The sequence below is a fragment of the Leyella stercorea genome, from assembly GCF_019052365.1.
Taxonomy (GTDB): Bacteria; Bacteroidota; Bacteroidia; order Bacteroidales; family Bacteroidaceae; genus Prevotella.
The window spans coordinates 1-42911 of record NZ_JAHQUY010000021.1 but is presented as its reverse complement, the minus strand read 5'-3'; the positions used below and the strand labels follow the sequence as shown (position 1 = coordinate 42911).

The following is a 42911-nucleotide window of genomic DNA, read 5'->3' as shown; positions in this document are numbered from 1 at the left end:
GTTAAATATCTCAAGCAGCAGGAATCCGTTTAATCCGTTCAATCCGTTGTTAAATCTCCTAAGCTGCAGGAATCCGTTTAATCCGTTCAATCCGTTGTTAAATATTCCAAGCTGCAGGAATCCGTTTAATCCGATTAATCCGTTGTTAAATATCCTAAGCAACAGGAATCCGCTAATCCAATTCTTGCTTGGTTGGTGCACTTGAGACAAGTGCACCCCCTAAAAAAATCCGTTTAATCCGTTGTTAAATATCTCAAGCAGCAGGAATCCGTTTAATCCGTTCAATCCGTTGTTAAATATCCCAAGCAGCAGGAATCCGTTTAATCCGTTCAATCCGTTGTTAAATCTCCTAAGCTGCAGGAATCCGTTTAATCCGTTCAATCCGTTGTTAAATATTCCAAGCTGCAGGAATCCGTTTAATCCGATTAATCCGTTGTTAAATATCCTAAGCAACAGGAATCCGCTAATCCAATTCTTGCTTGGTTGGTGCACTTGAGACAAGTGCACCCCCTAAAAAAATCCGTTTAATCCGTTGTTAAACATCTCAAGCAGCAGGAATCCGTTTAATCCGATTAATCCGTTGTTAAATATCCTAAGCAGCAGGAATTCGTTCAATCCGTTTCTTGCTTGGTTGGTGCACTTGAGACAAGTGCACCCCCTAAGAGTGCGTCCCCTAAAAGTGCGCCCCCTGAGAGTGCACTCCCTAAGAGGAGAATCTTGCGGCGCCAACGAAGATTATGCGCGAAAACTCGGAGAATGTGGCGGTATAAGTGTAACTTTGCAGGAGAAAAGAGAAAACGATATGGAAACACTGAAGGAAAAGACAGCGAAGGGCCTGCTCTGGGGCGGCCTGAATAGTGGCGTGCAGCAGGTGGTGGGCCTCGCGTTCGGCATCGTGCTCGGACGACTGCTCTCGCCGTCCGACTACGGCATGATGGCGATGATAAGCATCTTCTCGCTCGTGGCGACAGCGCTGCAGGACAGCGGCTTCCGCACGGCACTCACCAACCTTAAGGATCCGCGACCGGAGGACTACAACTCGGTGTTCTGGTTCAACATCATCGTGGCTACCACGCTCTACGCCGCACTCTTCCTCGCCGCACCGCTCATCGGCGACTACTATCACACGGAGCGCGTAGTGCCGCTCTGTCGCTACGCCTTCCTGAGCATCATCATCGCCTCGCTGGGCACGGCGCAGTCGGCTTACCTCTTCAAGCATCTGAAGGCGAAGCAGCAGGCAGCCGCCGGCGCCATCGCCGTCATCTCGTCGAGCCTCGTGGGTGTGGGCATGGCGTTTGCGGGCGCAGCCTACTGGTCGCTCGCCACGCAGGGACTGGTGTACGTGTCTATCAACACCTTCTTCCAGTGGCACTACTCGCCGTGGCGCCCTACGCTGCGCGGCATCTCGTTCGCGCCGGTGCGCCGCATGTTCCGCTTCTCGTGCAAGATACTCGCCACGACGATAATGACGCACGTGAACAACAACGTGCTCAACATCCTGCTGGGCCACTACTTCTCACCGCGCGACACGGGCAACTACAATCAGGCGTATCAGTGGAACACGAAGTGCTACTCGCTGGTGCAGAGCATGGTGGCGCAGGTGGCGCAGCCGGTGCTCGTGAGCCTGGGCAACGAGCCTGGGCGCCAGACCGACGTGTTCCGCAAGATGATGCGCTTCACGGCGTTCATCGCCTTCCCGCTGCTGCTGGGCTTCGGACTGGTGGCTAAGGAGTTCATCGTGCTTGCCATCGGCGAGAAATGGCTCGCCTCGGCTGCGCTGATACAGATACTGTGCGTGGCGGGCGCCACGATGCCCATCGCCACGCTGTTCTCCAACATGATTATCTCGAAGGGCCGCTCGGGCACGTTCTTCTGGTGCACGTTCTCGCTGGGCGTGGTGCAGATAGGCGTTATGATGATGCTCTGGCGTCAGGGCATCACGCGCATGGTGGAGGCTTACACGGCGCTCAACGTAGTGTGGCTCGGCGTGTGGCTCTTCTTCGTGCGCCGTCTCACGGGCTACGGCCTGCGCATGTTCCTGCGCGACGTGATGCCGTTCGCTCTTGCTGCCGCCGCCGTGATGGGCGCCGTCCATTACGCTACGCTCTCTATCAGCAACCTCTGGCTGTTGCTCGGCACGCGTTTCGTGCTCGCCATAGCGCTTTATTATGCGGTGATGAAGGTGGCAAGGGTGAAGATACTGGCGGAGTGCGAGGCATTTGTACGCCGCAAACGCGGATAGCGCAGAGTGTAATGGTGTTACAGCAATGTGGTAACGCCATTACAGCAGCGTGGTAATGCTATTACAGCAGCGTGGTAACAACATTACATCGCCGCGGTAATCGTCTCCAAGGGGGTGTCTTCAAGGGGGTGCCTTCAAGGGGGTGCACTTGTCTCAAGTGCACCAACCGAGCTACGTTAGTGCACTTCTTATTATATTAACGCACCTCATGCTACGTTGGTGCACTTGAGACAAGTGCACCCCCTGAAGATAGCACCAACAAAAAACTTGAGACAAGTGCACCCCCAGAAGATAGCACTAACAAAAAACTTGAGACAAGTGCACCCCCTAAAGATAGCACTAACAAAATAAAAGGTGCACTTGAGACAAGTGCACCCCCTTAGAGTTTATTCCATTGAAAAAGAATGTTATCGCTTGATAACCTTGTGTGTGCGTCCGTTGAACTTCACAATGTACGCACCACGCTGAACATCGCCGAGCGTTGTGCCTACGCGTGTGCCGTCGAGCGTGTAAACGCCGTCAGCAACGAGCGGTGTGTTGTTCTTAACGCTGTTGATGCCGGTAAGATTGCCCTCAGCGTCGATTTCGACGGTAGCAATCTCAGAGCAGATGGCAGCCTCGCTGTCAAGATAAGCAGCCACGACGTAATACTCCTCGCCTTTCTCCAGGTCCTGATACTCTACAGCGGCACTGCCCTGGTTGGCGTTAGCATTGAACCACTCGTTCAACTCGTCGTTAGCAAGGAAATCGTACAGCTGCGCGCTGATGCCGGTCTGCATATAGTCGAGCATGTTCATGTCCTCGCCAGTGAACTCGTCAACCATTTTTGACTTTACGATATGACCGAGGGTGTAGTAGAGGTTAGGATCGTCGGGAGTGCAAGTCACCTTCACACCTTCAGCCGTCTTCTCAGCCTCCAGCTTTATACGGTTACTGATGTGCTGCGCAGGCTTCGTGCGGAACGGCAGACGCTTGATAGCGGTAGTGTTGTTGCCGTTTTCATCAACGCCGTGATACCAAATTACATACTCGCGGTCGGGCAGCAAACCAGCCTGATATTCTGCAGCATCGCCATGGAAGCCGAACGACTGTACAACATCCTTAACATCCATCTGATAGCCTTTTGCCATCTCCTCGAACCATTTCTTGTCTTCGCTGGCGAGAGTCTCGTCGTCGTTATAGCCATTCTCTTCAAAGATTTCCTTCTCAAGATAAGACACATAATAATATGCGGTCTCGTCGGTTGTTGTCATTGTCTCGTGAACATAGCACTCGTGAATGTCGAGAGTAAGCGTCACAGGGTTTGGATTTGTTGTCTGCGCTGAAGCTGCGAGCGAGAGTGCCGCAAGCATTGAGAGCGCGAAGTAGCGTAGTTTTTCATATTGTTTTTTGTTAAAGGGTTATATACCAGTGAAAATGCGGGGTGTAGAGCCTGTTCGGAGCCGACGATTACTTCTTCGGCGCCGAACAGAAATCGCGGAAGCGGTCCATCCACTTGCCGCCAATCATGCACGCCACGCCGATAGCCACGAACGGGATGCTCAGCAGCTGTCCCATGTCGAGCGGCAGCGAAGCCTCGAACGCCTCCTGCACCTCCTTGGTGTACTCGATGAAGAAGCGTGCGGTGAAGATGTACGTCAGACAGAGTCCGAAGAAGAAGCCCGTGCCCACGCGCTGCGGCATACGGCGGTAGAAGTACCAGCCGATGAAGAACAGCAGAGCGTAGGTGATGGCCTCGTAGAGCTGTCCAGGGTGGCGCGGCATGGGGTCTACCTGCTGGAAGATGAACGCCCAGGGCACGTCGGTTATCTTGCCGATAATCTCCGAGTTCATGAGGTTGCCCAAGCGTATGAAGCACGCCGTGAGCGGCGTAGCGATGGCTATGTTGTCGAGCACCTGCCAGATGTTCATCTTCGTGCGGCGCACGTAGACGAACAGAGCGAGCATCAAGCCCAGCGTACCGCCGTGCGAGGCAAGTCCGCGATAGCCCGTGAAGCGCCATCCGCCGTCAGGCAGGAAGTCGATGGGCAGGAATATCTCCACGAAGTGTTTCCACGACGAGAGGAAGAAGTCGGGCTGGTAGAAGAGGCAATGGCCAAGACGTGCTCCGGCGAGTATGCCGATGAAGCAGTAGATGAAGAGCGGGTCGAACAGCTCGGGCTTCACCTTCTGCTCCTTGTACAGACGCTGCACGCAGAGGTAAGCCAGCGCAAGACCCACGAGCCAGCAGAGCGAGTACCAGTGGAACTCAAGAGGGCCGAGCTTGAAGGCTGTAGCGCTCGGATCCCATATTATATATAAAAAATGTGCCATTTTTTATTGTGGTGAGATGGTGAGATGGTGAGGTGGTGAGATTGGTGTTGAGGGGTTGAGATGGTGAGGTGGTGAGATTGGTGTGAAGTTTATGGCTTCCATTGGGAGTTGTCCCCATTCTTTATTATTGAGAATCTCAAAGAATAAAGAAGACGGGCGATGACCTCCACCTGCTTACTAACAGCATGTTGTTCTTCGTAGCTAACGTATCCCAATTCGGCGGATATTTCTATCTGACACTCTACCTCCATCAAAGAGCCGTAGGCTATGTCAATGAAATGGATTTTCTCTTTAGAAGAAGCTCTTCCAAACCCTTCTGCTATATTTGAAGGTACAGAGATTACGGCTCTACGCAACTGATTGCAGAGAGCGTATTCCTCTTCTTTGGGGAACTTTTTCAACAAGAAGTATATATACTTCACCAATTCCTTGGAGTAGTTGTATACGTCCAATTTCTTAAAATAGAAATAATTCATAGGCTATATATTATAGTATAGACTATATATTATAGTATAGTAATGTCAACACATCACCACCACAACACCTCAACCTCAATGTCTAATGCGCCAGCATTAGACATTGAAACGGAAGTGCATGATGTCGCCGTCCTGCACTACATAATCCTTGCCCTCGATAGAGAGCTTGCCAGCCTCGCGCACTGCAGCCTCAGAACCGTACTGCATGTAGTCGTCGTACTTGATTACCTCGGCACGGATGAAGCCCTTCTCGAAGTCGGTGTGGATGACGCCGGCACACTGCGGAGCCTTCCAGCCCTTGTGGTATGTCCACGCCTTCACCTCCATCTCGCCGGCGGTGATGAATGTCTGCAGGTTGAGCAGGTTGTAAGCCTTCTTGATGAGACGGTTCACGCCGCTCTCCTCAAGGCCCAGCTCCTCAAGGAACATCTGCTTGTCCTCGTAAGTCTCGAGCGACGCGATGTCCTCCTCGGTCTTCGCAGCGATGACGAGCATCTCCGCGCCCTCGTTCTTTGCTATCTCCGCAATCTGCTCCGAATACTTGTTGCCGCTCTTTGCCGACGCCTCGTCTACGTTGCACACGTAGAGCACGGGCTTGGCGGTGAGCAGGAAGAGGTCGTGAGCGTAGCGCTGCTCCTCCTTCGACTCGAACTCTACGCAGCGTGCGTTCTGTCCCTTCTCAAGCACCTCCTTGTAAGCCTCAAGCACAGACACGGCTACCTTGGCGTCCTTGTTGTTGCCAATGGATGCTATCTTCGACTGCTTCTGCAGCTGCGACTCTACGGTCTCGAGGTCCTTCAGCTGCAGCTCGGTGTCGATAACCTCCTTGTCCTCAACCGGGTTGACTACGGCGCCACCCTCGCGCACGATGTTGTCGTCGTCGAAGCAGCGCAGCACGTGGATGATGGCGTCGGTCTCGCGGATGTTGCCGAGGAACTTGTTGCCCAAGCCCTCGCCCTTAGACGCACCCTTCACGAGTCCGGCGATGTCTACAATCTCGCAAGTTGCGGGCACGATGCGACCCGGGTGAACTATCTCGGCAAGCTTCGTGAGGCGTTCGTCGGGAACGGTGATGACGCCCACGTTAGGCTCGATTGTACAGAAAGGGAAGTTGGCTGCCTGCGCCTTAGCGTTAGAGAGGCAGTTGAAAAGAGTGGACTTGCCCACGTTAGGGAGTCCTACGATACCACATTTTAATGACATTGTTATTGTTGTTTGTTATTATTTTATTGATGTTGTAATGTTGAGGTGTTGAGGTGTTGAGATATGCGGGTGAGCGGTCAGCTCCTTACTCCTCCGAATAGAGCACCTGTATAAGCGTCTGACCGACAGCCTTCATCACGTTGGGGTCGATATTGTCCATCGTGTCGTTGACGGTGTGCCATGTCGGACCGAACGAACTCTGCTGACAGTCGGGGAAGCAGGGTATGATGTCGATGCAGGCGATGCCAGCCTTCTCGTTCACCGGCACATGGTCGTCGGTGACCATCGCGCCGTCCTTCATCGGGAAGAACGAGCCGTAGCCTATCTGTGCCGCTGTGCGCCACACCTTGTTCACAATCTCTGAAGCGTACTGCTTCGACACGCCCTCCTGGTAGAACTTGGAGCCTTGTCCGCCCACCATGTCGAGCAGTATGCCGTAGCGTGCCTCGTAGCCTTCGGGCAGGTGCTCAGCCCAATACTGCGCACCGAGCGCCCATGTGTCGGCGTCGTCAGCCTGGTCTGCCCACTGCGGTGTGCCCCAGTCTTCGGCGTCGAAGCACACGAAGTCGACACCTATCTGCAGCGTCGTGTCGCTCTGCAGGGCGCGAGCCAACTCGAGCATCACAGCCACGCCACTCGCTCCGTCGTTGGCAGCCATCACCGGACGGCGCCAGTTGGTAGAATCGGGGTCGTTGTCAGCCCACGGACGACTGTCCCAGTGGGCGCAGAGCAGTATGCGTGTGGTCTGTTCGGGGCGGAAGCGCGCTATGATGTTGCGCGAGCGCAGCATCGTGCCGTCCCATCCCTTCAGCTCGGCGTCCTGAGCCTCAACGCTCATGCCGAACTCGCGGAACTTCTGCATTATCCACTCGCCGCAGCGGTCGTGAGCCGCAGAGTTCATGACGCGCGGACCAAACTCGCACTGCTTTGCGGCGAACATGTACGCCGAGTCGGCGCGGAACGTAGGACCTACGAGCGCCACGGTGTCGGGCTCGGCGGCTGTCTTCGATGCGTTCTTGCACGATGCGCACGAACATGCTATCGACACTATTGCAACCAGTGAAAGCACTGAAAATAAAATTTGTTTCATTGTTTATCCAAATAATTCAAAATTGAACATTACGCATTAGCCTTCGCCTCGTATGCCAATGCGTACATGCGTATCTGCTTCACCATAGCGAGCAGTCCGTTGGAGCGTGTCGGCGAGAGGTGGTCCTTCAGACCGATGCGCTCGATGAAGTAGAGGTCGGCGTCGAGAATCTCGCGCGGCGTATGTCCGCTGATAACCTGAATGAGCAGCGCTATGATGCCCTTCACGATGAGAGCATCGCTGTCGGCGGTGAAGACGAGACGACCGTCGTCGGTCATATCGCACTGCACCCACACACGGCTCTGGCAGCCGTCGATGAGGTTCTGCTCGGTTTTATACTTCTCGTCGAGCGGCTCAAGGTCGCCGCCGAGGTCTATGAGTAACTGGTATTTGTCCATCCAGTCGGTGAAGTCCTGAAACTGTTCAATGACTTCGTCCTGTGCTTCGTTTATTGTCATGATTGTTGTTTTTATGGTGTTATGTTGAGGTGGTGATTTTATGTTGCTATGGTGAGGTGTTGAGATGTTGAGATTTGCTGGTGAGATGGTGTTAGGGGTTGTTATGGTGAGATGTGAGAGTGTACAAATGTCAACACATCAACATTCAACATCTCAACTTCATATGTCAACATCTCAACACATCACCACCTCAACATCATTTCTCAACACATCAACATCATATCTCAACATCTCAACACATCAACATCTCGACTTCAAGATTGCGCCTGCGCAGGAACAATCTTGAACAGTTTGTCGCTTGGTCTGATCTTCGCCGGCACGCGGAACGACACGTGCTGACCCTTATGCGCCGTCTCCACCGGCTTCAGGTCGTAGCGTATCTCGTCTACGTCTACATACATCACGCCCGTTGTCGGACCGGTGATGAGCAACTTGTCGCCAACCGAGAACTCCATCGCCTCGCACGTGAACTCAGCCACGCCGATGTTAGAGAAATACTTCACGCCGCGACCCACGTACACCTTCTTCTCCGTAGCGTTCGATCCGTAGTTGCTGTTCCACTCGCCCAAAGTCTGACCCTGATAGTAGCCGTCCCAAAAGCCGCGGTTGAAGACCGTAGCGAGCGTTGCGTCCCACTCGTCCTTCTTCTCGTCGGTGAACGTGCCGTCGAGCACAGCCGCAATAGCCTGCTTGTAGCAGCGCACCACGTTGTAGACGTACTCTGCGCCGCGAGCGCGACCCTCTATCTTGAAGACGCGTACGCCCGAACGCATCATGCGGTCGATGAAGCGGATGGTCTTGAGGTCCTTCGGCGACATGATATACTTGTTGTCAATCTCGAGCTGGTTGCCAGTCTCGTTGTCGGTGACGGTGTACGAACGACGGCATATCTGCATGCACTCGCCGCGGTTGGCAGAGCGTCCGGTGTTGGCAAGACTCATGTAGCACTTGCCACTCACAGCCATGCACAACGCACCGTGGCAGAACATCTCGATGCGCACCAGCTCGCCCTTCGGTCCGCAGATGTGCTGCTTCTCTATCTGCTCGAAGATGTAAGCCACCTGGTCCATGTTCAGCTCGCGCGCCAAGACAACAACGTCGGCAAACTGAGCGTAGAACTTCAGAGCCTCGGCGTTGCTGATGTTGAGCTGCGTAGAGAGGTGAACCTCTACGCCCACCTGACGGCAGTAGCTCATAACAGCCACGTCGGAAGCTATCACCGCAGAGATGTTAGCCTCCTTCGCCGCGTCGATGATCTGGTGCATCAGCTCCACATCCTCGTCGTAGATGATGGTGTTTACGGTGAGATAGCTCTTCATGCTGTGCTCTGTGCAGATGGCTGCTATCTCATGCAGGTCCTCAATAGTGAAATGGTTGGCAGAATGTGAGCGCATGTTCAGCTGCTCCACACCGAAGTAGATGCTGTCGGCGCCTGCCTGAATGGCTGCCTGAAGGCTCTCACGCGAACCTACCGGCGCCATTATCTCATAATCGTGTATGTTTGTATTGATCATATTCTTTGTTTTCTGAGGGAGAAAGAGGGGCGGAACGGCAAACATCTGAACATCATTTGTCACCATCCGGACATCATTTGTCACCATCTCACCATCTCAACACCTCACCCCTTTATATTAATAAGGTGCAAAGTTACTAAAAATCGGCCTAACACGTGTTTAAAAACAATATTTAACAGTAAAAGTAGCCACTTGAATTGTTATTTCCAGAACAACCCATACTTTTGCAGCAGATTAAGACACAGAAAACAACATTGCGGAGTCCATCTCAAGGGGGTGCAGCTGTCTCAGCTGCACCAACAAAACAGTTGGCACTTCCTAAATGATTGGTGCACTTGAGACAAGTGCACCCCCTAAGACAACACAAAAAAACAATATATATAGTTACTTGATTCTTACTAACTTTAATTATCTAAAACACATGGAAAACACAAAGAAGGTTGCCGCAAATGCGGCAACCGCTTTTAACGCAACTAACGAGTATGCAACACTTTACGACCTGCGCCTGTCGAAGCACTTCACGCTGCGCAGCCTCGCGCTTTCGGGCGCCGTGATACGCCACCGCATCGCCAACGTGCCTACGACTGAGGAGACGGAGCGTCTGCGTGCGCTGTGCGAGAACGTGCTCGAACCGCTAAGGCGCCGCTTCGGCGTGATACGCGTCGTGAACGGATACCATTCGGAAGAGCTCTGCCGACTTACGGGCAGCGACAACACATCGCAGCACCGCCTCGGCGAGGAGGCTGACATACACGTATCGAGCATGGAGGTGGCGCAGAAGATGCACGACTTTATAAAGGCGAACCTCGCCTACGACCAGCTTCGACTCGAAGCGAAGCCGAAAACCTGCACGATAATACTACACGTGAGCTATAAAGCGGTGAGGGGTTGAGATGGTGAGGGGCTGACCACACGCTTCGGCAGTTCGTTCAGCACGCGCTCCACAGTGTCGGCAATGGTTATCGGGTCGATGGCGTTCATGCAGGCATGGTCGCCACGCATACACGGAACATTGCCGAACACGCTGCACGGACGGCACGGCATGTCAACCTGCACCACGTCGCCCATGCGATGGTTCCAGCCAAGGAAGCCGGCAAACGGATGCGTAGCGCCCCATACACTCACAATGCGTATGCCGGTGAGCGCAGCCAAGTGCATGTTGACGCTGTCCATGCAGAGCATCACGTCGAGATGGCTCATCACTATCAGCTCCTGCTGCAGCGTACCGAGAAGCACAGACGCATTCACACACTCCTTATATCGTGCGCACCATGTGTCGAGCACTTTCTGCTCAGCCTCGGTGCGCCCGAAAAGCAGTACACGGCACGACGGATGGCGGCGTATCAGCTCTGCCACAACCTGCTCCATCTTCTCCGGCGGATAGACTTTCTCCTTGTAAATGGCAAACGGCGCCACGCCTATCCACTGCTGGAATATCTTCTTCTCGCCTATCTGCTCGGGCACAAGGCGCAGGTTGCCGCCCGTGGGCGGGAATATGGAATGAAAATCGACCTTCACAGGATAGCCCAAGCGCGAGAGCACGTCGGTATAATTCTCGAAAGCCGTAGGCAACTGGCGCAGCTGCTTGTCCTTCTGCGCCGTCAGCTTGCGGCGTTCGGACACATGACGGTCTATATGCTCCACACGGAAGCGGCTCAGGTTGAAGCGGATGCGCAGATAGCGCGACGAAAGAATATTGTGCATGTCGGCAATAGCCGTGAAGTTCTTCGCAATAAGTCGGCGGTAGAGGGCGTTAAGCCCTGTCACACCCCTGTATTCACCCTGCAAATCGGCACCCATAAAGCCCACATTCGGAGCCAGCCCCTCGAAGAAAGGACGAGCGAAAGGGCGACTCAGCACAGTGATGCGCAAGTCGGGATATTGGCGTGCGAGCGAACTGACCACAGGCACAAGCATAGCTACCTCGCCTTGGGCAGAAAATCGTATAATCAGGAGGTGGTCGGTTTTCATTGTAATATATTTAACGAACAAGTTGGCGGGTGAAGAATATCCACTCGCTATTTTTGTTTAGGTTCACGCAGCCTGTAACGCGGCTAACACTGCAAAAATAGTGGAAATAGCGCAAACAGCCAAAGATTTGCGGTGATATTTTACATTTTTATACGCCTGTACCTATAAATCATGAATATATACACAGACAAAACATAGATAAGTACGCAAACAAAACATTAATAAGTAAGCAAAAAGAGCTATCGTAATAATTAAAAAAAGTGATTTTTACACAATTATGTATTTGAAATCAAATATAAGTAGTAAATTTGCAAGACTTTAGCCCCTAAGCATTGATACATTATTAAAAAAACAAATACAACTTATGGACAAACTTAGTTACGCTTTGGGCCTTGGCATAGGCCGCCAGCTCTCACAGATGGGAGCCGAGAACCTTAACATCGACGACTTCGCTCAGGCTATCAAGGACATGCTTGAGGGCAAGGAGCCGCAGGTGGCTGATCAGGAGGCTCAGACGATTGTTACAGAATTTTTCCAGCAGCAGGAGGCTAAGCAGCGCGCAGCCGCAGCCGAGAAGTATAAGGAGAACAAGGACAAGGGCGAGGCTTGGCTCGCAGACAAGGCTCTTGAGGAGGGCGTAGTATCGCTGCCTTCAGGTCTTATGTATCAGGTGCTCAACGAGGGCAACGGCAAGAAGCCGACCGCTGAGGACACCGTAGAGTGCCACTACGAGGGTCGCCTCATCGACGGCACAGTATTCGACAGCAGCTACAAGCGCGGCGAGTCGGCTACATTCCCGTTGAACGGCGTTATCGCAGGCTGGACAGAGGGCGTGCAGCTCATGTCTGAGGGCGCAAAGTACCGCTTCTTCATACCTTACCAGCTGGCATACGGCGAGCGCGGCGCAGGCGCAGCTATCCCGCCGTTCGCAGCATTGGTGTTCGACGTAGAGCTTATCAAGGTTCTCTAAAGAAACAACTAAAAAACAACAATAACACAAACAATGAAAAAGTTTTCAATCGTAGCCGCTTTGGCTATTGCCATTTCTGGCATCTTCGCTTCTTGCGGAAACTCTCCCGCAAAGGCAAATCTTAAGAACGACGTAGACACACTGAGCTACGCTATCGGTATGGCTCAGACCCAGGGTCTGAAGCAGTATCTGTTGCAGATGGACATCGACACCACCTATATCGACGAATTCGTAAAGGGTCTGAACGACGGTGCTAACGCTGGCGACAACAAGAAGAAAGCCGCTTACTACATGGGTGTACAGATCGGTCAGCAGATCTCTAACCGCATGGTTAAGGGCATCAACCACGAGATCTTCGGCGACGACTCTACAAAGACTATCTCTCTGAAGAACTTCATGGCAGGCTTCGTTCAGGGCGTACACGGCAAGGGCATCATGACAATGGAGCAGGCTGGCCAGGTAGCTCAGCAGAAGATGATGGCTATCAAGTCTAAGTACATGGAGCAGAAGTACGGCGCGCTGAAGAAGCAGGGCGAGGAGTGGATGGCTGCCAACGCTAAGAAGGCAGGCGTGAAGACTCTTCCCTCAGGCGTACAGTACAAGGTTATCAAGGAGGGCAACGGCGCTATGCCGAAGGACACCTCACTCGTAAAGGTACACTACGAGGGCAAGCTCATCAACGGCAAGGTGTTCGACAGCAGCTACAAGAACAACCAGCCTATCACTCTGCGTGCTAACCAGGTAATCAAGGGTTGGACAGAGGCTCTCGTACACATGCCGGCAGGCTCTGTATGGGAAGTATACATCCCGCAGGAACTCGCTTACGGCGACCGCGAGCAGGGCGAGATCAAGCCTTACTCTCCGCTGGTGTTCAAGATTGAGCTTATCAGCGTTAACGGAAAGTAATCAGGTTGAGAAGTAAACAAAAAGACAAGTAGACGAGTTGATGAGTAGACGGTAACGCCTGCCCACTCGTCTACTTTATCCTTTAAACCAATAAATAAAAATGAGAAAGATATTGACACTGGCGATGGTTGCTCTGCTCTCTGCAACCTTCACCAACGCTTCTGCAAAGGACAACAAGGAATGCAAGAAGGCGAAGACAGAGTGCAGCAAGGCTGACAAGAAGAGCAAGAAGAACAAGAAGGAGTGCAAGAAGGGTGCTGCAGGCTGCTGCAAGGCTCCGGTGGCGCTCCTGAGCATGTCCGACTCGCTGAGCTACGCTGCCGGCATGACCTACACCACCGGTCTGATGGAGTACGTAGGCAAGCAGTACGGCGTCGACTCTACATCTATGGACGCGTTCGTAGCTGGTCTGCGCGAGGGTATCAAGCGCTCTAACGACAAGCAGTTCATGGCTCACAGCGCCGGCGTGCAGATTGCACAGATGCTCGAGACACGCATGTATCCGGGCGTTGCTAACGAGGTGAAGAACACTCAGTGGATTCTCGACAGCATCAACTTCAACCGCGGCTTCATCGACGCCGTTGTCAACGACACTACCGAGATGAAGGCTGCTGACGCAAAGAAGTTCTTCGAGAACACAATGACCACAGAGAAGCGCCGTCAGGAGGATGCCTACAAGAAGGAGAACACCGACTGGCTCGCTGCCAACGCCAAGAAGGAAGGCGTAGTTACGCTGCCTTCAGGCCTGCAGTACAAGGTGCTCACAGCCGGAACCGGCGAGGTGGCTACTAAGGACGACAACGTAACCGTACGCTACGAGGGCAAGACCATCGACGGCAACGTGTTCGACAGCAGCTACAAGCGCAATCCTGACACATCTACTTTCCGCCCAGACCAGGTTATCAAGGGCTGGACAGAGGCTCTCACCTCTATGCCTGCAGGCAGCACATGGATGCTCTACATCCCGCAGGAACTGGCTTACGGTTCGCGCGCAGCAGGTCAGATTAAGCCCTACTCTACTCTTATATTCAAGGTAGAGCTCGTGAAGATCGACCGCAAGCAGCAGCCGGCTGAGGCAAAGAAGGAGGAGAAGAAGACTCCGGCTAAGAAGACCGCTGCAAAGAAGAGCAGAAAGAAGTAAAACAATATTCTGTTGACTCGGTTGAGTCAACAGAATAAATTGAGAGTTGAGAATTTAGAGTTGAGAGTTATAATATGTTTTGCAACTTTCAAGAGCTGCTAATGAACTATCAAGGTAATCATAACTCTCAATTCTCAACTCTCAATTCTCAACTAAGTAAACTCTCAATTCTCAACTAATAACCCTAAACAATATGCTTGAAGAAGACATTCGCAAACAAATCATTGCCCTTATCAATCGCGAGGTAGTGCCAGCCGTCGGCTGCACCGAGCCGATGTGCGTGTCGCTCTGCGTGGCTCGCGCTACGGAGCTGTTGGGCTGCCGCCCTGAGAAAATCACGGCGCTGCTGTCTGCCAACATCCTTAAGAACGCCATGGGCGTGGGCATACCAGGCACGGGCATGATCGGACTGCCTATTGCCATCGCTCTCGGAGCCATCATCGGCAAGTCGGAATATCAACTGGAGGTGATAAAAGACCTCACGCCAGACTCGCTCGAGGAGGGCAAGCAGTATATCGACGCCGACCATATCTCCATACAGCTCAAGAGCGGCATCACCGAGAAGCTGTACGTAGAGATCACCTGCGAGGCCGACGGCCATAAGGCTACAGCCGTAATCGCCACGTCGCACACCCACTTCGTATACCTGAAGAAGGACGGCGAGGTGCTGCTCGACGAGCGCCACCACAAGGCGGGCGAGGCAGAGAACAACGACATACGCCTGAACATGCGACTTGTCTACGACTTCGCTATGACAACGCCAGAGGACGACCTGCGCTTCATTCTGAAGACACGCGACTACAACTTCCGTATCGCGGAGGAGTCGAAGAAGCACAACTACGGTCACTGTTTGGGCAAGACTATCGACCGCCCACTGAGCCACGGCATCTTCGGCAACTCTATCTTCTCGCATATTATCTCTAAGACAGCATCGGCTTGCGACGCTCGCATGGGCGGCGCGATGATTCCGGTGATGAGCAACTCGGGTTCGGGCAACCAAGGCATCTGCGCCACCAACCCAGTGGCTGTGTACGCCGAGGAGAACGAGAACACCGAGGAGGAACTCATTCGCGCACTAACGCTGAGCCACCTCACAGCCATCTACATCAAGCAGAACCTCGGCAAGCTGTCGGCTCTCTGCGGCTGCGTAGTGGCAAGCATCGGCTCGAGCTGCGGCATCACCTACCTCATGGGCGGCAACTACGAGCACATCTGCTGGTCGGTGAAGAACATGATTGCCAACATCACGGGCATGATATGCGACGGAGCGAAGCCGAGCTGCGCGCTGAAGATTTCGTCGGGCGTGTCTACAGCGCTGCTCTCTGCGCTGCTCTCGATGGAAGGCAAGTGCGTGAGCTCAGTAGAGGGCATCATCGACAACGATGTAGACCGCTCTATACGCAACCTAACAAGCATCGGCGCCGAAGCCATGAACCGCACAGACGAGATGGTGCTCGACATCATGACGCACAAGAGCTGTTAAAATCAGGGGGTGCAGCGGTCCCCGCTGCACCCCCTTTTAAGACAATTCTATTGCCAAGCAACACTTTTTTCCTGTTTTTCTTCTCCACTTGAAAAAAATAATGTACCTTTGCACTCGCAAAAAGCGCTTCATGCGGCAATAGCTCAGTTGGTAGAGCACAACCTTGCCAAGGTTGGGGTCGCGGGTTCAAGTCCCGTTTGCCGCTCTTTTCAAATAGTTTGATTGTTTTTGTTAGGACAGGTAGCAGAAATGCTGCCGTTTTTTATTAAGACATCAAACGAAACGACACAGGTCGCCGCAATGGTGGAATTGGTAGACACGAGGGACTTAAAATCCCTTGGCCAGTAATGGCTGTGCGGGTTCGAGTCCCGCTCGCGGCACATTTTCTCAATTTATATTCTGAAAATTGATAATTTATATTCTTTATTAATCAAACCTACATCTTATTATATTATAAATCACAGATTAGTTTATTATATATTACAGAGTAGGTCATTATAAATTACATCCCAGAACTATAGATTAAAAAAAACATTCACAACGATATGACTTATTCAGAAATATGGCATCGTATAGCCACATCATACGAAGACGGCGAGGCTCGTGCCATTGCGCGCATCCTCATCGAGGAGTTGTTCGGCTTATCGTACACCGACATCGTCTGCGGTGCCACCGACCAGTTGTCAGCCGACGACACGCTGCGTCTTGACACCGCCGTCAGACGCATCGAGCAGGGCGAACCGCTGCAGCACGTGCTGGGCTATGCCGACTTCTGCGGCAACCGCTTCGGCGTGAACGCCTCGGTGCTTATACCGCGCCCCGAAACGGAATGGCTTGTGGACGAGGGCGAGAGGCTGATGAACGGCGCCTCCAACGCTGCACCATCTGCCCCAAAGCGCATCCTCGACATCGGAACGGGCAGCGGCTGCATCGCCATCAGCCTAAAGCTGCGCCTCGGCGAGGCGTATGTGGAGGCGTGGGACATCTCTGAGGAGGCGCTGCACACGGCGGAAAGCAACGCGAAGGCGCTGAAGGCGGAGGTGGCGTTCTGCAAGAGGGACGCGCTGAGGGCTGAGGAGAGCTGTTCTAGGGAGACTAGGGAGGCTAGCTTTTCTAGTAAGCCTAGTATTCCTAGCAAACCTAACGCCCCATGGGACCTGATAGTAAGCAACCCGCCGTATATCTGCGACTCGGAGCGCGCCGACATGGACGACAACGTGCTGCTGCACGAGCCACACACGGCGCTCTTCGTGCCCGACGACGACCCGCTGCGCTTCTACCGCGCCATAGCCCGCTACGCACTGCGCTCGCTGAGCAACGGCGGAAGCCTGCTCTTCGAATGCAACACGAGGTATGCGGAGGCGACGGGCGAGATGATGCGAGAGATGGGCTTCGAGGACGTAACGGTGAACGACGACTGCTTCGGACTGCCAAGGTTCGTGAAGGGAAGCAGCCCCTCCCAATAGACCCCACAACAGCCCCTCCCAACCCTCCCCGTCGGGGAGGGCTTAGTTACCCAAGATGAAACAAACTTTAGGAGGCTACGGCATTCCTGCCGTAGCCATTGGCGACTGAAATAAAAAAAATATTACAACCTTATGCTATGGCTACGGCAGGAATGCCGTAGCCTCCTACCCAAGGCTTAGAAAGGCTTAAGAAGGCTTAGTTCGGCTTAATAACAAAAAAAATGCTACAAAAGAAGAAACCCATAACCGAGCAGGAGGCGCTGCAGAAGCTGTCGGCGCTCTGCGCCCGTGCGGAGCACTCGTCGGGCGAGATGCTCGAGAAGATGCGCCGCTGGCAACTATCGGAGGACGCACGCGAGCGAGTGCTCGACCGACTGATAGACGAGAAGTTCGTTGACGACGAGCGGTTCGCCCGACTCTTCGTGCGCGAGAAGATACGCTTCGACCGATGGGGACGCCGCAAGATAGAGCAGGCGCTCTATCAGAAGGGTGTGGCGAGCGATATAAGCCGCCGCGTGCTCGACGAGGTGGACGACGAGGCGTATGTGGCTGAGCTGAAAAAGCTCATCGCCGCAAAGCGACGCTCGGTGCAGGCTGAGAGCGACTACGAGATGCGCGCAAAGCTGACGAAATACGCCTTGGGGCGCGGATTCGACTATAACGTCATACGCCAGTGCATAGACGGCGCCGACGAACTGCTTGACCAGTAGCAGATGCTGCTATCTTCAAGGGGGTGCACTTGTCTCAAGTGCAACAACGTAGCAAGAGACATATCAACATTGCTCGGCTGGTGCACTTGAGACAAGTGCACCCCCTTGAAGGCAGTCTTAGCCGGAGACCTCCGCTACTAAAGGGTGTGAGAAAAAAGTGTGGGGCGATTAAACCAAGCACACGGAGATACGTCTTATATAACATGAAACACTTAGCACTATTTTTGATGCTCTTCCTCTGCACAGCGGCGGGATGGGCGCAAGGACTTGTGAAAGGAAAAGTCCTTGATAAGCGCAACTCAGAACCACTTAGTTTTGTTAACGTGAAGGTTTCGCAGACTGCCACCGGCAAGTTTGTTAGCGGCGGCATGACAGACGCCGTAGGCAACTTCAATATTCAGGGACTCGCCAACGACCGCTATACTCTGGAACTTACGTTCGTGGGCTACAAGACCGAGACACGCAAGTTCGAGATAACAGCCTCGAACACCAATCAGCACTACAATATTATATATATGTCTGAGGACGCGAAGATGCTGAAGGGTGTCACCGTCACCGGACAGCGCTCAGCTATGAAACTCGAGGTAGACCGCAAGACGTTCGACGTGGCGCAGCTCATCGGCAACGCCGGACAGTCGGCGTCCGAAGTGCTCGACAACATACCTTCCGTTGAGGTAGACAACGACGGCAACGTGTCGCTGCGCGGCAACTCGTCGGTGGAGGTGTGGATAAACGGCAAGGCGTCGGGTCTCACCACCGACAACCGTGCGCAGATTCTGCAGCAGCTGCCTGCCGAGAGCATCGAGAGCATCGAGGTGATTGACAACCCGTCGGCGAAGTTCTCAGCCGAAGGCTCTGCCGGCATCATCAACATCGTGCTGAAGAAAGACCGCAAGGCGGGCTACTACGGTTCGCTGCAGGCAGGTGCCAACACTAAGGGCGGCGCCAACAGCAGTTTCAACATCAACTACAACAGCAGTCTCTTGGACGCATACGCCAACATCGGCTACCGCCACCGCCAGAACACGGGCTACACCGAGAGCACGCAGACCTCCAACACCTACAACCAGAGCTACAAAGCCGACAACGACAACTGGGGCAACAACCTCTTCACACGCGCCGGACTGACGCTGCACGCCTCGAAGAAGGACGACCTGAGCCTGAGCGGAATGCTTATGAAGGGCGAACGCAAGTCGAAGAGCTTCACACCGTACAGATACACCGCCGTGGCTGACGGACTCAGCAACTATCTCATGGACCGACTCACCCGCTCGAGCAGCGACATGAACATGTTCTACACCGAGTTCAACTACCGCCACACGTTCAGCAAGCGCCACCTGCTCGACTTCACCGTCGACTTCAGCCGCTGGAAGTCGGACGGCGACAACTTCTACCGCGACTCGACGGTTTGGGAGGACAACGACGTGCACGCTTACGACTACCAGTACCGCCCACAACACATCAACAACCGCCGTTGGGAGGTGAAGCTCGACTACGAGAACCAGATTACGAAGGACATGAAGGTGGAGGCTGGATACCAGGCTAACTTCTCGCACGAGAACACCCCGCAGGAGTCGTACGTCGACAACACATCGTGGGAAGGCACTGCGGCTACCGAGGACAAGCTCTACTACAACCGCTTCATCTACGACATGGATCTGCACGCCCTCTACGCCTCGCTCAACTACAAGCTGGGCAACTTCGGCGTGATGGCAGGTCTGCGCGGCGAATACTGGAAGGTGAACACCGAGAGCTACACATGGGAGCAGGAGCACGACCCGTCTCTGCGCCAGAAGCCGTTCAAGAAAGACTACTTCCAGCTCTTCCCGTCGCTCTTCCTCTCTTATCAGATAACCGAGTCGCAGCAGCTGCAGCTCAACTACACACGCCGTCTGCGCCGTCCGTGGGGCGGAGAGCTCAACTCGTTCCGCGACACACGCGACGCTACCACCGTGTCGTTCGGTAACCCCGAGCTGACACCAGAGTACAGCCACTCGTTCTCGCTCAACTATCTGAAGACATGGCGCGACCACTCGCTGCTTGTCAGCGCCTACTACCGTCCTACTACCGACGTCATACAGCGCATCAGCTACAAGAACTCGGAGGACGGACTCTTCTACTCTACCTCGATGAACGTGGCGAAGAGCCAGTCGTCGGGTCTGGAGCTGACACTTAAGAACAAGTTCTTCCGCATACTCGACCTCACCACCTCCGCCAACGCCTACTACTACAAGCTCGACGGATTCGCCTACCCCATCGACGGACAGATAGTGAGAGGCGCTGCCGACGACAAGTTTACATGGAACGCCCGCATGACAGCCAGCCTCATCTTGCCCTACGACATCTCCGTGCAGGCGACCGGACGCTACGAGGCACGCCAGGTCATCACGCAGGGCTACCGCAAGCCGTCGTACAGCGTAGACTTCGGCGCACGCAAGAACTTCTTCAACAAGCTCATCACCGTGGCAGTCAACTGCCGCGACTTGCTCAACTCGCGCCAGTGGGAGACATTCACCAGCGGCGACAACTTCACACGCCACCAGATAAACAAACGAGGCGGACGCCGCTTCAATTTCACCGTGACGTGGAACTTCGGCAACATGAAGCAGAAGCACCGTCAGCAGACCAAGCGTAACGACGGTAGCAGCCAGATGCAGCAGATGGACTACAACGGCACGGGAGAAGAATAATTGGTTGAAAAGCATGAAGGTATAGTTCTTTTTTGTACCTTTGTGCTTGAATACAACGATTACAAATAAAATTTAGATATTTATGAAAAAGATTAAGTTTATCATGGCAGCAGTGATGCTGCTCATCGGTGCTACAACAATGCAGGCACAGAGCCTCGGCGACATCCTCGGCGGTATCGGCAAGGCTATCATCGGCGACAAGGCTACAACAGAAGAAGGCATCAAGGGCACATGGCAATACACGGGTCCGGCGTGCGAGTTCGAGAGCGACAACCTTCTGGCTAAAGCCGGCGGAACAGCTGCTGCAGCAAAGATCGAGAGCAAGCTGTCGCCCATCATGAAGAAGTACGTGCCAGGCATCGTATACACCTTCGACGGCAAGGGCAACTACACCACAAAGATCAAGAAGCAGACCATACACGGCACATACACTTTCAACAGCAAGGAGAAGACCATCACCTTCAAGCCTAAATTCGGCAAGGAGTACACCGCTCACGTAAGCGTGCAGGGCAAAGAGATGACGCTCGTCTTCAACGCCGACAAGCTGATGACCATCCTCAAAGGCATCTCTAACACAACAGCCACACAGAGCACCACAGCAGCTACCATCAACGCGCTGCTCAAGAAGTACAACGGCATGCGTCTCGGCTTTAAGCTGAAGAAGTAAAAAGATGTTGAGGTGTTGTTGTGTTGAGGTGTTGAGAAAAGTTGAGATGGTGTTGTGTTGATGGGTTGACAATAGCACAAATCTCAACACATCAACACAACAACACAACAACAACACAGCAACACAACATCATGGATTATACTCAGATAAAGCGCCGCTACATGCGCTTTCTGCGCCTCGAGCGCAACTACACACAGAACACTATCGATGCCTACTCACACGACATCGACTATCTTATAAACTTCCTCAATGGCGAGCACCTCGCCATTGAGGAAGTGCGTCTTTCACACTTGGAGCAATTCGCCACCATACTGCACGAATTCGGCGTAGCGCCAAGCAGTCAGGCACGCATACTATGCGGTGTGCGTTCCTTTTTCCGCTTTCTTTTACTCGACGGCACGCTTAAAGACGACCCGTCGGAGCTTCTTGAGTCGCCAACGCTCGGCGAACACCTTCCACAAGTGCTTTCTACAGAAGAGATAGACCGCATGGAGCAGTCTATCGACCTCTCCAAACCCGAGGGACAGCGCAACCGTGCCATTATCGAAATGCTTTTCTCCTGCGGACTGCGCGTCTCCGAACTCGTAAACCTTAAGTTCAGCGACGTTTTCGCCGCAGACGGCTACCTGCGCATCACGGGCAAGGGCAACAAGCAACGCCTCGTGCCCATATCTGCCAACGCCCTGCACGAACTGCAACTGTGGCTCTACGACCGCAACCTCATGAACATCAAACCCGGCGAAGACGAATACGTGTTCCTCAACCGCAGAGGAGCACACCTCACGCGCACCATGATACTGATAATGATAAAGAACACGGCGCGCGACGCCGGCATCACGAAGACCGTGTCGCCCCACACACTCAGACACTCGTTCGCCACGGCGCTGCTGCAAGGCGGAGCCAATCTGAGAGCCATCCAGGAGATGCTCGGACACGAAAACATATCGACGACGCAGATATATACCCACATTGACATAACCACTCTGCGCGACGAAATACTCAACCATCACCCACGAAATATGAGAAAAGCAAGCGAAGACGACCAAAAATGATGCTTATTTCTTAAAAATCATAAACATTTGACACAAGGAGCGGAAAAATAAACTACTTTTGCATACTGTACGAACAGATAATTACATCAACTAAAAATAATAATTTATGAAACTAAGAAAACTGATGGTTGCAGTCTTCGCATTCTTTGCAGGACTTGCTCAGGCACAGCAGATGCCGCCCATTCCGGCTGACCCCGACGTAGTTGTCGGTAAGTTGGACAATGGTTTGACCTACTACATCCGCCACAACAACTGGCCGGAGAATCGTGCCGACTTCTACATCGCACAGAAGGTGGGCGCTATCCAGGAGGAGGAGTCGCAGCGCGGTCTCGCTCACTTCCTCGAGCACATGTGCTTCAACGGCACAAAGCACTTCCCTGGCAATGGAGTGATTCGCTACTGCGAAAGCATCGGCGTACAGTTCGGTCGCGATCTTAACGCTTACACCTCAATCGACCAGACTGTATACAACATCTCTAACGTACCTACCGACCGTCAGTCGGCTCTCGACTCTTGCTTGCTCATCCTGAGCGACTGGTCGAACGCCCTCACACTCGACCCGAAAGAGATTGACGAGGAGCGTGGCGTAATCCACGAGGAGTGGCGTCTGCGCACATCGGCTTCAAGCCGCATGTTCGAGCGCAACCTGCCGAAGCTCTACCCGGGCTCTAAGTACGGCGTGCGCTATCCTATCGGTCTGATGTCTGTCATCGACAACTTCAAGCCGAAAGAGCTGCGCGACTACTACGAGAAGTGGTATCACCCTACAAACCAGGCTATCATCGTTGTGGGTAACGTAGACGTTAAGCACACTGAGGCCAAGATTAAGGAGCTCTTCGGTTCGTTCAAGAACCCGGCTAACCCCGCTCCTATCGTAGACGAGCAGGTGCCAGACAACGCTGAGCCTATCGTTATCATCGACAAGGACAAGGAGCAGCAGACCAACAGCGTAGAGCTTATGATCAAGCACGACGTGTTCCCGGCTTCTGAGAAGGGCAACCTCAGCTTCCTTATCTACAACTACGCTAAGCAGGCTGCCATGACTATGCTCAACAACCGCTTGAAGGAGAAGGCTCTCGATCCGGAGTGCCCGTACGTAGGCGCTTACGCTAACGACGGCACATTCATCTTCGCAAAGACTAAGGACGCCTTCAACCTCTCGGCTTCTCCGAAGGAGCTCGGCAAGACAGCTGCCGCTCTGAAGGCTGCTTACACAGAGGCTCTGCGCGCCGCTCGCTTCGGCTTCACAGCTACAGAGTATGCACGCTTCCAGGAGGACTACAAGAGCGCACTCGAGAAGGAATACAGCAACAAGGACAAGCGTCGCAACGGCCAGCTCTACCGCGACCTCGTAGACAACTTCCTTGAGGGCGACCCGATGCCGTCTATCGACTTCGAGTATCAGGCTATGAGCCAGATCGTACCGGCTATGCCTGTTGAGGTGGCTAACCAGATGATGGCTGAGTTCGTGCCGGCTAACGACTCGAACCTCATCGTGCTCTCGTTCCTGAACGAGGCTGAGGGCAACGTTTACCCGACTGAGGCTGAGCTGCTCGGCGCTATCAAGGACGCACGCGCTCAGAAGATTGAGGCTTACGTAGACAACGTGAAGAACGAACCGCTCATCACTACCATGCCGAAGGCTGGCAAGGTGAAGAAGGAAGTGAAGAACGAGAAGCTCGGCTACACCACGCTCACACTCTCTAACGGCGTTGTCGTAAACCTCAAGAAGACCGACTACAAGAAGGACCAGGTGCTCCTCAGCGGCCGCGGCTTGGGTGGTTCTACTCTCTACGGTGCCAAGGACTTCGCCAACCTCCAGCTCTTCGACAACGTTATCGGCTACAGCGGTCTCGGCGCATTCTCTTCTACAGAGCTGCAGAAGGCTCTCGCAGGCAAGATTGCCAACGCAGACCTCACACTCGGACAGCTCTCTACAAACGTTTCGGGCAACTCTACCCCGAAGGACGTTGAGACAATGCTCCAGATGGTATACCTCTACTTCACAAACATCAACAAGGACCAGAAGTCGTTCGACAACCTCATGCAGCAGCTCGAGGTATCGCTGAAGAACCGCGAGATCGATCCTGACGTAGCGTTCAGCGACTCTATCTCGGCTACCATCTACGGCCACAACCAGCGCGTCGCTCCGCTCACAACAGAGCGCCTTAAGGAGGTAAGCTACGACCGCATCCTCCAGATTGCTAAGGAGCGCACAGCTTCTGCTCAGGGATGGGTGTTCAACATCGTGGGCAACTACGACGAGGCTACTATCCGTCCGCTCATCTGCCAGTATCTCGGCGCTCTGCCTGCTAAGGCAAAGGCCGTTAAGAGCAAGCGCGAGCTCACTCCGGTGAAGGGCGTTGTAGACAACACATTCAAGCGCAAGCAGGAGACTCCGAAGGCCAACTCTGTAATGCTCTGGTTCAACGACCAGCTGCCTTACACTCTGAAGAACGCCCTCTGCTGCGACATCGCAGGTCAGGTGCTCTCTATGGAATACCTCGACAAGATTCGCGAGAAAGAAAGTGCAGCTTACTCTGTAGGTGCTTACGCAAGCGCTGACCTCGGTGCCGACAACTACCGCATGTTCCAGATCTTCGCTCAGTGCCCGATGAAGCCTGAGAAGAAGGACGTGGCTATCCGCATCCTCAACGAGGAGATGAAGAATATCGAGAATACTTGCGACGCTGCCAAGTTCCAGAAGTGCAAGGAGTACATGGTTAAGCAGAACGGCGACCGCGTGAAGACCAACGGCTTCTGGCTCGGCGTCATCAGCGACAACTATCTCTACAACTTCGACGGCTACACCGACTATGCCAAGACTCTTGAGGCTCTCACAGCCCAGGACATCTGCAACTTCATGAAGGAGTTCAACAAGGCTGGCAACCATATCACAGTTACAATGTTGCCGGAGTAGTGATCCGTCACAAGCTTAGAAAGCATTAAGACACAATAGGAAAAGCATTGTTTGCCCGTTCAAGGCGAACAATGCTTTTTTTGTTGTTAGTTACCACGCTACTGTAACATCATTACCGCATAGGGGTAACATCGTTACAGCTATGCGGTAACACCGTTACCACGCTGCCGTAACAATATAATCAATCACTAAACAACCTTAAAAATGCGGCTATTAATCAATAAATTGCATAATTATAATGTGAAATAGCGCTGAAATTGAAGATTTCTGATTAAATTTGCAGCTAAAAACAATAAGTTTAGGAAGAATGAAAAATAAGTTTGCAGCTTTTGCCATGCTGTTCATGGCGGTTTTTGCACTCGCATCGTGCCTTAATGACGACAACGAATACGTGTACACCGACGACAGCGCCATCACATCTTTCTCTGTGACGGGAGCAAAACGATACATCCATACCAAGACCAAGAAGGAAGGCAAGGACAGTGTATACACCGTCACTTCGTCGTACACAAGTTACAAGTTCTGCATCGACCAAAGCAACAACACCATCTACAATCCCGACTCGCTGCCCTGCGGCGTAGACGCCAAGAAGCTCGTCTGCACAGCTACCGGACTCAACTCGATGGCGGTGCTGATAAAGAGCCTGAAGGACGAGAGCTTGGAGTACATCAGCGGAACCGACTCGCTCGACTTCTCGCAGGAGCGCGAGCTGCAGGTGATGAGCAACTCGGGCAAGCAGCTGCGCAAGTACAAGGTGAAGGTGAACATACACAAGGAGCAGGCCGACTCTTTCTTCTGGAAACCGATGGCTAAGAACGCCGAGATAGAGCAGCTCACAGCCGTGAAGACCTGCGCCGTGAAGACCGCCGAGGGCGGCGTGCGCCTCTTCCTCTTCGGCACCGACGGCAGACAGACACGCGTATACGTGATGAACGACGCACAGACTTGGAGAGCGGCTACGCCCAACTTCAACGGAGTGCTTGCTGCCGACGCCTATGAGGGCGTGGTGACGAAAGACGACAAGGTATATCTGAGCCACGGCGGCAACATCATCTGCACCACAGACGGCAACAACTGGCACCAGACCGGCTCAGTTACCGGCGTGAAGAAGCTCGTGGCAGCAAGTCCGCTGCGTCTCTACGGCTACAACGCCGAGGGTCAGCTCGTGGCTTCTGCCGACAACGGCGCCACATGGACCGTGGCTACCATCGACAGCGACGCAGCATTCCTGCCCGTGACCAACCACTCGTATACATGCAACGCGCTCGTAACCAACAACGACAGCTACCGCGTGACGCTCTACGGCACAACAGCCGACGGCAAGATGGCTGTATGGGGCAAGGTGGACGAAGGCGCAGCGCACAGCGAGAACCAGCCTTGGACATACTACGAGGTGTCGGCTGACAACAAGCACGCTCTGCCGAAGCTCAAAAACATGAGCGTGGCTACATACGACGGCAAGACATACGCCTTAGGCACTCCCGACGGCTCAAGCGACATCGACGCCAAACTCTACAGCTCAAAGGACGGCGGACTCACATGGGCGAAGGACACTACGCTCAGCGTTCCGGCTGACCTCACGCTCGGCACCAATGCTCTGAACGCACCGAGAATGGCGCTCACCGTAGACAGCGACAACTTCATCTGGATCGTCAACGCAAAGAGCGGCTCGACATGGCGCGGAAGAATCAACCGCCTCGGATGGAAGAAAGAGCAGACCGATTTCATAGAATAAAAAAAAGAACAGACCAGGCTAACGGTTAGACAGTACCCGACCGGTCTCACAGAATAAAGAACCGACAGGTTGCACTCTAATGACAATGAAGAAAATCCTCACCCTTCTCTTGATGACTCTGACGTTTGCGACGGCTAAGGCGCAGACCGACGACGAATACCGCATGGAGATTGGTGCGGGCGTAGGTCTCGTGTCGTACGAGGGCGACTTCAACGGCAGCGTGCTGAGCAACATGCAGATGGGCGGCTCGGTCGTCCTGCGCCGCATATTCAACCCGTACATGGGCGTGAAGATGGCGGCGATGTACGGCAAGCTGACCGGTTCGTCAAAGGACGTGAAAACCTACTACCCCGACTTCGTTGGCAACCCCTACTCGTTCAGCAACACGCTCGTAGACGCCAGCGTGACGTACGAATACAACTTCTGGCCCTACGGCACCGGTCGCGACTACCGCGGAGCGAAGCGCTTCACGCCGTTCGTCTTCGGCGGACTGGGTGCCACGTTCGTAACGGGCGGCGGCAACAACGTGTTCACGGCTAACGTGCCGCTCGGCTTGGGCGTGAAGTACAAGATAGGACCGCGACTGAACCTCGGACTCGAATGGGCTGTACACTTCTCGCTCAGCGACAAACTCGACGGCGTGAAGGACCCGTACAACATAGAGAGCAGCGGACTCTTCAAGAACACCGACTGCTACTCGGCGTTCCAGCTCACGCTGACGTACAGCTTCATGGCGAAATGCCGCACCTGCCATAATGCGGATGAGTAGCCCCTCAAAAAAAACAGAATATGGAAAAACTCGATACAACCAACATACCCCAGCACATCGCCATCATCATGGACGGCAACGGACGCTGGGCAGCAGAGCGAGGCAAGCCGCGCAGCTTCGGCCATCAGGCAGGAGTAGACGCCGTGCGCCGCATCACATCAGAGTGTACGCGCCTCGGCGTGAAGTATCTCACGCTCTACACCTTCTCTACCGAGAACTGGAACCGCCCCGCTACCGAGGTGGCTGCGCTCATGGGTCTTGTGCTCACATCGCTTGAGGACGAGATATTCATGAAGAACAACGTGCGCTTCCAGGTCATCGGCGACATAGAGCGCCTGCCGAAGGAGGTGCAGCAGAAGCTGCAGGAGACCATGGACCACACAGCCCACAACTCGGCGATGACGATGGTTGTAGCGCTCAGCTACTCGTCGCGCTGGGAGATTGTGAAGGCTACACGAGAGATAGCAGCCGATCTCGCTACAGGCAAGATTCAGGACGCCGACATCAACGAGCAGCTCATCTCCGAACACATGACAACGAGCTTCATGCCCGACCCCGACCTGCTCATACGCACCGGCGGCGAGCAGCGCATAAGCAACTACCTGCTCTGGCAGATAGCCTACTCGGAGCTGTACTTCTGCGACACCTTCTGGCCCGACTTCGACGAAGAAGGTCTGCACCAAGCCATCGCCGACTACCAGCGACGCCAGCGACGCTTCGGAAAGACAGAGGCGCAAGTGGAGGCTGAGCAAAAATAAACCCCTCAATAATCAGAAAAAGAACAATCAAGAGAAAAACGATGAATATAATTAAGGTGTTGACAACAGCCTGCATCCTTGTAAGCAGCTTCGCAGCCCAAGCGCAGGACAAGATTACATACCCCGACATCTCGTATGCAGGAACCCCGCGCACTGTGACACTCGGCGGACTCGCCGTGTCGGGAGCGGAAGGCTACGAGGACTACATGCTCACTGGCATCTCCGGACTCTCTATCGGACAACAGATAGAACTGCCTGGCGAGGCTATCACCGACGCCGTGAAGCACTACTGGAAGTACGGACTCTTCTCAGAGGTATCTATCTCTGTCGACTCGCTCGTAAACGACAAGGCTTATCTGCACATCCATCTGCAGATGCGTCCGCGCGTGTCTACCATCAACTACGTCGGACTGAAGAAGTCGGAGCGTACGGACATGGAGGAGAAGCTCGGACTGCTCAAGGGCGCACAGATTACACCTAACATGATAGACCGCGCGAAGATTCTCGCAAAGAAATACTTCGACGAGAAGGGCTTCAAGAACGCCGACATACAGATCGTGCAACGCGACGACGTGGCTAACAAGAACCAGGTGATTCTCGACGTCATCATCGACAAAAAGCAGAAGATGAAGGTGCGCGACATCTTCATCGAGGGCAACAAGGCGCTCGCCACAAGCAAGATAAAGGGTAACATCATAAAGAAAGGTGTGTTCAAGGAGACTCACGAGGCGGGCAAGATGGCTACGCTCCTGAAGTTCAAGAAGAAATACACGCCCGAACGCTGGAAGAACGACAAGCAGAAGCTCATCGACAAGTACAACGAGCTGGGCTACCGCGACGCATACATCGTGAGCGACACGGTGTGGAACGTCGACGAAAAGCACGTGAGCATGCGCGTGAAGGTGGACGAAGGCAAGAAGTACTACGTGCGCAACATCACATGGGTGGGCAACACGATATACAGCTCCGACTATCTCGCTGCCGTGCTCGGCATGAAGAAGGGCGACGTCTACAACCAGAAGCTTATGAACAAGCGACTCACCGAAGACGAGGACGCTGTGGGCAACAACTACTGGAACAACGGCTACCTCTTCTACTCGCTCCACCCGACAGAGGTGAACATCGTGGGCGACTCTATCGACCTCGAGATGCGTATCTTCGAGGGTCCGCAGGCACACATCAACCACGTGCGCATCAACGGCAACGACCGTCTGTACGAGAACGTGGTGCGCCGCGAACTGCGTACAAAGCCTGGCGACCTCTTCTCTAAGGAGGCTCTGCAGCGTTCGGCACGCGAGATCGCATCAATGGGCCACTTCGACCCCGAGAAGGTGAACCCAGACCCGAAGCCCGACCCCGAGAACGGAACCGTAGACATCAACTGGAACCTCGAGCAGAAGTCGAACGACCAGATTGAGTTCTCGCTCGGATGGGGACAGACCGGCGTCATCGGACGCATCGGCTTGAAGCTCAACAACTTCTCTATGCGCAACCTCTTCGGAAAGAACAAGGAGCGCCGCGGATTCCTGCCCGTAGGCGACGGCGAGGTGCTCTCTATCGGAGCACAGACCAACGGTACATACTACCAGTCGTACAACATGTCGTACTCTACCAACTGGTTCGGAGGCAAACGACCGATACAGTTCTCGGTAGGCGCCTACTTCTCTAAGCAGACCGACGTGTCGAGCAACTACTATAATAGTGGTTACTTCAACAACTACTATAACTATATGTACGGCTACGGCAACTATAACGGCTACAACAACTACGAGAGCTTCTACGACCCCGACAAGTACGTGAAGCTGTTCGGATTCTCGCTCGGATGGGGCAAGCAGCTGCGCTGGCCAGACGACTTCTTCCAGTTGTCGCTCTCGCTGCAGTACACACGCTACATGCTGAAGAACTGGAGCTACTTCCTCATGACCAACGGCAACTCCAACAACCTCAACCTCAGCATACAGCTCTCGCGCAACTCTACCGACAACCAGCTCTTCCCGCGCCGCGGCTCTGAGTTCACAGCCTCGGTAACTATCACCCCGCCGTGGTCGGCATGGGACGGCAAGGACTACAAGAACCTCGCCAACAACCCGAAGTCGGCTACATACAACCGCGAACAGCAGGAGAAGTACCGCTGGGTAGAATACCACAAGTGGAAGTTCAAGGGCCGCATGTTCACCGCACTCACAAGCGGACAGAAATGCCTCGTGCTCATGACACGCGTAGAGTTCGGCTTGCTCGGCTCGTTCAACAAGTGGAAGAAGTCGCCGTTCGAGACCTACTACATGGGTGGTGACGGCATGACCGGCTACTCTACATCGTACGCCGAGGAGACCATCGGTCTGCGCGGATACGAGAACGGATCGCTCACACCGTACGGCCACGAAGGCTACGCATACGACCGCATGACGCTCGAGCTGCGCTACCCGTTCCTGCTCGGCAATACCACTATCTACGGCCTCGGATTCATCGAAGGCGGTAACGCTTGGACCGAAACTCGCAAGTTCAACCCGTTCGATATGAAGCGCTCTGCCGGCGTAGGTCTGCGCATCTTCCTCCCGATGGTGGGTATGATGGGTATCGACTGGGCTTACGGCTTCGACAAGGTATTCGGAACGAAGGGCGGATCGCAGTTCCACTTCATCCTCGGTCAGGAATTCTAACAGCCGCACCGACCGGCGCAACACACGCAACGGTCGGCGCGCAACGCTTAAAACAAAAGAATAAACAGAAACAAAATGAAGAAGTTCTTATTAGTATGCCTCATCACGCTCTCGGCAGCGCTGACGGCAAACGCACAGAAGTACGCGCTACTCGACATGGAGTACGTTCTGAAGAACATACCTGCATACGAGCGCGCCAACGAGCAACTCAACCAGGTGTCGAAGAAATGGCAGGCTGAGGTGGAGGCGCTCAACACCGAGGCGTCTACCATGTACAAGAACTATCAGAACGAGATGGTCTTCCTCTCGCAGGAGCAGAAGAAGGCACGCCAGGAGGCAATCATGAAGAAGGAGAAGGACGCCAGCGACCTCAAACGCAAGTATTTCGGACCGGAAGGCGAACTCTTCAAGAAGCGCGAAAGCCTCATGTCGCCTATCCAGGAGGAGATATACACCGCCGTTAAGGAGATAGCAGAGCTGCGCGGCTACTCGCTCGTGCTCGACCGCTCAAGCAACACCGGCGTAATCTACGGTTCGCCAAAGGCTGACATCAGCAACGAAGTGCTGCAGAAACTGGGCTACGCCAACTAAAGAAATAATTAATAACAAAAAAATAAAAAGCAAAAATGAAGAAATTGATTTTAATGCTTATGTTGTTCATGCCAATGGCAACATTCGCACAGAAGTTCGGTCACGTAAACGCACAGGAGATCATGGCTTCTATGCCTGAGTTCATCAAGGCTCGCGGCGAGGTAGAAGCACAGGCAAAGCAGTACGACAACGACCTCAAGGCTATGCAGGACGAAATGCAGCGCAAGTACGAGGACTACGAGAAGAACAAGTCTACAATGAACGAGACAAAGCGCAAAGAGACCGAGGATAGCCTCTCTCAGATGTACCAGAAGATCCAGCAGACAGCGCAGGACAACCAGCAGGCTCTCGGCAAGCTCCAGCAGGACAAGATCAGCCCTATCACAAACAAGCTCGTTGAGGCTATCAAGGCTGTAGGCAAGGCAGGCGGCTACGTTTACATCATGGACGTAACAAGCGGCATACCTTACATCAGCGAGACTCTCAGCAAGGACGTTACAGCAGAGGTTAAGGCTCAGCTCAACAAGACAACAAAGTAAGAAAGCACAGCTCTCTTACGCAAGCAGCGGCTGCCACGGCAGCCGCACACTCAACCATTACTATTCAATTGACAACAATATAAAGCAGCAAAAGACATGAAGAAATTGTTCCTTCTCATCGTGCTCGGCGTACTCTCGCTCACGGCGAACGCACAGACACGCTTCGGCTATTTCAGTTTCGACAACGTTCTCAAATCAATGCCCGACTATGTCATGGCACAGCGCAGCATCGACAATCTGAGACAGAAGTACGACGCAGAGATGAAGCGCGCTGAAGACGAGTTCAACAGCAAATACGAAGAGTTTCTCGACGTACAGAAAGACCTCGTGCCTGCCATCCTGCGCAAGCGCCAGGCTGAACTCCAGGAGATGATGCAGAAGAACATCAACTTCAAGAACGAGTCGCAGCGCCTTCTGAAGCAGGCAGAGACAGACGCCTTCGCGCCGGTGAAGAACAAGCTCTACAATGCCCTCACAAAGGTAGGTCAGGCTCAGGGCTACGCCTTCATCCTCAACACCGACGGCGACGCCTGCCCGTACGTCAACCCCGAAATGGGCGAAGACGCTACAGAGCTTATCAAAGAGGCGCTGAACTAAAGGCAGAAAGCTGCTACATATTAGGAAAAAAGAAAATTGATAATTGAAATTGCTGACCGCCGTAAATACACGGCTGCCACAGGTTTCAATTATCAATTTTCGCTTTATATAAAATAGAAAATCATGCCATTTCCCTCTAATCCCGGTCCAATCGGTGTTTTCGACTCTGGTTACGGCGGACTCACCATCCTTCACGGCATCCGCCAACTTCTCCCACAGTACGACTATATGTACCTCGGCGACAACGCACGCGCCCCATACGGCTCGCGCTCCTTCGAAGTGGTCTACCAGTTCACGCGTCAAGCGGTTCTGAAACTCTTCAGCATGGGTTGCCACCTCGTCATCCTTGGCTGCAACACAGCCTCAGCAAAAGCGCTGCGCAGCATTCAGCAGCGCGATCTGCCCGTGCTCGACCCCGACCGTCGCGTGCTTGGCGTCATCCGCCCAACGGCAGAGGAGGTTGGCAAACTAACAAAGACACGTCATGTGGGCATACTCGCCACAGAAGGCACAATCAAGAGCGATTCGTACAAGATAGAGATTCAGAAACTCTTCCCCGATATTGAGGTTTCGGGCGTTGCCTGCCCGCTCTGGGCAGCGATAGTAGAAGCCGGCGAAGCAGACTCGCCCGGCGCCGACTACTTCGTGAAGAAGCGCATCGACCAACTGATGCGCAAGGATCCGCTCGTCGACACCATCATCCTCGGTTGCACCCACTATCCGCTGCTCATGAGTTCGGTTGTGAAGAACGTTCCAGACGGAGTGCGCATAATGGCGCAGGGCACCTACGTAGCCAACTCGCTTGCCGACTACCTCAACCGTCATCCCGAGATGGAGCAAAAGCTCACAAAAGGCGGCACATGCCGCTATTTCACCACAGAAAGCGAAGAACGCTTCCGCGAAACAGCACGCATCTTCCTACACGAAGACGTCAATGTCAATCATGTGAATATTGACAGCGAGAAGATGTAAGGGTTCTATTGGTGTTGATGGTGAGTACTTACTTGACTATCTTATGCTGTGGGGGTGAGTAGCTACGAATTAACAGAGTATTGGTAAAAAACAAAAGAAATATGACAACAGAAGAATATATTGCTTCAGTACAAAAATCTCAAGAAGAAGCACATGATGAAACAACGTGGGGCAAACCTGCACGTGATATTATAACAGGTATAGGCAACAATGGCGGTATCCGTCCTGTCCGTGCCATTTGGGAGTTGGTGCAGAATGCACGTGATGTTGTGTGTGATGGAAAAAGGGCTAAGATTGTTTTTACTCGCAATGATAATTCTTTAGATTTTATTCACGATGGCATACCATTTACCCATAAGACTATAGAGGCATTAATTATGCAAACAAGTTCCAAGGTTAGCAGCAACAATGTGCAGGTAGGTCAGTATGGAACAGGATTCTTGACAACTCATCTGTTTGGCTTGAAATTCAAGCTGACTGCACCACTTCTTACTTCTGAACAATTTCCTCGGTACTACAAAATATCTGATTTCGAAATTGACAGATCTGCTACAGACAAGGAAGTTATGCGAGAAAAACTGAAAGCTCAATGGAATGAAACTCAGAACTGGGGGAAGGACTTCTCACAAACTACAGAGAAGCCATTTGAATATACTCAGTTCAGTTACCAGCATGAAGGCAAACAAGCACAATTGAATGCTGAGAGCGCATTCAAGGATGCGCCAGACATGGTGCCTTTCGTTTTAAGTATAAATTCTAATGTTGAGAGTATCTGCTTCGATGATAAGTTGACAGGTGAAAAAGTCACTTATGTGCGAGAACGTCAAAAAATGGACTTTGTCGAAAATTTGACCGATGGCAAGATTTGCAAGACAAAGGTTCATCGTACAAAAAACACTAACGCTGGTGAAAATGATAAAGACTATTACATATATTGCATAATCAGTAACGAAGAAACCGATAATGAGCCCAAACGCAGTAAAGTGGTCGTAACTTTACCAATCACAGAAGATGGAGATGGCGCATTACGTGTGATACGTTTCGACAAGACATTGCCACAAGTGTATATTTATCTACCTCTGTTAGGTACTGAAGAATGGGGATTCAATTACTTGCTTCATTCTTCTCTGTTTACATGCGATAAGGATAGCCGCGATAGCTTACGATTAGTGGGCAATGGACAGAATAACGATGACCAGGCTGCAGCTAATAGAAGCATCATAGACCTTGCGAACAAACTTATCTGTCAGTTCATTGACAAGAAAGTAACAATCTTACGTGATGCTAAATATTTGTGCAGAGCATCATTTAAGACACGACAAGCAGATAATAAGTTGAGTGAATACTACAGTACTTTGCAAGCATTTTGGCGAAACAAATTCGAGAATCTATGCATTGTAGATGGCACAGATTCTGCCAAGCATTTTGTCAGTGAAACGAAAGTGTTGGATGAGACATTAGCCAAGGATTGTGAAGAAGACTCAGAACTTCTTGATGCTATTTATGGATTGTTTGCAAAACTGAACACTTGGATTGTTCCAAAGAAGGAGGATATGGTATATTGGAGCAACACGATCAATCGTTGGTATCAAGATGAAGAAGAAAAGAACGGTCACCAGTTCACGATAACATCACTAGCTGCTGTTATCTCAAAGCTAACGATAGCGGCCAATGACCTTTCTTGGCTCCACAAGATTGATAAGTACATTTTTGATTATCAGGATGGCTTACTCGACACCTACACTTTAATACCGAATGAAGTGCTAAAACTCCAGAAAAAAGCACATCTGCTGAAACCCGCAGATTTCGATAATGTGGTGAAGGAAGCTCTATCTTTGATGGACACAGATACTGTAGATAATTTTGCACATTCGGACTTCTTTGATGTTGTAAATGATACTGTATTTGATTATGCAAAAGCCAAGGAGAGTATTACAAACTACATAAACAATCATAACACAGAGCAGAATGGAGTACGAGGTTCTATTATGACCTACAAGCAACATGACCTACAATACCCTCAATCAGCACAGCTTTTCAATGCAAGCAATTATGAGACTAAGAAGCTTAGTGATGATGCGGTTGCTGTCATACTCAATCTCTATAAGTCTTTGTTGCCAGAGGATAGCGAGGCTATTTCTGCTAAGTTGCTACCGGTAATAGCAGAATTCTATGAAATAAGCTTACAAAAGAATGTTGTACGATTAAATAAGAAGTATGACCTAGATGTCCGCCAGTTCTATACAACTTTGATATATGATTCGCTCTTCAAATTCACATTGATGAGTGACAAGATTACAAAGGCTACATGGGTAAAACAGATGGTTGAACTTGTGTACAGTTATTCTGATACTAAGAGTTACCTGTCGTACTATCAAGTGTATCCAGATCAGCAAGGCAATTACAAATATGCAGAATGGTTGAAGAAAAAATCACCAGCTCTTCCTGTACGTGCTTTGGAAATATACGACACTATTATCAATAAAGTAACTGATATAAACAGATCTTCAAGCATCAAGAAAGACATCGTTGATGAGGATTATTCCAAGTGGTTTGTTGGTACAAATGTACTTGAGGGACACGTCCAATGTCAAGAAATTGAGAAGGAAGTGCAGAATAAAGGCTATTCTATTACAACGTACGAGCACCAGAAACTGATTGTAGAGATTATAGAGAAACTTACGAATGGCGGAATAGAAAGTGAGCAGTGGCATGCATTATTTAGTGACATAGACAATAAAAAAGGGCAGATAATGTTTTCCATCATCCAAAGCCAGACAAAGAAAGACAGCATCTTCACATTGATGAAAGTGGAGGATGATTCCAAACTGAAGGCAATAGCAAATCTTGTGAACGATCCGGATTTTGACCATATTCTAAGGATTAGCAAAGAAATTATTGATCAAGAAGCAAGAGAAGCTAACGATTTCTATTTCAAGAAGGAACTTGGTAACTACGTAGAGGACATTTTACTGAAGGAACTCAACGAAGAACTGGGTGAAAATGTTTTGGAAATTCCAGAACCTGTAACTAACGAGCAAGGTGGTCAGGATTTGATATTACGTCTCAATGGAAATGACTTCTATTACTTTGAAATCAAATCAAGATGGACAAGTAATCGTTCTGTACTGATGAGTACAATGCAGCATAGACGTTCTTATGAGAATAGTGATAACTACGCTTTGCTGGCAACAGATATGGTTGGTTATGATATGGATCGGGTGAGAAGACATGAATATCCAAGTTTTGATGAAATAAAGCCTAGAATTGCAGTTTTAGATAATATCGGCAAACTTAACGAGCGGTTGAAGGATGCGACCCTGAATAATGATGACAAGGTACATATAGCTGGTGGTTATCAAGTTCTCATTTCGCAAGATGTGATTCTGCATGAAGGCAAAACTTTTGAATCGTTCATAGACTCTCTGAAGGACAGAATCAAGCAAGAACTGCAACGTCAAAAATCTGCATCTTAAAACATCAATGTGTAAATGCGCTTGAACGTGCTAATTATAGTGATTTGATAAATGGCATCACTGAAATGACAGAGTATTTGGAAAGATTTTCTCGCAGTATATTGCTTGGGGAAGTACATGACCTTAGGAATTGGATTATGCACATTGATTGGAATTATTGCTGTCGGAGAGTGTAAAATAAACTGTGTCAGGCTATAATAATAATAGTTTAACACAGTTTTTATGATATGGACAATTTGGAAATAGACTACAAGAAAGCAGCCCAGCAGCTGCGTAGCGGTGAAGCACTCTTTTGTAAAGACGGAGCTTTGGCTCCTATGCTATAACGTATCCTAAAAGCAGCCTTAGAAGGTGAGATGGATGCCCACCTTAATAGTGCTGACCGCAGTTCTGGCAATCGTCGTAACGGCAAGATGAGCAAGACCGTACAGACAAAGTATGGAGAGGTGACAGTAGAAACGCCTCGTGACCGTGACGGCTCCTTCAAACCGGAAACGGTCAAGAAGCGTGAGACCATTCTTGCTGAAGGTATGGCAGATCAAATCATCAACATGTATGCCCTTGGTACAAGCACTCGTGATATAAGCAAGTACTTTGAGCGTGAGTTTAACACAACCCTTTCAGCCGAAACCATCAGCTCTATAACCGACCGAGTTCTTCCCGAAATAACAGCCTGGAAGTCACGTATGCTTGACCCCGTCTATGCCATTTGCTGGCTTGATGCCATTCACTACAAGGTAAAGGACGATAAGGGTCGTGCAGTCACTCGTGCAATATACAACGTATTAGGTATAAACAAGTCTGGTCACAAGGATCTTCTTGGTATGTATATATCTGAGAGTGAGGGTGCTAACTTCTGGCTTGATGTTATGACCGACCTTCAAAACCGTGGTGTACGTGATATTCTGATTTGTTGCGTAGACGGTCTTAAGGGATTCCCTGACGCCATCCAAAGTGTATTCCCTGAAACCTCCGTTCAGCTATGTGTAGTCCACCAAATCCGTAACTCAATCAAGTATGTAGGAAGCAAGCATCAGAAAGAGTTTCTGAAGGATCTCAAGACCGTATATGGTGCTGTAAGCAAGGATTCTGCATTAGCACAGCTTGACATGGTTGATGAAAAATGGGGTGAGATGTACCCAATAGTAATCAAATCCTGGCGCGACAACAGGGAGCGTCTTACGGAATATTTCCAGTATACCCCTGCCATCCGCAAGCTTATCTACACAACCAATACGGTTGAGGGTTATCACCGTCAGGTGCGCAAGGTAACGAAGAACAAGGGTGTGTTCCCGTCAGACACCGCACTTGAAAAACTTGTGTATCTTGCCTATCGAGACATTAGTGGGAAATGGACTATGCCCCTGTCTAATTGGGCACTGATATCACAACAACTTGCTATAAAATTTGGAGATAGATTCAAGATTATGTAATTTTGCCTGTGAAAGGCTCCTCTTATTTGTATGCAGATATGAAATCTGCACACAAATAAGAGGGAAATAATAAAAAACTGAACTGTGTCACGGCTCTGTTTTTTATTCTTTGCCTCTTATCTCTCTCTTTTTGTTTTTATGCGTAATGTGTCATGGTAAGTACATGTTTTTAGACAACAATTCTGTAATTGCCATTTTCAACTATTTTGTACCTAAAAGTATATAGTTGCCTAACAAAATGATGGAAGAGACGAGAAATAAGTGGACGCTGTCAAAAGAGAAAATAGAATGGGATGCAGTTGAAACTATACCCATTCTCTTATATACAGATAACTTTACCTTATTGCCTGTATATAAAAGAGGTATAAAGTCAAATGCCTTGTATTTGAGAAAATAACACTCTTTTGGGCAACTTTATGTGGATATAATCTTTATTCCCGGTTAAAAGCAGTAACTTTGCGACAAACACAACAAATAATTGAAGCATGGCGGATTTAAATCGTGTCAAGACCGTATTGGCAGAAAGAGGTATTATGAGTAAATGGTTAGCAAAGACATTGCATAAGGACCCTGCCACAGTATCGAAGTGATGCAACAACCACGCACAACTCGACTTGAAGACATTGGCACAAATAGCCGATGTTCTCAATGTGGATATACACGAGTTGATTTGCCATACAAAAGTGGAATGAACAGAATATGAGATATACTATCGAAGAGATACGTCAGATGCCCGAAGGGCAGACTTTCGACTGCAAGAGCATTCATATAGAACCGAAGGCTCTCGCCAACACTATTGTCGCTATGGCAAATGCCGATGGCGGCATGATAGCCGTAGGTATATCCGACAAGACTCGCCGTATCGAGGGTGTCAACCAAGACAAGGCTCATTTGAACGAGATACTTCGCACTCCGTTTGATTTCTGTGTACCCACCATTTCTGTTACGACAGAGTTCATGCCTTGCCAAGACAGCGAGGGCAATGACAACCACATACTGATAATCCATGTCCCGGCCAGTCCTCGCCTCCATGCCAACCAAGCCGATGAGGTGTTTTGGCGGGTGGGCGACAAGTCGCGTAAGCTACCCTTTGAGGAACGTCTGCAACTGATGTATGACAAGGGTGAACGATACTATGAGGACAGCCCTGCCTACGATGCCACTATCGAGGATATCGACATAGATGCCGTAAAAGCATATATGAAGCGCATTGGTTATGGCAAGTCTCCAATGGAATACCTGCAAGAGAACAAAGGATTCCTGACTTACAAGGGCGATGTACCACAAGTCAGCACTGCCTGCATCTTGCTCTTCGGTAAGAATCCCCAGAACTTTTTCCCTCGTGCCCGTGTCCGTTTTATCAAGTACTATGGTACGGAAGAGAAAGTCGGCAGGGAAATGAACGTCATCAAGGATGTCACCTTCGAGGGGCGCATCCTCGACCAGATACAGAAAACCATCGACTACCTCGAAACGCAAGTGAAGGAACATTCCTATCTCGGTGAGGACGGACTCTTCAAGACCGACAGGGAATATCCTAAGTTCGTGATACAAGAGATGACGGTAAACTCGGTTTGCCACCGCGATTATAGCATCAAAGGAACGGAGATACAGATAAAGATGTTTGATGACCGACTTGTGTTCGAGACCCCCGGTAAGCTGCCAGGTATCGTCCGCACCGACAATATCCGCCACACCCATTTTTCCCGTAATCCCAAGATCGCCGAGTACCTGAAAGCCTACGACTATGTAAAGGAGTTCGGTGAAGGAGTTGACCGTATGTGTCGTGAGCTTTCTGCCATTGGCACGAAGGAACCACAATATCATTTGGTCGCTTTCATCATGAGAGCTTCTGTGTGGGCTAACGTATTGGAGGAAGGGCAAGAAAAGACTATATCCGACCAGAAGCGACCAGTAAGCGACCAGATAAGCGACCAGATAAAAATGATTTTAGAACTAATCAAGGAAAAGCCACAAATAAGTAGAAGCGAAATTTCACACAAAATGGGACTTCATGAAAGTAGTGTGAAGCGTCGTCTGAAGATGATGGTTGATAAAGGTATTATTCAACGCATAGGTTCCGACAAAGGTGGTCATTGGCAAATCAGCAATAACTAAATTAAAAAAATGAATTCACAATTAAACAAATCAGATTATACAAAGCACTCCAATTCAAATTGGATAGAAAAACGCAAAAATGATATAGGGCTTACTGATTCTTTTTTGATGGATTCATCAAATAATGAGATCGGAGAGATTATGTCATCATTCGATACTCATGGATTTGCAGTAATAAAAGGAGATAAGGGTTATGGATTGATAGACAAACAATTGAAAGTGATCCTTGATTGCTCGTACATTTTTAAATATAACAGATATGGTCCTGACTTTGCATACCATTATTTAGTTGTACAGAAAAATGGGTGTTATGGTCTGGTAAATGAAATTGGGAAAATTGTTGTACCGTGCCAATATCCAGGCTTTGCATCTTTTAGTAATGCCGATAATAATAATTTATTAGACAGGGGATTTTTATGTATTACAGACGGTAATAAGTATGGTTTGATTGAAATAGCCAATTCAAATCAATATCTACTTAATTGTGTTTACGATAGGATAGTATTGCATACAAACAAACAATATATCTGGCAGAATTTCTTGTACGCAGCCGATAATAGGTATATTGTTGGTTATTCTGCAAAATCATGTACTGTGTTTGATGTTCTATCACATCAGTTTTTTACCATCAATGAGCAGGTATATAACATTGAAGTTATTTTCAATAATCATGTTGTTGCTATTTCAAAGTTTTCTAAAACAGATGATACTTTGAAATATAATATTCTTTCAATAGAAAATGGTATTACAATGAACGAAAAAGAATATGACGGACTAGCAACTTTAGATGGGAAATATATACAAGTACGTCAGGGTGAGAACTGGGGTATTTTTGATTTGTCAGAAAATAAAGAGATTATTCCATGCCAATATTTTCACGGAGAGAAACAGAGTGGGTATTCTGTTCACTTTTGTCCAGATTTCATGATAAAACCCAATGAGGAATTGATATTGGTTTTAAATGATGGCTTGTGGGGTTATATTAACAAAAGCAACAACTTAGTTATTGACTGTATTTATGAGAAAGCAAGACCTTTTTCTGATGGTATGGCGGCTGTTTATCAACATTTTTATTGGAGATTTATAAACTCAGATGGTGAATTTGTAGGAGGGAAATATATAGAAGTATTGGATTTTAAGGAAGGAATGGCTGGTGTAAAAGAATTCGATAAATGGGGATATATTAACAAGTACGGAATTCAGATTATCCCTTCCCGTTTTTCTGAAGCAAAATCTTTTGCAGAGGGATTGGCACCGGTGGCTTTTAAAAATAAGTGGGGATACATAAATGAAATGAATGAAACAGTCATACCTTTCCGATATCAGTGGGCATATCCATTTAATGATGGAATTGCAAGTGTTAATGATTATGGTGGTAATGGACATATTGATAAAAATGGAAAATGGATTGATTATGAAGAATATAAACAAGATAATAATACCTATCATAACTATGAAGCAGAACGTTGGGATGCACTAACAGATGGAATGGAAGGCGATTACCCTGGTTCTGGTGTTGACTACGATTTATTAGGATTTTAATAACGGAAACAAATGATTGCAAAAGGATATACAAATATTAGGGCGATGATAGAAACCCAATATGGGATTTTATCACATATGATAACGGATATAGCTTACAGATACCAGACGCAATTAAAACAAACAGAAAAGATTACAGACATAATACGTTTGTCTTTGAGGGAATATATATATGTTGTATTATGCAATAAAGAGCATAAATTACATATTAAATTTGGATATGATTATTACCTCAATGTTTCTTGCTCATTAAATTGTGAAACCTTAAAGAATATAGTTTGCCGAGAAGGTTTATATTTAGATCCAAGATAGTGATGAGAACATGAACCATATCTAATCATTATTAGTAAGCGTATCTGCGATGCTAGTATATACACGTTTAATGTTCACCTGAGTGCCGTCGGGAAAAGTGAAACAAACTCCGTGTAACATATCTTATGTATCCTTGT

The 42911-nt window shown here is 50.6% G+C and carries 33 protein-coding genes, 2 tRNA genes and 1 pseudogene; 27 read left to right on the top strand and 9 right to left on the bottom strand.

Going from position 1 to position 42911, the window contains the following annotated elements; genetic code table 11:
• Window positions 1–219: 219 nt before the first annotated feature.
• On the bottom strand, window positions 220–453 hold the full coding sequence (locus tag KTQ90_RS05690; protein WP_217317545.1) for a hypothetical protein: 234 nt from the start codon (window positions 451–453) through the stop codon (window positions 220–222).
• A 349-nt stretch (window positions 454–802) separates the two neighbouring features.
• Here KTQ90_RS05690 and KTQ90_RS05685 point away from each other — a divergent pair, with 349 nt between their 5' ends.
• A complete protein-coding gene (locus tag KTQ90_RS05685) occupies window positions 803–2242 on the top strand; it encodes a lipopolysaccharide biosynthesis protein (RefSeq protein WP_217317544.1) in 1440 nt (479 codons plus the stop codon).
• Between the two features lie 407 nt (window positions 2243–2649).
• Here the strand turns inward: KTQ90_RS05685 and KTQ90_RS05680 are convergent, their stop codons facing one another.
• From KTQ90_RS05680 to KTQ90_RS05650, 7 genes are all read right to left on the bottom strand, one after another.
• Window positions 2650–3594 carry a hypothetical protein gene (locus KTQ90_RS05680; protein ID WP_217317543.1) on the bottom strand — a complete coding sequence of 315 codons (945 nt, stop codon included), beginning with the start codon at window positions 3592–3594 and terminating at the stop codon, window positions 2650–2652.
• A 97-nt stretch (window positions 3595–3691) separates the two neighbouring features.
• Window positions 3692–4555, bottom strand: coding sequence for a prolipoprotein diacylglyceryl transferase (gene lgt, locus KTQ90_RS05675; protein ID WP_217317542.1), 864 nt, complete (start codon window positions 4553–4555; stop codon window positions 3692–3694).
• Window positions 4556–4644: 89 nt separating this feature from the next.
• Window positions 4645–5031, bottom strand: coding sequence for a four helix bundle protein (locus KTQ90_RS05670; RefSeq protein ID WP_007900780.1), 387 nt, complete (start codon window positions 5029–5031; stop codon window positions 4645–4647).
• A gap of 96 nt (window positions 5032–5127) precedes the next feature.
• A complete protein-coding gene (gene ychF / locus KTQ90_RS05665; protein ID WP_022158772.1) occupies window positions 5128–6234 on the bottom strand; it encodes a redox-regulated ATPase YchF in 1107 nt (368 codons plus the stop codon).
• An 85-nt stretch (window positions 6235–6319) separates the two neighbouring features.
• On the bottom strand, window positions 6320–7324 hold the full coding sequence (locus KTQ90_RS05660; protein ID WP_217317541.1) for a M28 family peptidase: 1005 nt from the start codon (window positions 7322–7324) through the stop codon (window positions 6320–6322).
• Window positions 7325–7353: 29 nt separating this feature from the next.
• Complete coding sequence (locus KTQ90_RS05655) at window positions 7354–7782, bottom strand: SufE family protein (protein ID WP_022158774.1); 429 nt, start codon at window positions 7780–7782, stop codon at window positions 7354–7356.
• A 254-nt stretch (window positions 7783–8036) separates the two neighbouring features.
• A complete protein-coding gene (locus KTQ90_RS05650; protein WP_217317540.1) occupies window positions 8037–9296 on the bottom strand; it encodes a peptidase U32 family protein in 1260 nt (419 codons plus the stop codon).
• 421 nt (window positions 9297–9717) lie between these two features.
• Between KTQ90_RS05650 and KTQ90_RS05645 the strand changes: the two genes are divergently transcribed.
• Window positions 9718–10188, top strand: coding sequence for a D-Ala-D-Ala carboxypeptidase family metallohydrolase (locus KTQ90_RS05645; protein WP_217317539.1), 471 nt, complete (start codon window positions 9718–9720; stop codon window positions 10186–10188).
• Here the strand turns inward: KTQ90_RS05645 and KTQ90_RS05640 are convergent.
• Window positions 10167–11267 carry a glycosyltransferase family 9 protein gene (locus KTQ90_RS05640; RefSeq protein WP_217317538.1) on the bottom strand — a complete coding sequence of 367 codons (1101 nt, stop codon included), beginning with the start codon at window positions 11265–11267 and terminating at the stop codon, window positions 10167–10169. The genes KTQ90_RS05645 and KTQ90_RS05640 overlap by 22 nt on opposite strands.
• A 364-nt stretch (window positions 11268–11631) precedes the next feature.
• On the opposite strand from KTQ90_RS05640, the gene KTQ90_RS05635 reads away from it, so the two are divergent.
• The 25 genes and pseudogenes from KTQ90_RS05635 to KTQ90_RS13705 all read left to right on the top strand — a co-directional run bounded on the left by KTQ90_RS05635 (window position 11632) and on the right by KTQ90_RS13705 (window position 42774).
• A complete protein-coding gene (locus KTQ90_RS05635) occupies window positions 11632–12237 on the top strand; it encodes a BamJ family beta-barrel-assembly machinery protein (RefSeq protein WP_217317537.1) in 606 nt (201 codons plus the stop codon).
• A 33-nt stretch (window positions 12238–12270) separates the two neighbouring features.
• Window positions 12271–13143, top strand: a complete 873-nt coding sequence (locus KTQ90_RS05630) for a BamJ family beta-barrel-assembly machinery protein (RefSeq protein WP_217317536.1) — start codon at window positions 12271–12273, stop codon at window positions 13141–13143.
• Window positions 13144–13243: 100 nt separating this feature from the next.
• Complete coding sequence (locus KTQ90_RS05625) at window positions 13244–14284, top strand: BamJ family beta-barrel-assembly machinery protein (RefSeq protein ID WP_217317535.1); 1041 nt, start codon at window positions 13244–13246, stop codon at window positions 14282–14284.
• A 193-nt stretch (window positions 14285–14477) separates the two neighbouring features.
• Window positions 14478–15767 carry an L-cysteine desulfidase family protein gene (locus KTQ90_RS05620; protein ID WP_217317534.1) on the top strand — a complete coding sequence of 430 codons (1290 nt, stop codon included), beginning with the start codon at window positions 14478–14480 and terminating at the stop codon, window positions 15765–15767.
• A gap of 132 nt (window positions 15768–15899) precedes the next feature.
• A tRNA-Gly gene (locus tag KTQ90_RS05615) sits at window positions 15900–15972 on the top strand.
• Between the two features lie 89 nt (window positions 15973–16061).
• Window positions 16062–16147 (top strand) — tRNA-Leu (locus tag KTQ90_RS05610).
• Between the two features lie 165 nt (window positions 16148–16312).
• Window positions 16313–17233, top strand: a complete 921-nt coding sequence (prmC, locus tag KTQ90_RS05605) for a peptide chain release factor N(5)-glutamine methyltransferase (RefSeq protein WP_217317533.1) — start codon at window positions 16313–16315, stop codon at window positions 17231–17233.
• A 221-nt stretch (window positions 17234–17454) separates the two neighbouring features.
• Entirely contained in the window at window positions 17455–17943 is a 489-nt protein-coding gene (locus KTQ90_RS05600; RefSeq protein ID WP_217317532.1) for a regulatory protein RecX, read from the top strand.
• A 203-nt stretch (window positions 17944–18146) separates the two neighbouring features.
• Window positions 18147–20633, top strand: coding sequence for a TonB-dependent receptor (locus KTQ90_RS05595; RefSeq protein WP_217317531.1), 2487 nt, complete (start codon window positions 18147–18149; stop codon window positions 20631–20633).
• 82 nt (window positions 20634–20715) lie between these two features.
• Window positions 20716–21300, top strand: a complete 585-nt coding sequence (locus KTQ90_RS05590; RefSeq protein ID WP_217317530.1) for a lipocalin-like domain-containing protein — start codon at window positions 20716–20718, stop codon at window positions 21298–21300.
• A 131-nt stretch (window positions 21301–21431) separates the two neighbouring features.
• Window positions 21432–22352 (top strand): site-specific tyrosine recombinase/integron integrase, encoded by a 921-nt coding sequence (xerA, locus tag KTQ90_RS05585; protein ID WP_022157734.1) that lies wholly within the window; start codon window positions 21432–21434, stop codon window positions 22350–22352.
• A 106-nt stretch (window positions 22353–22458) separates the two neighbouring features.
• Window positions 22459–25272: a M16 family metallopeptidase gene (locus tag KTQ90_RS05580; RefSeq protein ID WP_217317529.1), complete on the top strand. Its 2814-nt coding sequence runs from the start codon at window positions 22459–22461 to the stop codon at window positions 25270–25272.
• Between the two features lie 307 nt (window positions 25273–25579).
• Window positions 25580–27007, top strand: a complete 1428-nt coding sequence (locus KTQ90_RS05575; RefSeq protein ID WP_217317528.1) for a DUF6242 domain-containing protein — start codon at window positions 25580–25582, stop codon at window positions 27005–27007.
• Between the two features lie 85 nt (window positions 27008–27092).
• A complete protein-coding gene (gene porG / locus KTQ90_RS05570) occupies window positions 27093–27776 on the top strand; it encodes a type IX secretion system protein PorG (protein ID WP_217317527.1) in 684 nt (227 codons plus the stop codon).
• Between the two features lie 20 nt (window positions 27777–27796).
• The gene (locus KTQ90_RS05565; protein WP_217317526.1) at window positions 27797–28534 is read left to right on the top strand and encodes an isoprenyl transferase; all 738 of its coding nucleotides are present in this window, start codon (window positions 27797–27799) and stop codon (window positions 28532–28534) included.
• A gap of 41 nt (window positions 28535–28575) precedes the next feature.
• Window positions 28576–31194, top strand: a complete 2619-nt coding sequence (locus KTQ90_RS05560; protein ID WP_217317525.1) for a BamA/OMP85 family outer membrane protein — start codon at window positions 28576–28578, stop codon at window positions 31192–31194.
• 75 nt (window positions 31195–31269) lie between these two features.
• Window positions 31270–31785, top strand: a complete 516-nt coding sequence (locus tag KTQ90_RS05555; RefSeq protein ID WP_022157728.1) for an OmpH/Skp family outer membrane protein — start codon at window positions 31270–31272, stop codon at window positions 31783–31785.
• A gap of 35 nt (window positions 31786–31820) precedes the next feature.
• The gene (locus KTQ90_RS05550) at window positions 31821–32324 is read left to right on the top strand and encodes an OmpH/Skp family outer membrane protein (RefSeq protein ID WP_022157727.1); all 504 of its coding nucleotides are present in this window, start codon (window positions 31821–31823) and stop codon (window positions 32322–32324) included.
• Window positions 32325–32420: 96 nt separating this feature from the next.
• Complete coding sequence (locus tag KTQ90_RS05545; RefSeq protein ID WP_217317524.1) at window positions 32421–32921, top strand: OmpH/Skp family outer membrane protein; 501 nt, start codon at window positions 32421–32423, stop codon at window positions 32919–32921.
• Window positions 32922–33044: 123 nt separating this feature from the next.
• Window positions 33045–33893 (top strand): glutamate racemase, encoded by an 849-nt coding sequence (gene murI / locus KTQ90_RS05540; RefSeq protein WP_022157725.1) that lies wholly within the window; start codon window positions 33045–33047, stop codon window positions 33891–33893.
• 101 nt (window positions 33894–33994) lie between these two features.
• Window positions 33995–37369 carry a sacsin N-terminal ATP-binding-like domain-containing protein gene (locus tag KTQ90_RS05535; RefSeq protein ID WP_217317523.1) on the top strand — a complete coding sequence of 1125 codons (3375 nt, stop codon included), beginning with the start codon at window positions 33995–33997 and terminating at the stop codon, window positions 37367–37369.
• Window positions 37370–37596: 227 nt separating this feature from the next.
• Window positions 37597–38802: pseudogene (locus tag KTQ90_RS05530) on the top strand (IS256 family transposase).
• Between the two features lie 699 nt (window positions 38803–39501).
• Complete coding sequence (locus tag KTQ90_RS05525) at window positions 39502–40920, top strand: RNA-binding domain-containing protein (RefSeq protein WP_217317522.1); 1419 nt, start codon at window positions 39502–39504, stop codon at window positions 40918–40920.
• A 9-nt stretch (window positions 40921–40929) separates the two neighbouring features.
• The gene (locus KTQ90_RS05520) at window positions 40930–42462 is read left to right on the top strand and encodes a WG repeat-containing protein (RefSeq protein WP_217317521.1); all 1533 of its coding nucleotides are present in this window, start codon (window positions 40930–40932) and stop codon (window positions 42460–42462) included.
• A gap of 12 nt (window positions 42463–42474) precedes the next feature.
• The gene (locus KTQ90_RS13705) at window positions 42475–42774 is read left to right on the top strand and encodes a hypothetical protein (RefSeq protein WP_254359520.1); all 300 of its coding nucleotides are present in this window, start codon (window positions 42475–42477) and stop codon (window positions 42772–42774) included.
• Window positions 42775–42911 lie beyond the last annotated feature (137 nt).

Bases quoted from the DNA above. Each gene is read 5' to 3' on its own strand.
- KTQ90_RS05660 (WP_217317541.1), bottom strand. From the start codon at position 7,324: ATGAAACAAATTTTATTTTCAGTGCTTTCACTGGTTGCAATAGTGTCG.
- KTQ90_RS05655 (WP_022158774.1), bottom strand. From the start codon at position 7,782: ATGACAATAAACGAAGCACAGGACGAAGTCATTGAACAGTTTCAGGAC.
- KTQ90_RS05560 (WP_217317525.1), top strand. From the start codon at position 28,576: ATGAATATAATTAAGGTGTTGACAACAGCCTGCATCCTTGTAAGCAGC.
- KTQ90_RS05520 (WP_217317521.1), top strand. From the start codon at position 40,930: ATGAATTCACAATTAAACAAATCAGATTATACAAAGCACTCCAATTCA.
- KTQ90_RS05525 (WP_217317522.1), top strand. From the start codon at position 39,502: ATGAGATATACTATCGAAGAGATACGTCAGATGCCCGAAGGGCAGACT.
- KTQ90_RS05650 (WP_217317540.1), bottom strand. From the start codon at position 9,296: ATGATCAATACAAACATACACGATTATGAGATAATGGCGCCGGTAGGT.
- KTQ90_RS05630 (WP_217317536.1), top strand. From the start codon at position 12,271: ATGAAAAAGTTTTCAATCGTAGCCGCTTTGGCTATTGCCATTTCTGGC.
- KTQ90_RS05645 (WP_217317539.1), top strand. From the start codon at position 9,718: ATGGAAAACACAAAGAAGGTTGCCGCAAATGCGGCAACCGCTTTTAAC.
- KTQ90_RS05635 (WP_217317537.1), top strand. From the start codon at position 11,632: ATGGACAAACTTAGTTACGCTTTGGGCCTTGGCATAGGCCGCCAGCTC.
- KTQ90_RS05600 (WP_217317532.1), top strand. From the start codon at position 17,455: ATGCTACAAAAGAAGAAACCCATAACCGAGCAGGAGGCGCTGCAGAAG.
- KTQ90_RS13705 (WP_254359520.1), top strand. From the start codon at position 42,475: ATGATTGCAAAAGGATATACAAATATTAGGGCGATGATAGAAACCCAA.
- KTQ90_RS05680 (WP_217317543.1), bottom strand. From the start codon at position 3,594: ATGCTTGCGGCACTCTCGCTCGCAGCTTCAGCGCAGACAACAAATCCA.
- KTQ90_RS05565 (WP_217317526.1), top strand. From the start codon at position 27,797: ATGGAAAAACTCGATACAACCAACATACCCCAGCACATCGCCATCATC.
- KTQ90_RS05535 (WP_217317523.1), top strand. From the start codon at position 33,995: ATGACAACAGAAGAATATATTGCTTCAGTACAAAAATCTCAAGAAGAA.
- KTQ90_RS05640 (WP_217317538.1), bottom strand. From the start codon at position 11,267: ATGAAAACCGACCACCTCCTGATTATACGATTTTCTGCCCAAGGCGAG.
- xerA (WP_022157734.1), top strand. From the start codon at position 21,432: ATGGATTATACTCAGATAAAGCGCCGCTACATGCGCTTTCTGCGCCTC.
- KTQ90_RS05685 (WP_217317544.1), top strand. From the start codon at position 803: ATGGAAACACTGAAGGAAAAGACAGCGAAGGGCCTGCTCTGGGGCGGC.
- prmC (WP_217317533.1), top strand. From the start codon at position 16,313: ATGACTTATTCAGAAATATGGCATCGTATAGCCACATCATACGAAGAC.
- KTQ90_RS05670 (WP_007900780.1), bottom strand. From the start codon at position 5,031: ATGAATTATTTCTATTTTAAGAAATTGGACGTATACAACTACTCCAAG.
- KTQ90_RS05595 (WP_217317531.1), top strand. From the start codon at position 18,147: ATGAAACACTTAGCACTATTTTTGATGCTCTTCCTCTGCACAGCGGCG.
- ychF (WP_022158772.1), bottom strand. From the start codon at position 6,234: ATGTCATTAAAATGTGGTATCGTAGGACTCCCTAACGTGGGCAAGTCC.
- murI (WP_022157725.1), top strand. From the start codon at position 33,045: ATGCCATTTCCCTCTAATCCCGGTCCAATCGGTGTTTTCGACTCTGGT.
- KTQ90_RS05580 (WP_217317529.1), top strand. From the start codon at position 22,459: ATGAAACTAAGAAAACTGATGGTTGCAGTCTTCGCATTCTTTGCAGGA.
- KTQ90_RS05555 (WP_022157728.1), top strand. From the start codon at position 31,270: ATGAAGAAGTTCTTATTAGTATGCCTCATCACGCTCTCGGCAGCGCTG.
- KTQ90_RS05575 (WP_217317528.1), top strand. From the start codon at position 25,580: ATGAAAAATAAGTTTGCAGCTTTTGCCATGCTGTTCATGGCGGTTTTT.
- KTQ90_RS05590 (WP_217317530.1), top strand. From the start codon at position 20,716: ATGAAAAAGATTAAGTTTATCATGGCAGCAGTGATGCTGCTCATCGGT.
- KTQ90_RS05620 (WP_217317534.1), top strand. From the start codon at position 14,478: ATGCTTGAAGAAGACATTCGCAAACAAATCATTGCCCTTATCAATCGC.
- porG (WP_217317527.1), top strand. From the start codon at position 27,093: ATGAAGAAAATCCTCACCCTTCTCTTGATGACTCTGACGTTTGCGACG.
- KTQ90_RS05545 (WP_217317524.1), top strand. From the start codon at position 32,421: ATGAAGAAATTGTTCCTTCTCATCGTGCTCGGCGTACTCTCGCTCACG.
- lgt (WP_217317542.1), bottom strand. From the start codon at position 4,555: ATGGCACATTTTTTATATATAATATGGGATCCGAGCGCTACAGCCTTC.
- KTQ90_RS05625 (WP_217317535.1), top strand. From the start codon at position 13,244: ATGAGAAAGATATTGACACTGGCGATGGTTGCTCTGCTCTCTGCAACC.
- KTQ90_RS05550 (WP_022157727.1), top strand. From the start codon at position 31,821: ATGAAGAAATTGATTTTAATGCTTATGTTGTTCATGCCAATGGCAACA.